Here is a 57,671-nt window from a genome sequence, read left to right as displayed (position 1 = left end):
CGGGCACGTGAGGTACGGGTGGCCGGTAGCGAACTGTTCGGACGCCGCGCCGACCTGGCGCAGCTCGCCGAGTTCCTCGACGGTGTACGCCAGGGCGGCGGCGCGCGGCTGATCTGCGGCGAGCCGGGGGTCGGCAAGTCCGCCCTGATGACCGCCGCGACGGAGTTCGCCCTCGCGGACGGGATGCGCGTGCTGCGGGCGTCCGGGTCGGAGTTCGAGGCCGACGTCAGCTACTCCGGCCTGCACGAGCTGCTGCTGCCCGCGCACGCGGCTCTCGACCGCCTCCCGCCCGGCCCGCGCGAGGCGCTGTCGGTGGCGCTCGGCTTCGGCGTCGGCACGCCCCCGGACGTCCTCCTGGTCTGCAACGCCGCCCTGCTGCTCGTCACGGAGCTCACGGCCGACGGCCCGGTCGTGCTGGTGGTCGACGACGTGCACTGGCTCGACCGGGCGAGCGCCGTCGTCCTGGGCTTCGTCGCCCGGCGGCTGGCGGGTCGCCGGGCCGGGCTGCTGGCGTCGACCAGAACGGGTTCGGTGAGCTTCCTCGACCTGCGGGGGCTGGCCGAGCACGTCGTCGGGCCGCTCGACGACGAGGCCGCGGGGCGGCTGGTCGACGCCCGCCACCCGCAGTTGCCGGCGCGGGTGCGCCGACGCCTGCTCGACCTCGCCCAGGGCAATCCCCTCGCGCTGATGGAGCTGCCCGCCACGCTGCTGGGTTCCGTGCGGCGCACGGAGACGCAACCCGAGGTGGTCCCCCTCAGCGACCGGTTGCAGGCGATCTTCGCGGCCCGGTTGACCGGGCTGCCCGAGGCGACCCGGCGGGTGTTGCTGCTCGCCACCTTCGAGGGCACCGGCGACGTCCGGGTGCTCCGCGCCGCCCTGCCCGACCAGCCCAGCCTGGCCGACCTGGCCCCCGCCGAGCGGGCGCAGCTCGTCCGGGTGGACGACGCCACGGCCCGGATCGCGTTCCGGCATCCGCTGATCCGGTCGGCGGTCGTGGCCATGTCCACCCACGAGGAGCGCCGCACCGCGCACGTCGCCCTCGCCGGAGCCCTGCCCGACGACGGGGAACGCCGCGCGTGGCACCTCGCGGCGGCGGCCGTCGGCCCGGACGAGGCGGTGGCGGAGCTCCTGGAGGAGGCGGCGCACCGGGTGATGCGGCGCGGGGACGGGTTCGCCGCGGTGGCGGCCCTGGTCCGCGCCGCCGAGCTGAGCGCCACCAGCGCCGGACGGGGGCGGCGGCTCGCCGAGGCCGCGTACATCGGCGCGGAGGCCAGCGGCACCATCGACGACGCGAAGATCCTGTTGACCGACGCGAGGCGGGCGGCCCCCGACTCGGCCGGCTCCCTGCACGCGGCCAACGCGACCGCCTTCCTCATGATCAACGGAGACGGCGACGTGAACACCGCCCACCGGCTGCTGGCGGGCGCCATCGAGACCGGCGACCACGGCTACCGGGCCGACGACCCCGCGCTCGTCGAGGCCATGCACACCCTGCTGCTGCTGTGCTGGTACGGCAGCACCCCGGAGTACTGGGAGCCCTTCTTCGCGGTGCTGCGCCGGATCCAGCCCCGGCCGCCGGACGTGCTCGCGCTGGCGAGCGACAGCTTCGCCGACCCGGTGCGCACCGGGAAGGCGGCGCTGGGCCGCATCGACGCGGTGCTGCGGACGCTGACCGAGGACGCCGACCCCACCCGCGTCATGCGGATCGGCACGGCCTCGGTGTATCTCGACCGTCTCGGCGACTCGCGGGAGGCGTCCTGGCGGCTGGTCCAGCACGGGCGCGACGGCGGCGCGCCCCGCCGGCACCTCGGCGCCCTGATGCACCTGTGCCTCGACGACTTCCTGACGGGCCGCTGGGACGAGGCCGGGGAACTCGCCGCCGAGGGCCAGCGGACCTGCGACACCAGCGGCTTCTCGTTCTTCGCGTGGTACTTCAGGTACAACCGGGCGATCCTCGCCGCCGGCCGGGGGCGGTTCGACGAGGCGTACGCGCTCGCCGACGAGATCACCCGCTGGGCGCTGCCCCGGGGCGTCGCCGCCGCCGCGTTGTTCGCGCAGCACCCCCGGGTGCTCGCCGCCATGGGACAGGGCGACTACGACGCCGCCTTCGGTCACGCCGCCGCGATGAGCCCGCCCGGCGTGCTCGCCTCCCACGTGCCGCACTGCACCTGGGTGATGTTCGACCTGGTCGAGGCAGCCGTACGCACCGGGCGCACGGCCGAGGCCCGGGCGCACGTCCGGGCGATGCGGGACGCGGACGTGGCCGCCCTGTCGCCCCGGATGGCCCTGCTCCAGGCCGGCGCGGAGGCTCTCGTCCTCGACGACGACGAGTCGGTGACCCGCCTGGAGGCCCTGCTGGCCGACGCCGCGACCCGGCGGTGGCTGTTCGACGCGTCCCGGGTGCGATTGGCCCTCGGGGAGCGGCTGCGGCGGACCCGGTCGGCGACGGAGGCCCGGCGGCACCTGCTCGCCGCGCGCGACGGGTTCGCCGCCCTGGCGGCCGAGCCCTGGCTCGACCGGGTGGAAGGGGAACTGCGCGCTGGCGGTCACCGCCCGGTCCCCCGGCAGCGGGGTGACCTGACCGCGCTGACGGCGCAGGAACTCCAGATCGCGGAGCTGGCGGCGAGCGGCATGACCAACAAGCAGATCGCCGAGCGCCTGTACCTGTCCCACCGGACCGTCGGCGCCCACCTGTACCGGATCTTCCCCAAGCTGGGCGTCACGTCCCGGGCCGCGCTCCGGGACGCGCTGTCGCCGCCTGCTGCTGGGCAGGCTGCGCGCTGAGCTCGTCGGCCTGCGTCTCCTTCGCTTCGAGCAGCCGCTCCAGGAGCCGCCGCGTGGTGGGGTCGTCGTCGCCGATCCAGCGCACCGCCTCCTGCAACGTCTGAACGAGGATCCGCGCCCCGACGAGGTTCTGCGTCACGATGCCGACGACGTCACCGTCGGGGAACGCCCGGAAGGCGACCCGGGACCGGGCGCTCAGGTGCTGCGGGTCGTAGTCGCCGGCGCAGCCGAGCTGCCGGATCCGGGTGGCGACCAGCCGAGCGTCGCCACGGTCGCGGTCGGCCCCGGCGAACAGGAGCTCCGCGAGCGGCCGGGCCGACGGGGCACGGACGGCCAGCGCGTGCTGCTCGTACTGCAACGAGGACACGACCAGGCTCGCCAGCAACACGTTGAGCAGGCGCGTGGTCGCCGTCAGGTCGGCCCGGTTCGACGGCGTGACCGGCCCGTCGTCGAGGTCGAACAGGGCCCGGTCGCGGACCTCGCGCATCCGCAGCACGCTGGGCGGCGGTGCGGGGTGTTCCCGTCCTGATGGCGTCACGCCGTCGATGGTGCGGTGGGGCTCCCGACCCGCGCATCTGTCGAATGACCTAACCCGGGGACGAGGTGCCGGCGGCGGAGGGTCCTCGCGGCCCCGGGCCGGTGCACCGGGACGCGGCTCGGACCGGCGGCTCCGCCCGCGTCGCCGGCCGGGCCGACCTGGCCGTCTCCGCCCACGCCGGCCCCACCCGGGCGCCGGACTGCCCGGTTCCGGCACGTCCGGCTAGGTCACCGGCCGGCGGCGGCCCGAACTGGGAAGTCGGATGACTGATGGGGGCCGGCCGGCCGGCCCCGAGAGTGGAGCCCAGCCAGGCAACACCGTCGCCGCCGGATCCGGCGGCCGCCGCCGAGGAGAGTGCCCGATGACCGTCAGCTACGGCTTCCACGCCACCATGACCGCCCGCCCCGGCAAGGGCGACGAGCTGGTCGACTTCCTGCTCGCCTCGCCGTCGCTCACCAACGACGACTGCGTCGTCTTCCTGGTCGGCCGGTCCGCCGCCGACGCCGACGTCGTCCACGTCACCGAGGGCTGGACGACCGAGGAGGCGCACCACCGGTTCTTCGCCACGGACGCGGCGCAGGCCCTGGTGGCCCAGCTCCAGCCGCTGCTCGACGGCGCGTCGACGTACCTCGACGAGGTGCCGGTCGGCGGCAAGGCCACCATCTGAGATCCCGCACGGCAATCCGTCCTTCCACCTCGAACACGACAGGAAACCCCTCATGGCACTGACACGTCCCCCCGTCGACCCCGAGCTGCGCGCCCTCCTCGCCGACATGCCGCTCGTGCCCGAACTCAACCGCGAGGTGCTCCCGCAGATCCGGCAGTTCTCGTCGATGCCCGTGGAGCCGCTGCTCGACGGCCGGGCGATCGCCCGGCGCGAGGTCCGCATCGCCGGCCCGGACGGCGGGGACATCCCGCTGTCCGTCTTCAGCCCCGCCGGCCGGGACCGCACCGGGCCGGCCCCGTGCGTCTACTGGATGCACGGCGGCGGCATGGTGATGGGCGACCGCTTCTCCCAGATCGACATCCCCCTGGAGTGGCTCGACCTGTTCGGCGCCGTCGTGGTCTCCGTGGACTACCGGCTGGCCCCCGAGGCCACCGGCACCAACCTGATCGACGACTGCTACCACGGCCTGCTCTGGGTGGCCGCGCACGCCGACGAGCTGGGCGTCGCCCCGGACCGGATCATCGTCGCCGGGGTCAGCGCCGGTGGCGGTCTCACCGCCGGGGTCGCCCTGCTGGCCCGCGACCGCGGCGGCCCGGGCATCGCCGCCCAGGTGCTGATCTGCCCCATGCTCGACCACCACAACGACACCACCTCCAGCCGCCAGTACTCCGGCGAACCCGGCGTGTGGACGCGCGAGATGAACGAGTTCGGCTGGCGGTCGGTGCTCGGCGACCTGGCCGACGACGACGTGCCCGGGCACGTCTCCCCGGCGACGGCCGACGACCTGTCCGGCCTGCCGGACACCTACGTCGACGCCGGCACCGCCGAGGTGTTCCGCGACGAGGCCGTCGCCTACGCCGCCCGCATCTGGGCCGCCGGCGGGCAGGCCGAGCTGCACGTCTGGGCCGGCGGTTTCCACGGCTTCGACGCCCTGTACCCGCAGGCGCGCATCTCGGCCCAGGCCCGCCGCGCCCGCACCGACTGGCTCGCCCGGCTCCTCACCCCGGCCGGGTCGGACCGGCCGCAGCTCGCCGGTCAGCAGGCCGGGCGATGAGCGGCAACCACCGGGCGGAGTTCCTGCGCGAGTTCCTCCGCGACCCGCTCACCGTCGCCGCCGTCGCCCCCAGCGGCGCGCCGCTGGCCGATCTCGTCACCGCGCCCGTGCCCGACGCCGGTGAGCCGCTGGTGGTCGAACTCGGCCCCGGCACCGGAGCGTTCACGGCCGCCATCCAGCGCCGGCTCGCCGGCCGGGGTCACCACCTCGCGGTCGAGGTCAACGAGCGGTTCGCGGGCCTGCTGGCCGACCGGTACCCCGGGGTCGACGTGGCCGTGGCCGACGCCCGCGACCTCGGCGCGGTGCTGTCGCGGCGGGGACCCCGCCGGGCGGACGTGATCGTGAGCGGGCTGCCGTGGGCGGCCTTCGCCGGGGGCCAGCAGGACGAGCTGCTGCACGCCGTCACCGACGCGCTCACCCCGGACGGGGCGTTCACCACGTTCGGCTACACGTTCGCCCGCTGGGCCCCGGCCGCCCGGCGACTGCGGCAGGCGCTGGGCGACCGGTTCGAGGAGGTCGTGACCGGCCGCACCGTGTGGGCCAACGTGCCGCCGGCGTTCGTGTACTACTGCCGGCGGCCCCGGGTCGCCGCGCGACCGCGCACGCTGGTGTCCCTGGCCCGCTGAGCGGCGGCACCGGGGGCCGTCCCGGCCGGCGCGGCGGGCACTCTCGTCACGGGCCGGCGACGCTGGCGAGGACGGCGTCCCAGGCCAGTTCGGCGGCGACCGTGCCCAGCCGGAGCGACGGGGAGGGCACCGTCACCTCGTCGGTCGTCAGGGCGAACAGGGTGTCGCCGTCGGCGATGGTGTGGAAGGGCTGGATCGCCCGGTGCATGGAGCTGTGCACCTGGGTGGCGAACTGGGCGAGCTCGGTGTCGGTCATCCGGACGTTGGTGACCACGGCGGTCAGGGTGGTGTTGCCGCCGGCCGGCGCGGGGTCCGGCGTGGCCGCCGCGAGCAGCTCGGCGTAGTCCTCGGCCGGGTGGCGACGCCGGCCGGTCGCCGGGTCGAGGTTGCCCCGCACGACGTCGCCGGCGCGGTCGACGATCACGCCCATCGCGTTCACCACCGTCAGCACCAGCATCCGGGCCGCGCCGATCCGGGCGAAGGCCGCACCCTGCCCGCCCCACTCGGCGCGGGAGTTGTCGACCTTGCCGACGGTCGCGCCGACCCCGGCACCGACCCTGCCCACGGCCACCCCGTCGGCGCGTACCGCGCGCAGCCCGTCCGCACCGAGCTGGGCGTCCGGGTAGACGGCGTTGTCCCGGGGGGTGAAGTCGTAGACGACGGCCCCGGAGACCACTGGCAGGCTGCCGAAGTCGGTCGCGTAACCGGTGCGGCGGAGCAGTTCGTCGTAGACGCCGGAGGCGGCGGCGAGACCGAAGCTCGACCCGCCGGCGAAGCACAACGCATGGTGGTACGGGAACCCGCCGCTGACGCCGACGGCCCCGCCCCGCTTGTCCACGGCCGTACGCGCGCCGCCGGGGATGCTCAGGACGGTCACGCCGGTCGGACCGTCGGGATACTCGGCGGTGCCGATTCCGACGCCGGGCAGGTCGAACTCGACCCACCCGTCGCCCGCCGCGCCGAGCACGGCGGGTCGTCGCCGATGGTCGTTGCCGACGGGCGACGTCGCACGCGGCGGGGCCGGATGGTGCTTGGACATGAGGGTCACCGTCTTCCGTGGGGGGTGTGGTGGTGCCGTGTCCCGGCCGGCGCCCGGTTCCCTAGACTGGGCCGATGCCCCGTCCGGTCACGCTGCACGACGTCGCGCGCCGGGCGGGTGTCGGCAAGTCCACCGTCTCCAATGTGCTGTCGCGTTCCGGCCGGGTCTCCGAGGCGACCCGGGAGCGGGTCCGCGCGGCGATGGACGAGCTGGGCTACGTCCCGAACCGCGCGGCCCGGCAGTTGCGGGGTGGCCGCACCGGCACCATCGGGGTCTACGTTCCCGGCGTGCCGTCCACTTCGGAGTTCTACATGCGGTTCGTCTTCGGCATCATGGAGCGCGCCGCCGCCCGCGACCGGGACGTCACCATCCTGACCGCCTCCGGGCACCGGTCGCCGCGGGCGCTCGACGGGGTGATCGTGGCCGACCCGCACCAGGACGACGAGTTCGTGCCGGTCCTGATGCGGGGCGGCATGCCGGTCGTGTGCTTCGAACGTCCCCCGGACGGGATGCGACCGGAGGTCGTGCTCTGGGCGGACCACCACCGGGCGCTGACCGGGCTGCTGGACCGGATGGCCGCCGCCGGCGCCCGGCGCCCCGCCCTGGTGGTGCCGCCGGAGACCGGCGACTGGGCGGCCCAGCTCGCGGCGGGACACCGCGACTGGTGCGCCCGGCACGGCGTCGCCGCCGTCACGGCGCAGCATCCGTGGGTGCCGTCGCCGGCGGAGGTGTCCCGGGCGGTCGAGCAGGTGCTCGCCCGGCCGGGGGTGGACGCCCTGGTGTGCGCCTCGGTGGACACCGCGCCGCTGGCCGTGCAGGTGTTGCACCGGCTGGGCCGCCGGGTCGGGCGGGACGTCCTGCTGGCGAGCGCCACCGAGTCGAGCGCCCTGCGGCTGGGGCAACCGCCGATCACCGCGCTCGACCTGTCGCCGTTGGACGCCGGGCGCCGCTGCGCCGACCTGCTCGACGACCTGGTCGGCGGCGGCCCGGGTGGGGTCTACGAGCACCCGGTGCGCCTGTGGTGGCGGGACTCCACCCGGGGGCCGGAGCCGGTCACCGGGTCATCCGTTCCAGCGCCTCCTCCATCCGGTCACCGGCTTCCACCGGGTTGAGCCCGGCCGCGAGGGCGTCCTGGTAGACCTGGTCGAGGAGGGGACGGAAGCGGGCGTACCGGTGTTCCCAGTCGGCCGCGTCGGTGCGCCAGTAGCCGACGCAGACGGCGCGGTCGCGGGGCAGGCGGTGCACGGTGCGCAGCACGGACCGGGCCTGGCGGCACTCGCCGGCCTCCCCCGCGACCCAGACGTAGCCGGGGCCGTCGGGCAGGCTCGTCTCCCGCAGCCGGTCGACGAGGCTGCCCGGGCCGTGGCCGTTGCCGACCCCGACCCGCACGTCGATCTGCACCGTGGGGTCGCCGCCGGCGGCGGCGAGCAGGTCCCGGGCGTCGGCCAGGTCCGGCAGGTCCACCAGCACCCGCACCGGTACGCCGGGGGTCCGTTCCGCGACGATGCGGGTCGCGGCCGGCAGCCCGGCGAGGTCGGCGGCGAGGACCAGCCACCGGGTGTCCGCCGGCGGGCGGAACCAGGCGCGGCAGCGCCACAGCAGGAGACCGACGCCGGTCTCGGCCCGCTGCGCCCAGGACGTCGCGAAGCCGTGGTCGTGCAGGGCGAAGTCGACGGTGAGCCGCGCCCCGACCGGGTCGACGGACCGGACGGAGTAGTTGCGACCGGTGGGCGGGTGCGGCTCGTCGTGGTAGCCCCACACGTCGCCGCGCAGGGTCATCGGCGGCGGGGCCGGCTCGCCGGGGCGGGGGAAGTAGAGCGTCACCGACTCGTCCGGCAGGCCCAGGGCGGGGAAGCGGGCGAGGTCGGGGCCGCCGAGGACGACCCGTTGCAGGTGCGGGGTCAGCCGCCGGACCTCGTGCACGGTGGCGGTCCAGAAGCCGGGCCGGGTGAGCGTGTCGGTCATTTCGCGCTGAACTCCGAGTCGGTGGCCGGGTCACCGTCGACCGCGGCGGCGAGCGCGGGGACGATCTTGTCGAGCACGTAGGGCAGGCTCAGCACGGAGGAGAACGCCAGCGCGCCGTTGGCCTCGGTGCCGAGGAAGACCTCGCGGCGCTGGGCGCGGACGTCCAACCGGGTGTAGAGCGGGTCGCCGAGCAGGGTGGTCACGCCGGGGTCGGTGGCCGCCTCGGACCAGACGGCGACGTCCACGTCCACCAGGTCGAACCGTTCGCGGCTGATGGTGGCGGACTGGTTGGCGTTGTCGGTGAGCGTGGTGACCTCGGGCGCCATGGTCAACCCGAGGTCGAGCAGGACCTTCGAGGCGGTGGTCTCGGGGCTGAACAGGTAGTACTGGCCTTCGTACGTGGAGGCGAACACGGTGCTGGCCCCCTTGAGGCGGGGCTGCGCGCCGGCGACGGAGGCGATCCGCTTCTCCAGGTCGGCGACGAGCGTCTCGGCCTCGGCGGTGCGGCCGGTGATCTGCCCGGCGGCCCGGGTCATCTGCTGCCAGGTCACGGCCCAACTGCCGTCCCCCGCCGGCTGGGCGACGGTGGGGGCGATCTTCGCGAGCAGGTCGTACTCCTGGCGGGACATGCCGGAGGAGAGTCCGACGATGACGTCGGGGCGCAGCGCGGCGATCTGTTCGTAGTCGAGTTCGGCGCGGGCCAGCACCTCCGGCTTGGCCCCGCCGAGCCGCTCCCGGGCCCACGGCCAGGTCGCGTTCGGCATGTTGCCGTACCAGTCGCGGATCGCGACGGGCACCTCGCCGAGGGCGAGGAAGTAGTCCTGTTCCTTGAGGCCCACCACCACGATCCGCGCGGGCTTGGCGGCGATGGTGGTCGTGCCGAAGGCGTGGGTGAGCGTGGTGGGGAACGCGGCGCCGGCCGATCCGGACGCCGCGTCGGCCGGGCCCGCCTCCTCTCCGGCGCAACCGCTGGCCACGAGCGTGACGAGCGCCAGCGTGGCGGCGGTCAGGAGTGTTCTCAGCCGGCGTGGGCGGGCGTGTGACATGGCATTCGATCCTCTGAGGGGCGGCGAAACGAGATTCCCATGGGGCTTAGGGTAGGTTTACCTTAGCCAGCGATGGAACGTTCCACCATGAAGTGAGTCACAGTGTCGGTAGCCACCCCCACCGGCTTACGCCGCCCGCGCCTGCTCGCCGCCGGGCTGCTCGCCTGTGCCCTCGCCCTGCTGGCGTCGATCGTCGCCAGCCTCGTCGTCGGCGCCCTGCCGCTGACGCCCGGCACCGTGCTACGGGAACTCGTCGCCCACGGCGACAGCGAGGCGAGCCTCGTCGTCTGGGAGGTCCGGCTACCCCGTACGGCGATCGCGATCTGCGTCGGAGCGGCCCTGGCGCTGGCCGGCGTCCTCATGCAGGCGCTGACCCGCAACCCCCTCGCCGACCCCGGGTTGCTGGGCGTCAACGCCGGCGCCGCCGCCGCGGTGGTGGCCGGCATCCTCGCCGGGGTCACCGGCCAACGCGGCCACCTCGTGCTCGCCCTGCTCGGCGCGGGCGTCGCCGCCGGCCTGGTCACCGTCGTCGGCGGCACCCGGGGCCCGGGCACGGCCGAGGACGGCCGGCTGGTCCTGGCCGGCGCGGCCGTCGGCGCCTGCCTGACCGGCATCGTCGCCGGGGTCACCCTGCTGAACCAGACCGCGTTCGACCGGTACCGGTTCTGGGCCGTCGGCAGCCTCGCCGACCAGCCGCTGTCCGCCCTGCTCACGGCGGCACCCGCGCTGCTCGCCGGCGTGGCCGTCACCGTGGCCGTGATCCGGCCGCTGGACGTGCTGCGCTTCGGCGACGACAGTGGCGCGGCCCTGGGCGTCAGCCCCGGGCGCACCCGGGCGCTCGCGCTGGCCGCCACCACCCTGCTCTGCGGCGGCGCGACCGCCGTGGCCGGTCCCATCGGGTTCCTCGGGCTCGCCGTCCCCCACGCCGCCCGCGCGATCTGCGGCCCCCGGCTCGGTTGGGTCGTCGCCTACAGCAGCCTGCTCGGCCCGATCCTGCTGATCATCGCCGACGTGCTCGGCCGGCTCCTGGCCCGCCCCGGAGAGATCGAGGTCGCGATCGTCATGGGCGCCATCGGCGCCCCCGTGTTCATCGCCCTGATCCGCGCCCGGAGGATCCCCCGCCCATGATCACCACCCCCGCCAGCGGTCCGGGCCGACGCGCCCTCCGTCGGCAGACCCGCCGCGCCACCCTCGCCTGCCTCGTCGCGCTCGCGCTCAGCGCCGGCCTGGCCGTCGCCGCCCTGGCCAGCGGCCGGTACGCCACCCCACTGCCCGAACTGTGGCCGGCGCTGACCGGGGGCGGCAACCCCGGCCTGCGGTTCGTCCTCTTCGAGCTGCGACTGCCCCGGATCGGCACCGCGCTCGTCGTCGGGGCGGCCCTCGGCGCGGCCGGCGCCCTCTTCCAGAGCGCCAGCCGAAACCCCCTCGGCAGCCCCGACATCGTCGGCTTCACCGTCGGCGCGGCCACCGGCGCGCTCGTCGTCCTGCTGGTCCTGCGCGACGACCGGCTCACCCCGGCGGTGGGCGCGGTGCTCGGCGGCGCCGCCGTGGCCGGGGCGGCGCTGCTGCTCGGCGGGACCGGGCAGCGCCTCATCCTCGTCGGGATCGGCCTGTCCGCCCTGCTCACCTCCGTCAACGCGTACCTGCTGACCCGCGCCGAGGTGACCGACGCGCAGAACGCCGCCGTGTGGCTCGTCGGCAGCCTCAACGGCAGCGGCCACCACCTGCCGCTGCTGCTCGGCGCGCTCGCCGTGCTGCTGCCGCCCGCCGTGCTGGTGGCCCGGGGGCTGCGACTCGTCGAGAACGGCGGCGACAAGGCCCTCAGCCTCGGCGTACCCGTGCGCCGGCAGCGCCTCACCGCCACGGCCCTCGCGGTCGCGCTCACCGCCGTCGGCGTCGCCGGCGCCGGGCCGGTCGGCTTCGTCGCCCTGGCCGCCCCCCACCTGGCCCGCCGGCTCACCCGCGTCGCCGCGCCCCTGGTGACCACGAGCGCGGCGCTCGGCGCCGCCCTGCTGCTCGCCGCCGACCAGCTCGCCCAACGGCTCGTTCCCGGGCAACAACTGCCCGTCGGCGCGGTCACCGGCGTCCTCGGCGGCGGCTACCTGGCCCTCGTCCTGACCTGGACCTGGCGGGGGCGGTCCTGGTGAGCAAGCCCCCGTCCCGCACCGCATCCGCCGCCCCGGAGGCAACCATGAGCGCCCCACCCGCGATCGAGCTGGACTCGGTCACCGTCGGCTACGACCGCCGCACCGTCTGCCGGGACGTCACCCTGCGGGTCGCCGAGGGAAGCTTCACCGTCTTCATCGGACCGAACGGGTGCGGCAAGTCGACCCTGCTGCGCACCGTCGCCCGCGTGTTGCGGCCGAGCGGAGGCCGCGTCGCCGTCCTCGGCCGCGACGCCCGGGGCTACAGCCGGCGGCAGTACGCCCGCACCGTCGGGCTGCTCCCCCAGGGCGTCGAGGCACCGGCCGGGATGACCGTCACCGATCTGGTGCTGCGCGGACGACACCCGCACCGGTCGGCGCTGAGCCGCTGGACGGCGCAGGACGAGCGGGCGGTCACCGCGGCGCTGGCCGCCACCGGGACCGCCGAGTTCGGCGACCGGGCGCTCGCGGAGCTCTCCGGAGGCCAGCGGCAACGCGCCTGGCTGGCCATGCTGCTGGCGCAGGACACCCCGATCCTGCTGCTCGACGAACCGACCACCTACCTCGACATCGCCCACCAGTACGAGGTCCTCGACCTGCTCGCCGACCTGCACGCCGGCGGCCGGACCGTGGTCGCCGTCCTGCACGACCTCAACCAGGCGGCCCGCTACGCCACCGACCTGGTGGTGCTGAGCGACGGCCACGTCGCCAGGACCGGTCACCCGTCGGCGGTGCTCACCCCGGACCTCGTCGCCGACGTGTTCGGGCTGCGCTGCCGGGTCGTGCCCGACCCGGTGACGGGCACGCCCGCGGTGTTCCCCGAGCCCGCCCGTCCCCGCCCGACCGGTCCCGCGCCGGCGGGCGGGTGACCAGGCGACCGGCACGGCACCGGCCGTCGCCGACGTAGCTCCCCGGCCCCGATGTCGCCGGACCGGCGGACGGCATCCGGCCGACATGCCCGTTCGACGCGCCCGGCCGACGGCATCCGGGCCGCCGCCCGGGAGGCTCACGCCGACCGCTCCTCCCTCCGTCCCGGGTGGTCGTGGTACATGGCGAGCCGGTCCCGGACGGCCTGCCGCTGCGGGTGGTCCGTGTCGTCGAGGAGACCGAGGGCCTTCCGGCCCCGGACGAGGGCGCCGTCGTGGTCGCCGGCCGCGCTGAGGGCCTCCGCCGACACGACCAGGGCGCGCGCCTGCCGCAGCGGGTCGGCCAGCTCGTCGCCGACGGCCCGGGCCAGGGCGGCATCGGCCAGCGCGTCGCGGTGCCGGCCGAGGCGCAACTGCGCCTCCGCCGAGATGATGAGGGCGTCGCACCGGATGGTGTCGTCGGTGACCCGGTCGTGCAGGCCGAGGGCGATCCGGCCCTGGGCGAGGGCGACCTCGGGCTGGCCCGCCTCGAGGCTGAGTTCGGCGAGCCGGACGTGGGTGAGGCTTCGTCCACGCAGCGAGCCGATCCGGTCCCAGACGACAAGAGCCTGCTGGTACAACGCGCGTGCCTCGTCGCGGCGCCCGAGCCGGTGGTGCGCATCACCCAGGTTATGGAGGGCGTACGCCTCCCCGGTAGCCTCCCCGACCGCGCGGCAGTCGGTCAGCACCTCGCGGAGGGTGTCGATGGCGTCGAGGGTCGCCCCGGTGCGCAGTTGTACGGAGGCGAGGTTGTGCCGACAGACCCGCTGCATCTCGGCGCAGCCGTGCTCCCCGGCGAGGCGCAGGGCCTCGGTGAAGAGGCGGCCGGCGCGGTGGTAGTCGTGGGTGGTGAAGTAGCTCGCGCCGAGGTTGACGAGGGTGCCGACCCGACCCAGGTCATGACCGTCGGCAGTCGCGTTGTCGAGGGCGATCCGCAACATCTCCCGCGTGTCCTCCTGGTCGCCGGACCGGTCGACAACCTCGTGCACGGTGTCGACGATCTGCCAGGCGTGCCGGTGGAAGCCCTCGGCCGCCGCGCGACGGACCATGGCGAGCAGATTGGTCCGTTCCACCTCGCACCAGCGCAGGGCGGCACAGTCCGAGCCGAACGTCATCGACGTCACCCCACCCGGCTCGGGCAGGTCGGGAACGGCCGGCCGGCCCGGTGCCAGCAGGCCGACGGCGGTGACGGCCGTGTGCAGGTACCAGTCCAGCAGCCGACGGAGCGCCACGCGGCGCTGCGCGGGTGGCACGTCCTCCCTGGCCCGGTCGGCGGCGTACTGGCGCAACAGGTCGTGCATCCGGTACCGGCGGACGGTGTCGTGGTCGACGAGGTGGGCGCGGGCGAGCCGGTCGAGGGCCCGCTCGGCTCCGGCGACGTCCACCGCCAGCATCGCCGCGGCGGCCTCGACCCCGATGGTGCTGCCCGGGAAGAGGCCGAGCGCGAGGAACAGCCGCGCGGGCATCGGGTCGAGCGCGTTGACCGACCAGGCGAAGACGGTCCGCAGGGTCATCTCGTCGGTGTCGTCGCCCTCGACGTCGAGCAGCCGACCGGCCAGTTCGTCGGCCAGGTCGCCGAGCCGCGCATCGGGCCGGGAACCCACGTGCTCGCCGATGACCCGCAGCGCGAGCGGCAGTCCGCCCGACAGTCGGGCCAGCGTCTCCAGCGCCGCGGGCTCCGCGCCGGTGCGTCTTGCTCCGACGATCCGGCCGAGCATGCGCTGTCGTTCGAGGTGCGACAGCGGCGCGACGGTGAGGCTGCGGATGCCGTGCCGGACGCTCAGCCCGGGGAGCCGGTTGCGACTGATCACGACCGTGAAGCTGGTCTCGGAGCGGGGCAGGAGCTGCCGCGCGTGGTCGGAGTCGACGACGTTGTCGAGCACGACGAGCATCCGCCGCCCGCTCATCAGGCGGTGGTACAGATCGAGGCGTCGTTCGGCCTCGGCGGGCACCCGCTCGGCCGGGACGCCGAGGGCGACGAGGAAGCGGTGCAGCGCCTCCTGCGGGCGGACCGGCGGGGCCGGTCCGTGCGCCTCCGCGTTCAGGTAGAGCTGCCCGTCCGGGAACCAGCCCCGCCGGCGGTGCCCCCAGTGCCCGGCGAGGGTCGTCTTGCCGACTCCGGGCATCCCGGTCAGCACGACCGCCTTCGCAATGCCGTCGCCGGTGGCGAGAGCGTCCAGTTCGTCGAGCAGTGCCGCGTGCCCGGTGTAGTCGGGTACGTCGTTCGGCAGTTGCCGGGGCATCGGCGCGGTTGCGTCCGCGGCGGCGGGTTGGCTCCGCGCCGGCGCGGCGGTTTCGAGGGCCGCCATGTCCAGCACCGGGTCGGTTCGCATCGCCCGGCGATAGCGTCGCCGGTAGGCGGCGACGAAGTCCCGCGCATCTTGGGTACGACCGGCCGCCTGCAGTGCGGCGGCCCACAATCGGGCCAGCCCCTCGTCGAGCGGGTTCTCGATCAGCAATGGTTCGAGCCGGGTCAACGCCCGTTCGTGCCGGCCGGTGGCCAACTCACTCTCCGCCAGAAGTTTCTCCGCCCTGAATTGCTTCTCCCGCATATCCCGCCGCAGGTGTTCGCAACGCGCGCCGCGCAGGTCGGCGAGCGGGTCGTCCCGCCACATCTCGATTGCCCTGGTGAGCAGAGCAATTCCCCGATCATGCTGATGCCGATCAATTGCCTGCCGCGCCTCGGCGGTCAATCGCAGGAACCGGTGGTAATCGACCAGCTCCGGATCCACCGCCAACCGGTACGCGCCCGTGCCGGGCACCCGCACCAGGGCATCCTGGAGGCCGACCAGCCGCAGGGTCGACCGCAACCTGCTGGCCAGCGTGTAGAGCAGCGGGCGTCGGGCATGGACTGCGGAGTCCTGCCAGAGGAACTCCACGATCGTCTCGACCCGCACGGGATCACCGGCGTGATAGAGAAGGACGGCGAGCAGGCCGCGCTGTTTTGCCGCCCCCAGCGGGATCGCCCGCCCGTCGACCGTGAGTTCGGTGGGACCCAGAATCGTGAACTCCATCAGCTCTCGCCCCCATTAGATCTTGATCGACGTTCACCTATCAATTCTTGATCCGGCCGACCGAAAGCCACAGGCCTTTCTCCACAGAGTCCAAAATCAGACATTCCCCTTCCCAGCCTCCTGCAAGCCCACTGCAAGTCGACCGACAAGGTGATCCGCAACCGGCCACTCGACGCTGATTCCCGTCCAGACAGCGCGCCGGAGGGGAAGCAAATGACGTCATTGGAATGGTCGGCCAGCCCGATCGGAATCGACGCGAGTCGCTGGGTGAGCCGATCCGGCTGCCGTACGGTGCTCGTCGTCGCCCACACCATCACGAGCTGCCAGCGGCTGCTGGACGTGATCGAGCTCGTCGAGAGCGATCCCCGGGTGCAACTGGTCTTCACGGTGGCGCCGGACGTCTTCAACCCGTACGTGCGGCGGTTCCTCGACCGGCTCGGCGCCCTCGTGGTGCCCTGGCACCAGGCCGTCCGGGAGCGGTTCGACCTCGGCCTCGCCGCCGCCTACGGCGGGCTGCACCAGTTGCACGCCCCCCTGCTGGTGATGGCCCACGGGGCGGGGCACAGCAAACGGGTGCGCCCCGCGCCGTTCGGCGGACCGGTGCTCGCGGAGCCGCCCGTGTACGGCCTCGACGCGCAGCGGCTGACCCACGGCGGGCGGGTGCTCCCGACGGCCCTCGCCCTCTCCCACGACGGCGAGCTGGAGGTGCTGCGCCGGCAGTGCCCCGAGGCGGTCGAGGCCGCGGTGGTCGTCGGCGACCCCTGCGTCGACCGGCTCGTCGCCAGCCTCCCCCACCGCCGGGACTACCGCCGGGAACTGAGGCTGGACGACCGGCGGGAACTCGTCGTCGTCTCCTCCACCTGGGGTCGGGACGGCGTCTTCGGACGCTGGCCGGACCTGCTACCCCAGTTGATGACGCAGCTGCCGGAGCAGCGGTACCGGATCGCCGCTCTCCTGCACCCAGCGGTGTGGGACGCGCACGGGCACCGTCAGATCCGCGCCTGGCTCCGGGACTGCCGCGACGGCGGGCTGCTGCTGCCCGATCCGACCGTCGACTGGCGCGGCCCGGTGGTCGCCGCCGACCACGTCATCGGCGACCACGGCTCGGTCACCGCCTACGCCGCCGCCATCGGACGCCCGACCCTGCTGCTGCCCGCACCCCGGTCGATGCCCGCCGCCGGCACGGCCCAGCACCTGCTCGCCACCAACGCGACTCACCTGGACCCGCACCGGCCGCTGCCACCCCAGCTCGCCCCGGCCGCGACGGTCGACCCGCAGGCGGTGATGGCCGCGCTGACCGCCCGGCCGGGGGAGGCCGGCGTGCTGTTGCGACGCACCATCTACCGGCTGCTCCAGCTTGCCGAGCCGGGCCGGCACCGGCAGACCGCCCCGGTGCCGATGCCGGTGCCGCTGGACGGCCGGGCATGAGCGCCGCGGCCGAGCCCGTCGTCGTCGCGCTGCCGCCGGGTCGCCCGCTGCCGCCGGCTGGCCCGCCGCTGCCCCGCGCGGCACGGCTCGCCGACGTCGTGGTGACCGTCACCGGCGGCGATCCGACCCGGGTCGGCGCGAGCCTGCTCACGGCCTGCCCCGGGATCGCCCTCGCCGTCGTCGGCACCCCGGCGGGCGACGTCACCGTCGGCGTACGCAACGGCCCGCCGCTGGATCTCGGCCAGGTTGCCCCGCCCGGCCGGCTGACCGTCGGGCTGCTCGCCGCGGCGGCCCGGCTGCTGCACACCCGCTGGGCCGCCGGAACCCTCCACCACCGACGGACCGCACCGGACGCGCTACGCCTCGCCCGCGCCGCCGCCCGCCTCGTCGAGCAGGCGGAGCACCGCGGGCAACCGGGGAGAGGCGAGCCGGTCGAAGACATCGGCGGCCTCCCGGTAGTGCTGCCGTGCGGCCTCGTCGTCGCCGCGACGCCGCGCGACGCGGCCGAGCAGCACCACCGCCTCTGCCCGCTCGTTGTCCGACCCGAGGTCGGCCATCCGGCGCACCGCCTCGGTGGCACAGCGCTCTGCGGCGGCCAGGTCACCGAGGCCGAGGTGGGCGGCGGCCAGCCCGGACAGCACCCGCACGGCGTTGTACGGGTCGACGTCGGACAGCCCGGCGAAGATCTCCCCGGCCTCCGTCAACAGCGGTAGCGCGTCGGCGGGTCGACCGGTCCGGGTTAGCAGCATGCCCAGGTTGAGGCAGGACAGGCCCACGCTCCGCGCGTCCGGCAGCGCCCGCCGCCCGGCGAGCACCCGGGCGTACGCCTCCGCCGCCTGTTCCTCCCGGTCGGTGTCGGCGTAGAGGGTGGCCAGGCCCTCCTCGGCGTCGACGACCCCTTGGGCGTCGCCCGCCTGGCGGTACCGGTCGACCGCCGCCTGCCCGTGCTGCTCGGCCTCGTCGTACGCGCCGACCCGGCTGTGGGCCCGCGCCAGCCGCTTGAGCATGTCCGCCTCGGCCCACACGTTTCCCCAGGCGCGGGCCGCCCGAACACCAAGATCATCGATTTCCAGCCGGTCCCGGTAGTTCTTCACGTAGAGCAGCAGGGGCCACATCACGTCGCTGAGCTGCCAGGCCAGCTCGTGGTGCCCCAGGCCGAAGGCGACCCGGCCCGCCTCCATCAGGTTGCCCCGCTCCCGATCCAGCCAGGCGAGGGCGGCGGCGCGGTCGGCGAACTCGGGCGGCCCCTCCAGGGGCCGCAGGAAGGTGTACGGCAGCCGCCGCCGGTAGGGGGTCACCACCAAATCCGCCCGGCGCGCGGCGGCGAGGTAGAACTCCAGCATCGTGCGCACCACCGCCTGCCGATCGGCCTCCGGTTCGTGCTGCTCCGCCACCTCGCGGGCGCAGAGCCGAAGGATGTCGTGGAGCCGGAAGCGGTCCTCGGACACCTCGTCCAGCAGGCTCGCGTCCAGCAGCTCACCCACCAGCGCCGCCACCCGGGCCGCGCCGCCGGGCCCCGCGTCGGCCACCGCCGCGACCAGGTCCACCCCGAACTCCGTCCCCGGGTGCAGGGCCAGCCTGCGGTACAACACCGACGCCTCCGGCGTCAGCGCCTGGTACGAGCACTGGAACATCGCCCTGATCGGCGAACCGTCCACCGTCGAGAGCCGGGCCAGCCGCTGCGCCTCGTCGGCCAGCTCGGCGACAATCCGTCGCACCGTCAGCTTGGGACGGAAGGCAAGCAGGCCGGCCGCCACGACGAGCGCGATGGGCAGCCCGCCGCAGAGCCCCGCCAACTCCCCGGCCGGCCCGGACTCCCGCAGGATCCGCTCCGGGCCCACCGCCCGCCCCAGCAGCTCCACCGCCTGCTCGGCCGGCAACGGACCCACGTCGAGCATGCAGGCCCCGTCGGGCAGCAACCCGGTCAACCGACGCCGGCTGGTCACCACCACCACCGCGGACGTCGAGGCCGGCAGCAGGTGCCTGACCTGGCCCGCCGAGAACGCGTCGTCGAGCAGCACCAGCAGCGACCTGTCCGCGGTCACCGAACGGTAGAGGGCGACCTGCTCGGCCAGGTCCACGGGGATGCGGTCCGGCGCCACCCCGAGGGCCCGGAGGAAGGCGCCCAGCGCCACCCCCGGATCCAGCGGCCGGTCGCCGCTGAACCCCCGCAGGTCGGCATGGAGCTGACCATCCACGAACCGATCCCGATTGCCGTGGGCCCACTGTCTCGCCAGCGCCGACTTACCCACGCCGCCGGGCCCGCACAGCACGGCGATGCTGTTTGCGCCCTCAGCGAGCAGGCTGTCCAGTGCTGACAACTCACTCAGCCGGGCGGTGAAATTCCGCGACGGGGCAGGCAGTTGCCGGGGAATCGGAAAACGATCGGCGGGAACGCCGTTGAAATGCACACCCCCGTGAATCACGCCGGCCTGGATGCTGGATCCGGACACGTGACCCGACTGCTCGTTGGACGTGGCGGACGTTACCGCTTCCCCGGCCCCGCGGAATTCCGTTCCCAATCGCCGCGCCCCCATACGACTCGCCGAAGACCCATTGAGGGCAGGCCTAGAAAATGATGTCCCCCTGCACGTCACGCGCCTGGACGACCTTCCCGGCCGTCCCGCTGAAGTGGTTCACCACCTGGCCCTGAACAGCGACGACGCCCGCCCGCGACAGCCTGCGCCACTCTTCGTCGAGGGCAGCGGCGAAGTCGGGATCCCGGGCCATCACGTCAGCCAGAGCCGAGGCGAGCGCGGCCTGTCGCCAACGCTCCTGCGGATGCTCGATCGCGGCATCAAGAACAGCCGACTCCTGCGTTTCCGCCCCGAACCGGGCGCGGACCAGTTGGAACAGCGAGCCGATCGCGCTGCGGGCACCGGCCGCGAGCGCCTCCGCCCCCTTGGTCGACAACGCCGTGGCGACAGCAAGGACTACCTGATCCTCCACACGCGCCCCCCGAATCAGGATTCACATAGACGTTAGGCGTTTCAGGTTTCGATCAGCCTAACGCATTCAGTCAACAGCTCCGAGCCCTCAGCAAGCGCCGCAAAGCAGCAGATTCTCATCTATTTCTCAACAGAGACCCACGAATCAAGCAATAAGGCATCCTGCACAAACAGGGCCATGCAGTCATTTCGGACAGGCGATCGACCGCCTCCAACGGATCGACTTACCGCCCCCTGAGGCGATAACGTCCACCCTCATGATCGAACCAACGCTGATAGCGCTGGCCATCGCAGGCATCGCCACCAAGCTATCGGCACTTCACTCGGAGTTAGCACATAACTTCGCTTTGCACATGCCCGAGACGGAGACAGTCCTAGTGTATTCATCGTTCTGGTATAAGTGGGTCGCTTCCACTGGGGCGCACGTCATGGACCTGCTGATCAACTCGATGACTTTCTGAAAGCTTTGACTACTTAACGCAGTTACTGCGATTGCGTTACGTGTGCGCTGCCGGCCACGGCCGGCAGCGCACACTCCCTTCCAGCGCTCTCGATGCAGCGACTCGCCCGGAGACACCGATCCCGGAATACTCCGGACGCTGGCGGCCCTCCGGCAGGCGTGGCCAGCCGGGCCCCGCCGGAAGCTACCCGCCCCGTCCTGTCGCCAGCACGGCGAGACGAGGCCCTGTTCCGACCGAGAGAAGCCGTCCCTCTGCCGACGACGGCAACCGGCACCACAGCCAGGAGGATGCCTGCGCAGGTCTGCTGATGAGGCTGCCGGACTCTCCAACCGCTCCCGCTTCGCCTGCACCCCCCGCTACGGCACGATCAACGCGACGCCCGTCAGGGCGAGATCGCGGTCCAGCACGGTGAGTCCATCCGCGTCGGAGACGGGGAGCGTCTGCCGGTCCACCGGCGGCGGCTGGTGGTCGTGGTGGCGTGCCGGTAGTTTCGGGTCGAATGCGGTTTCTGTCTTTGATCGGGGAGTCGGCTCCGTGTCGCACATCGAGAGGATCACCGGTGAGTTGCGTGCGCTCTCGGTGGGTGTCGAGCGTGCGCAGGGTCTGGTGGCTGCTGCCCGTGATCAGGCGCAGGAGGTGGCGTTGCGGGCTGCGGGTGCCGGTTTCGTCGCGGTGGCGGCGGGGCTGACGCGGGTCGGCAGCGCCATCGCGGCGGTTCAGGGCGGCCTGGGCAGTGTTTCCGCTTCGATCGGGGAGGCGGCGAAGGCGACTGCGGCGGTGCCGCGCGAGGCCACCTCGCAGGAGACGATCGCCGGGTTGGGCCCTGTTCAGGCCGCGGTGGGTAGCGCGCGCGACGTCACGGCCGGCGTCATCGCCCAGGTCGGTGAGGCACAGCAGCTCGTTGCGATGATCCTTCAGGGTGGGCAGCCCGGTCCGCTGCTCCAGTCCCTCGACGGCATCAGGCAGGTTCTGGTCCTGGTGGTCCAGCGCACCGGCACCGCCCGGCAGCATGTCGAGGCGGCGATCGCCGAGGCGCGACAGCTCGGCTCCTCGGGAAACTGACCGGGTCCGGCGGTCCCACACCGACCGGCCCGACCCCGTCCCCAACCAGCACCCCGACCGAGTCGCCGTACCCGACGGTGGGCCGCGCCGGGCAGACGGGCGAACCGGAGGACGGATGCTCTGCGTGGTCGGCCGGTGTGGCCGCGCCCGAGACAGGCGCGGCCACACCGGCCGGTTCGATGCCGGCGTCAGGAGATGGCGCAGCTGACGCCGTTCAGGGCGAAGGAGCCGGGCTTGCCGGTATTGCCGGTGTGGGTGGCCTGGAAGCCGATCTCAGTGGAGTCGCCCGCCGCCAATGCCCCGTTGTACGAGACGTTGCGTGCGGAGATCTGACCGCTGGAACCGGTGTACGTGGCGTTCCAGCCGTTGGTGAGGGCCTGTCCGTTGGGCAGGGTGAACGTCAGGGTCCAACCGTTGATCGCCGAGTTGCCACGGTTGGTGATGCGAATGCTGGCGGTGAACCCGTCGTTCCAGGAGTTCATCGTGTAGCCCACCTCGCAGGCCCCGGACTGGCCCGGTGGCGGGGTCGTCGGGGGAGGAGTGGTCGGAGGCGGGGTCGTCGGGGGAGGAGTGGTCGGGGGCGGGGTCGTGGGCGGCGGGGTGGTCGGGGGTGCGGTGGAGAAGGTGATGTTCGAGACGTAGGCGTTGATGTTCCAGGTCGCGTCCGAGTCGGTCTGGCTGGTGACCGGCTTGCCCTGGACGGTGAAGTTGCTGAAGTGCACGCCGCTGATGTTGACGGTCGACGACTTCCCGTGCAGGTTGACGACCTTCTTCACGTCGGAGGACACGTTCGTGAAGTAGGCGTTCCGGATGGTCGAGGTGTTCTTCACCGTCCGCCAGGACGGCGGCCGATCCTCCTGGAGGTCGATCAGGCTGTCGGTCTGCTCGACCCTGACGTCCTCCCACCGGGTGTTCGAGACGACGGCGGTGTCGACCGCGTCGATCACCATCGAGCGCCCCGCCTTCACCACGTCGATGTCGCGGAAGACGATCCCGTCCATCGACGTGCCTTCGGTCTTGGTGCCGATCTTCGCGCAGGCGGAGTTGCTGTAGCAGACGACGTGCTCGTGGATGACGTTCCTGGTGTTGACCGTGCCGCTGGCGGACTCGTTCTTGGTCGCCATGTTGTCGTCGCCTGTGTAGAGGAACGCGTTCGACAGCAGGCTGTTGGTCGACTCGTCGAAGTCCACACCGTCGGTGTTGTTGTACCCCGTCGTGGGCCGGCAGTTGATCAGTTTGTAGTTCTTGATGGTGACCCTGTCACTGCGGTAGACGAGCGTGTTCCAGTAGCTGGAGTCGCGGACGGTGACGCCGTCGACCAGGATGTCGGCACTCTCCTCGATCTTCAGCACGGCCAGATTGATGCCCTGGGCCCGCAGGTACTTCCCGTTGCCGTCGATGACGCCACGACCCAGCAGCTTGGCGTTCCTCACCTGGTACATCCGGAGGGAGGCGTGCTGCATGCCCTCGATGTTCACCCCACCGCTGCCGGTGTTGAAGTCCGCCTTCTGGTTCGAGCCGTAGAGGACCGCACCGGCTGCCAGGTACAGGGTCATGTTGCTCTTCATCCACAGCTCACCGACCTGGTACCGGCCCGGCGGCACGTACAGGATGTTGCGGGTCGCGCCGGACGCGGCATTGATGGCGCTCTGGATCTTGGCCGTGACCAGCGTCGCCCCGGTGTTGTCGACGCCGTAGTCGGCGAGGTTCTTGACGTCGGCGTCCCCCAGCTGGGGCGCGTCCGTCTCGGGTGCGTCGATCAGGACGAACAGCAGTTCCTTGGAGTCGAACTGGACGATCAGGTAGTTCGGGCCGCTGTTGAAGGTGATGGTGTTGCCGCTGCGGGCGACGGCGAGTTTCCGGCTCTTGGGGCTGACGGTGTACGAGCTGAAGCCCTCGGCGACGGTGACCGAGAACGCGGCCGTGCCCGCGCCCGCCATGGAGCAGTGCGCATAGTGCACCTGCATCTCGGGGGCGTACTTGGTCATCTTCTCGACGAACAGCGGCGCGGCGTCCGCCGTGACGGTGTAGAGCGGGCTCCTCGTCGCACCGGTCGGGGCAGGCTCCGCGACGCAGCCGCCGGCGGCCAGGCCGGGTGGACCGTCCCCGGCCACGGTGGTCGCACCGTAGACCGGCGCCACCAGGGCACCGGTCCCGACGCCTCCGAAGACGAGGAGAGCGATCGTTGCCCAGATCGCGAGACGTTTGTTCCTCATGGGGACCTTTCTCGGGGATCGACGAAACTGCCGGCACGGCCGGTGGACCGCTGCTCGCTGGGGGCGGGCCGGTGCCGGCTTGCCGACGAAACAGGTGCCGTGAAGCCCTCGCTGCCGCCGGTCGGGACGATCGTGTCGTCGCCGAGGACCGGCACGGTGGCCGCCCATCGGCGGCTTACGACCGCAGTGTCGTTCCGCGCCGGGTGACGCGCCGTCCCGGATCGCTCTGTTTCCTCGCGTGGGGATGTAGAGCCGGGTCAGAGCTTCGTCCAGAAACGTTTCTAGCTGGACGCTACGCCCTGACATGGAAGTTCGTCAATTGGATGCGCTCCGGAAGCTAGAAACTATCGGGCACCAGGCTTGAAAGTTTCCGAAGGCAGCACCCTGCGGCGAGGTCGAGCAACGAGCGGGGCCGACGAGCCACCCACCGCCCGCGTAGCCGGGAGCGCCACCCGGCCGGCGCTCGCGCCGGGCGGGGACGAGCAGCCCGCGCGGGCCGGGGTCTAACTGGTCGCAGCGCTGACCGTACGTCGACATCCCGACCGCCCCGACCCGCGAGCCGCTGCGGGCAGTCGGCACATCGGGGCTGCAACCGGAGCGGCTTCCAGCGTGTCCGGCCGCACCCCGGGACCGGAGGAGCTTCCCGCAGGCGGACCCGACCCGGGAGAGGCATTCGGGTAACCTGTGGCTCAGCGGGCCGTTAGCTCAATGGCAGAGCTGAGGACTTTTAATCCCCGGTGTGCGTCTTTCTCCCCCGCTACTGAGCGTACAGCTCAGTCGTCCAAATTCTCACCTTCGAATCCGGGAGGTTGCTGCCAAGTATCAGCAGGTCAGAGCAGTCATTACCCATTGTGTTCGCCAAGTTCGTCGTTACTGGCAGGGGAAATCCAGATTCTAGGCGTGAAATCCGTCCAGGGCCGCTGGCATCCGATCACCCACGGAACACCCACCGCTCACGTCGGCGTCGGTCGGGCGTTCGTGTTCCAGGTAATCGGCGAGGGCGGCGCGGCCGTCGGTGCCGAGTAACACGGTGCGGCTGGTGTCGCCCTTGCCGCGAACGCCGCTGATCTTCGCCTTCTTCGCCGCGCGCCGCCTCCGAGGCGTTCGGGAGCGCACGGGCGGCCGTGCGGGCGACCGAGTCGTGGCCGCACACCCAGGTAGGCCACCCGACTGGTGAGATCGCCTATTCGACTGTCGCCGGTTCCCCGCTCAGGACATAAGAGCGCCGCGTGAGTGACTACTTTCTATATCCGTCTGGAGGTCCGGTGCACCCAGGCGTGCCGACCGTGGTGTCGAGGCGGACGGGTACTGGTGATTGCGTGGGTGCGTGGTGTCACACTCTGGTTGTCCTTTGTGGTGGGAGGGGTGGGTGGGTGACCGGGGTGGAGTTGATCGTGGCGGCGTTGGCGGCCGCGGCGACGGCGGGTATCACCAGTGGGGTGCAGGACGCCTATACGGGGTTGAAGGCTCTGTTGGTGAGGCGGTTGTCCGGCCGAAACGAGGCGGTGCGGGCCCTGGAAGCGGAGGAAACCCGGCCGAGGGTGTGGCAGGCCCTTATCGGCGATGATCTGCACGCCTGCGGCGCGGACGCGGACGAGCAGGTCCTTACCGCCGCAAGGACGCTCCTCGCCCAGGCCGATCCGGCCGGCACCCGGGCCGGGGTCTACACGGTGACCAACAACTACGGTGCGATGGGAGAGTTCTACGCGCCGGTGACGTTTCAGCAGGGGCCGCCGGTCCCCCCTCCCTCGCCGGGGACGGTGTAGGACCGCCCGTTTCCGGTACCAGCACCGGTCCCCCCGTTACGACCCCGGCCAACTCCGGCGCCACCGGAGCGTTCTACGGGCCGGTGACGGTCAACGGGCGTGCGGTCGTGGCCTGGCCGTGCCAGGTGGGAGTGGTGCCACCGGTGGCGCACTGCCGGCAGGAACGCCCCGCCGACCGGACCCTCGCAACAGCGTTGGCCGGTACCGGTGCCGTGGTGTGCCAGGTGGCAGCGGGCCTCGGTGGGGTCGGCAAGACGCAGCTCGCCGCCGCTCTGGCCCACCGGCTCTGGGACACCAAGGATGTGGATCTGCTGGTGTGGGTGTCGGCGACGTCCCGCTCGGCGGTGCTCACTGCCTACACCCAGGCCGCCGGCGACATCACCGGCGTCGACGACGCTGATTCCGATCAGGCTGCCGCCCGGTTCCTGGCCTGGCTGTCCAGCGCCGAACGGCGGTGGTTGGTCGTTCTGGACGATGTGACCGACCCGAACGATCTGCGGGGTCTGTGGCCGCCGGTCACCGGGTGGGGCCGAACGGTGGTCACGACCCGCAGCACCGACAGCGCGTTAACCGCTGGCCGGCAGCGCGTCAACGTCGGCGTGTTCACCCCCACCGAGTCCATGGACTATCTGACCGCAAAACTCGCCGTTGACCCGGCCCGGTTGGACCAGGCCACAGACCTGGCCGACGATCTGGGGCACCTTCCGCTGGCGCTGGCGCAGGCCGCCGCGTACATCCTCGACCACACCGGGATGACTTGCGCCGGCTACCGCCGCCGTCTCGCCGACCGGCGTCGGCAGTTGGCGGCTCTGGCTCCTCGGGTGCTGCCGGACGACTACCCGTACCCGGTCGCGGCCACCTGGTCGCTGTCCATTGACCGCGCCAACGGCTTCGCACCGGCGGGGGTGGCCCGGCCGGTGCTGGAGCTGACCGCCCTGCTCGACCCCAACGGCATCCCCGCCGAGGTGTTCATCACCCCGGCCGTCCTGACCCACCTGACCGCCTGGACCGGCGTGCCGGTCGACAACGATGACGTCACCGACGCCCTAGACAACCTCGCCAAGCTCAGCCTCGCCAGTATCGACGACGGCAGGGTCCGGGTGCACGGGCTGCTGCAGCGTGTGGTTCGCGAAGCCACCCCCACCGCGCACACCGCCGGCCTGGCAGTCACAGCCGCTGATGCCCTGCAAGGTGTCTGGCCTGAGGTCGAACGCGATCGGGAGCACGCCCAGGCCCTGCGCGACAACACCGCCATCCTGCACGCCCACATCGGCCCACTGCTGTGGAACACCGCTGACGGCGCCCACCGGGTCCTGTTCACCGCCGGCGACAGCCTCGGTGAGACCGGCCAGGTGCGCGCCGCCATCGACTACTTCCACACCCTGCACACCACCGCCATCCACCATCTCAGCCCCGACCATCCGCGCACCCTGAGCACCCGCCACCAGCTCGCCTTCTGGCGCGGCAAGGCGGGGGATCTGGCCCGCGCCGCCGCCGCCTTCGCCGAACTCCTCACCGACCAGTCGCGGATTCTCGGCCCCGACCACCCGCGCACCCTGACCACCCGTAACAACCTCGCGCACTTGCGCGGCAAGGCGGGGGATCCGGCCGGCGCCGCCGCCGCCTTCGCCGAACTCCTCACCGACCAGTCGCGGATTCTCGGCCCCAACCACCCGCACACCCTGGTCACTCGCAGCCACCTCGCCTCCTCGCGCGGGGAGGCGGGGGATCCGGCCGGCGCCGCCGCCGCCTTCGCCGAACTCCTCACCGACCGGCTGCGGATTCTCGGCCCCAACCACCCGCACACCCTGATCACCCGGGGCAACCTCGCCATCTGGCGCGATCGGGCGGGGTATTGGGCCGGTGCCGCCTTCGCCGAACTCCTCACCGACCAGTCGCGGATCCTCGGCCCCAACCACCCGCACACCCTGGTCACTCGCAGCCACCTCGCCTCCTCGCGCGGGGAGGCGGGGAATGCGGTCGGCGCCGCCACCGCCTGCGCCGAACTCCTCACCGACAACCTACGGATCCTCGGACCCGACCACCCCGAGACCCTGAACACCCGCAACAACCTTGCCTTCTGGCGCGGTCGGGCGGGGGACGCGGCTGGCGCCGCCACCGCCTGCGCCGAACTCCTCGCCGACTACCTGCGGGTCCTCGGCCCCGACCACCCGCACACCCTGATCACCCGCCACCAGCTCGCCTTCTGGCGCGGCCAGGCGGGGGATGCGGTCGGCGCCGCCACCGCCTGCGCCGAACTCCTCACCGACAACCTACGGATCCTCGGACCCGACCACCCCGAGACCCTGTACACCCGCAACGACCTCGCGCGCTGGCGAAGCCAGGCGGAGGACACGGCCGGCACCGGCGCCGGCTGACGAACTCCACCGTGCCGGTTGCTACAGCGGCCGGTGTCCTGATCCGCAGCTCCAACGGCACAGTCGCGCCGAACCCTCCGTCCCGCAGCGGATAGCCCCAAACTGGGCGTTCACTTCACCTTCGCGCCAATATCGACCGATTCACGTATCCGCTTCGATGACGCGAGATGTCCGACCCAACCCGGTAAGAGCGCATCTCGACGGTTACAACCCTGGCCGGAATCAGCGCATTTCATCCCGGAATCTCGTTCGTTGGCTCACTGGCGTTGTTGCGCAGGCGATTGGAAATACGTTCAGTTCAGCCGGGCCAAGGATTTGAATCGCCCGGGCGATTTCGATTAACGCCGTGACGACCTGCAGCATAAGATATGCGCTGTGAGAGTTGCGCCAGGCGGTGTTCACTAACGAAGCCGGCCACGACCGGAGTTGGGGCGGCCGGAAGCTACGCTGGCTCCGTTCTTGAATACAGCGAGTGTAAGACCAGAACGCCATCCTAACCTGCCCGCTGATCCCAACGCTGCTCCGTTTAGGTGGGCGTTGACGTGTCAGTGACGGCGCTGCGTACACGTGCTGAGATATGGGAGCTGAGCAGATCGCGGACGTGAGAACGGCCCGTCCATGCTTCCTCGGTTCGAGCCAACGCGCCGGCGACGGCGAGAGGGACGGCGCAGCCTTTCTCTGATGCGGCGGCCAGGATCGCCTGCTCGACCTCCGGGTGGGCACCTGGTGCGGTTCCTCGGATCAGGGCGGCGGTGGCAGCACTTCTGATCTGGTGCTGTGAGTCGCCGGTTAGCACGACCAGCGCACCTTGGATAGTGGGGCTTTCCGCGCTGGCGCTAAGCGCCATCACGATCTCAGATGCGCCGCGCCGTTTCGCGGCCGAACCGCGGAGCCACGTCAGAACCTGCCGTAATGCCCAGGCGTTGTCCACGGCGCCGACACTGAAGGCGAGTGCGAAGGATTTGGCCGTGAGGTCGCCGAAATGCGCGCTGAGGAACGGATGGCTCACGATCGCGCTTGGTCCTCGCGCCACGAACCGCTGTCGCATCTGCGCTCGAATGCGGCCTGGGACATTGATCGACGTCGTGAGGATACTGGCGGCGCCCGCCTTGGCCGGTGGGGCAACGAGGGGATCGAAGAGCGCTTCGATCACCGGGTCCCAGTCCGCGAGGCCAGGAAAGGCCAAGTTCATGACGAGAAGGTCCCGTACGACTGTCGTCGGAGCGAAAGAACCCCTTCTAGCGTCGGCCACTAGCCGGCGACACTGTTCAACATCACGTCCGATTATGGTCCGTGCCGCGGGCTCACCAAGACCTACCGGTGCGCCTAGGGCGACGGCCGCCTCGTGATTCCCGGCATCCGCCCGGCTCCGGAGTTCCACCAGGGCCTCGGTATCGCCTTCGGAGGAGAGCTTTTTCAGCAAGAGCGCAGACAGATATCCCTCCTGCGCCACAGCGGCCCGCCGGACACGATCGCGCTGGCGGGCTGCGACATCACTGCGGATGTTGACGGCAAGGGCGTGCAGGTCCGCTTCTCGATCGGGGTGGCCCGCCTTCATGCGGGCGAGAAGCAATTCGAGCGCCGCGACGTGCAAAGTGTCTGTGGCTGCTGGAAGCACCGCGTGCAGCGCTTTGGGAATGAAGTACCATTCCGTGAAGGTGGGCCGTACCCGCTGCCGGAACGCCGAGACGTCAGCGAGAACCTCAAGGCAGTCGTGGGCGGCCTTGTCGGCAGTTTCGGGTTCCAGGAGATCACCGCCCCCAGTGAGGAGTGCGATGTGGGCCCGGGCGGTGCTTCTTCGCCACATTCGATCGACACTCCGACGCAACGCAGCGCGGATCGGTTCGGCAGGTCCAGCAGCCCACAACCGCGCAACGGCAACTTTCAAATCTTCGTGTTGCCCGTGCCTGCGGAGAGCGTCGAGCGCCACCTCGATCCGCCGGGCCGCCTCACCCGACGCGGTAGGTGCGGTGCCCGCGCTGCCGTAGGTGTCCTCGTCGCACCGGGCGTCACGCCATCCAATCTCCTGGTGCTGCAATTCGTGCCGCAGCCGAAGGGTGAGCGGCCAGGTGGCCGCCGCACGGTTCCCACTCAGGTAAGCAGCCAACCAAGCACCACTCAGTCGTTCCTGCGAATCCTCGGACAGCTCCGCCCCGATGTCCGCAGACCGGCTCCAGTTGTCGAACGAGATGTCGTCGTAGCTGTCTAGGGCGGCAGCTACTTCGCCGCTGCGCCACCAGGACACCGCCGTGTCAAAGCTGGTCACGTACTCTTGTTGCTTGTCCCCTTCCCCGGCAAGCCCAGATGTCGACAGAAGAACGGCAGCAGCCGCCGCACGGATCGCCCGGGCAGTCACATCGTCGAGGTCGCGGCTCAGGGTCTTCAATGCCTCAGCCGCTAGGACCCGGGCCTGCGCGACATCGTTCTGTTCGACGAACACCTGGGCTCGGTGGGTGAGCACCCAACCATGGTCAACGGGAAGCAGATCATCGCGTGCCTGAACTCCCGCGAGGACTTCTGCAGCCTCGTCCCACCGTTCGAGGTCTATCAACGCCGTGGCGGCTACGACGGCTGCGGCGGCGCGGCGCTCGACAGACACGTTATCCGCAGCCGCACTTGCAGCGGCAAGCCGTACGGCCGGCTCGGTGTCTCCGTGCAGGGCGAAGGCTCGTAGGGCGTGGAACAGCCGCCATCGCCAGTCCTTCGACGTTTCCGACGCCTTCACCATGTCGCGGTTGAGGTCTGCCGGCGAGGTCGTCCCGGCGATGATGTTTCGTTTCCGGGTGTATCGGACAAGATCCTGCGTGCGCCCACCGGTGATGAGGGCGATGGCTTCCTCAGGTGACAAAGTCTTGTCATAGCCGGTCCGCGCGGCTGAGGGGGCGATGAGACGGGGGGCGAGCAGGGCATGGCGTAGCGCTCGCGCGGGCGGAACGGCGTTCGGCCCTGCGCGGTACAGGGAGCCTTGCAGGTCTGGGGATGCCTTCGCTGAGGTGGCGGCGGTCATGAGGGCGTCGAAGTTGTCCCAGTCGATGCGCTGCGACGCGGGAACCAGGATCTTGCAGCCCTTCCCTCTTCTGGCGATCTTGTCAGTCGTGACGTGGACCCAGTACGCCGTCCGGCCCGGCCCATCCGTGACAAGGACGAGGAGGTGCGGCAGGCCATGTTGAACCCAGTCATCGAAGTGCTTCGCGCCAGGCTCGTAATACCACCAGCCGGTGACATCCCCAGCTTCGCTCCTCGCCGGCGAGGCGAAGTACTTCGCGTCGCCAGCCTTGACCTGGACGCCGACCAAGGCCACGCGGTCGAATCGCCGCTCGTCGCGCACCTGCACGAATAGGTCAACGCCGAGGTCATGCTCAGTGTTCTCGATTGGGCCCCAGTTGATGTCCTGGAACTTCTCCTTTACATGGGACACACCAGCGCCGCCGGTCTGTTCTTGCCTGGTGGCACGCATGAGACCTCCAGGGCCGAGGCGACGAGTGGGCGGGCCCTACATTAGAACCTCGGTCATCCGCACGGCCAACGGCATCACGCGCTAGTGCGGCCTGAACCGTCGTCGAAGTGCCGATACTGTCGGGCGGTGCCCCGTCCAGGACCCTTGGCGGTGCCGCGGCGAGGTCCAAGCGGCTATCCGACAAGGCGGAGTCGGCCGTATGCGCCGATAGGCAGAGATGTGCCCGCCTCGCCTGAGCGCCCACGGCGGCTCAGCGACGGTCAGGTCGATCGACTCGTCCGCCTCACGCAGCACGGCGTCCGTCGCGCCGAGCACCAACTCGACGTTCGACGAGTCGGCGGGCAGCCAGATCAACAGCACCCGGTATGGCCGGGGGAGTCGAGCCTGCGATTAGCCAGACGGCCTTTCCAGTACCCGCCGGGCGGGCGTTGCCCTCAAGGTCAGAGGGTGGTTCGGTAGCTTTCGTCCAATATGGGTTTGGGCTGGCATGTGAATGTGAGCCGTGGTCGTAACCGGTAGGTCCGGCCGGCGTTGGGCTGATCATGGGTGAGCGTGCGGCGTATCCGAGTGACCTGACCGATGAGCAGTGGGCGGTGGTGGGTCCGTTCCTGCAGGCGTGGAAGGACCGGCATCCGTCGGTGTCGGGGCATCAGGGTCGCTACGAGCTGCGGGAGATCGTGAATTCGATCTTCTACCAGAACCGGACGGGTTGTCAGTGGGCGTACCTGCCGCACGATCTGCCGCCGAAGTCCGCGACGTATTACTACTTCGCCCAGTGGCGTGACGACGGCACTGACCAGGTGATTCATGATCTGCTGCGGTGTCAGGCGCGGGAGAAGGCCGGCCGTCGGGAGGATCCGACCGCGGTGGTGCTGGACACTCAGTCGATTCGGGCGGCCAACCACGTCCCGGCGGCGACGACCGGCAAGGACGCGGCGAAGAAGGTGCCGGGCCGTAAGCGGGGCCTGGCGGTGGACGCGCTGGGGTTGATCATCGCGGTGGTGGTCACCGCGGCGTCGGTCACCGACAATGCGATCGGTGTGAGGCTGCTGGACAACGTCCTCGCGCACACGCCGACGGTGACCAAGGCGTGGGTCGATGCCGGGTTCAAAGACGACGTGCAGATCCACGGCGCGGTCCGAGGTATCGATGTCGAGCAGGTCCTGCGGTCCGACACGACGGCCGGGTTCGTGCCGGTGAAGCGCCGGTGGGTGGTGGAGCAGACCAACGGCACGTTGATGCTGCACCGCCGTCTGGTCCGCGAGTACGAGAGCCGACCCGCCTCCGCGGTGTCACGCACCTGGTGGGCCTCGACGGCGAACCTCATCCGCCGGTTGACCGGCACCGCCACCACGTCCTGGCGCGACCAACGGTGACGCAGCCGACGCTGCTGGCCCTGCTCACCGAACGCGAGAACGCCGCCGGCCTGGCCGTCGAGCGGCTCCGCGCCCAGATCGCTTCCCTCGACGAGCAGCTCACCGCGGCCGAGACCGAGGTCGCCGAACTCGCCATCACCCGCAAGACGCTCCTGAGCCTGGGCGGCCCACTCGATCCGGCGGCACCTGCTGACCCGACCGTCGCCAGCCCCGCCTACCAACAGATCCTCGCCGTGTTCCACGGCGCCAACGCACCGATGCGCGCCAAGGACATCTGCCAGGCCCTCGCCGCCGGCACCACCGCGAAGGACACCGAGAATCTCCGCGCGAAGCTCAAACGCCTCGTCGCCCGCCAGATCCTCACCGAACCCGAGGCCGGACTGTTCACCCTGGCCCCGCCGACGGCGTCCGCGTAACCCCCACCACCAGGGCCGCTAACGAACCGTCAAACCCGCATCGGACAAAGCCTCCCGAACCACCCTCTCAGGTCGGCCTGGACCAGCACCAGGCATCCGGCTCGTCACCACACCTAACCCCGACACCCACACCGGCCCGCTATCGCGGGAAGCCGCCCTCGTCGCCCCGCCCTATACGGCCAACACCGACGCCAAAGATGGCCTCGCCAGAGCAGACGCAGCCCGCGCCGCCGCGAAACACGGGCGACCCGCACGCGGCCCCACGACACCGGACTCCGCCCCGACCAGCGGCGACGCGCCACGTCGCCTGCTGTTATCCCCGAACTGGGTGCTCGCCGGGTGTTCGCACACCAAAGCCCAAAAACCGACAAATGCCCGCAGGGAAGGCAGCGATGTTGGTCTATTTTCCCAGCTCAGATGGTGGGCCGCCTGGGACTCGAACCCAGAACCTAAGGATTAAAAGTCCTCAGCTCTGCCATTGAGCTAACGGCCCGCTGGACCACAGATTACCCGAACTCCTTCGTCGAGTCGGGTTCGCCTGAGGCTCGCCCTTCGACGCCGGTGTAACTGACCGTGCTGTCGACCACAGAACGTCCGGCGCTCATTCGTCGTCCTGGCCGATGTCGGGATCGAACTGGGTGAGCCATTCCACGTCGCCGTTCGCCTCGGTGGCAACCAACCCGGCGACGAGCCAGATCAGGGCGGGAAGGAACGCGTCGCCGAGCCGGTCGAGTGCCTCGTCGACGGTCAGGTTTGGGGCCAGAGGGCTACCGAGAAGGCCCGCGAGTTGGAATGCCTGGTCGGCGGGTTCGTCATCAAGGTTCTGGCGGATCCATCCCAGCGCGGGGCCGGCGAGGTCAGTGGTAGCGGTTGCCTTCGCGCCGGTCAACCAGGTCATCAGAACAGCAGTCAGGGTGGTCGCGGCGAGACCGACTGCGTCAGGGTCGTCTGCGTGGTCGAGGGCTTCCCCGAGCCGCCAGGCGGGTTCCTCCATGCCGCTGGTGATTGTCTCGTCGATCAGGTCCCGCAGCCCGTCAGCGGAGAGCTCGACCGTCGACGCAAGGTCGATCTCCTCGATGTCGCCTCGGTGGCGGGTCACGGCGTCGGCGTACGCCTGCACCTCGGCGGCGCTGAACAGGTGCTGGTTCTCCTCCGTGACGAGGTAGCCGACCTCCCGCCAGGCATGGATCGGCGCAGGGTCCACCCCCGCGTCCTCGGCGGCCTTCAGCATGTGGTGCACGGCGTCATCGAAGTTCCGCTGACTCAACGGGGTCGGCTCGTCAGCGTCCGGGTCGAAGAACACCGGATCTTTCGGCCCCGGCTCACGGCCGAACTTCTCCCGGAACGCCGCGAACTGCGCCTGGAACCCCTCACGCAACTCGGTACCCGCCTCGGACCCCGCGTCCCACGTCAACGTGGCAACGCCGTCCGCGCCGACGGTGCGCTGCACGAACCGGGGGTCCCCCATCCGGTCCAGGACCAGACGGGCGTGCTCTTCGTGGAACTCTTCCTGCCGAGCCACGTCTTGCCGCTGCTGCAGGCGTGCGCGCTGCTGCGCGGCGCGACGCTGACGAGGTGTGCGCTTCTTCGGCATGACCCGCTCCTCCCGCCACCCCTTCGACAGGCGACCCGGGCATTATCCCTATGCGACAGCCCGACCCGACTCCGCGACACAGGCCCATGCGGACATGCCTGCCGCAACCTGGGCTCGGTGACCAGATCCGTCCTGTGGACCGCTTTCCGGGTTGCCCATGTGCCGGCCGGCTATCGTGCGGATGGAGGATCACCACAGGAGGACGCGTGCGTCGGATGGCCAAGTTCCAGGAAGCGGTCGGGCGGCTGCGCGAGGAAGGCCGCCATCGAGGCCTGGACATCTCGGCGGTCACCGCGCAGGACATCCTCGCCGACCTTGTCACCACCACCGCCGCCGCCCTTGGCATCCGCGAGGAGACCTACGTACGGTCGCACCTTCCAGACGTCGACCTCGCCGACCTCGTGACCCACCTCAAGCAGGCGGACGACGCGCAGAAACGCGAAGTGGCCGACGCTTCCCCTGCGGTGATCAAGCTGGAGGACACCGGCCGGCTCATCGCGTCGCTCGCCCAAGCGGTGCGATGCGTCAGCCTCAACCACGACCGGCTAACGACAGGACGCCGCGACAAGTGGGAGGCTGTCGGTGTCCTCGATGACGCCAGCAACTGCCTGACCCTGCTCGGCGAAGCCGTGAGCAACAGCCACACCACCGCACAGGGCACCGCTGTGCTCTGGAGCGACGAGAGCGTCGTGTACGCACGACGCGCTCTCAGAGGGTGGTTCGGGAGGCTTTGTCCGATGCGGGTTTGACGGTTCGTTAGCGGCCCTGGTGGTGGGGGTTACGCGGACGCCGTCGGCGGGGCCAGGGTGAACAGTCCGGCCTCGGGTTCGGTGAGGATCTGGCGGGCGACGAGGCGTTTGAGCTTCGCGCGGAGATTCTCGGTGTCCTTCGCGGTGGTGCCGGCGGCGAGGGCCTGGCAGATGTCCTTGGCGCGCATCGGTGCGTTGGCGCCGTGGAACACGGCGAGGATCTGTTGGTAGGCGGGGCTGGCGACGGTCGGGTCAGCAGGTGCCGCCGGATCGAGTGGGCCGCCCAGGCTCAGGAGCGTCTTGCGGGTGATGGCGAGTTCGGCGACCTCGGTCTCGGCCGCGGTGAGCTGCTCGTCGAGGGAAGCGATCTGGGCGCGGAGCCGCTCGACGGCCAGGCCGGCGGCGTTCTCGCGTTCGGTGAGCAGGGCCAGCAGCGTCGGCTGCGTCACCGTTGGTCGCGCCAGGACGTGGTGGCGGTGCCGGTCAACCGGCGGATGAGGTTCGCCGTCGAGGCCCACCAGGTGCGTGACACCGCGGAGGCGGGTCGGCTCTCGTACTCGCGGACCAGACGGCGGTGCAGCATCAACGTGCCGTTGGTCTGCTCCACCACCCACCGGCGCTTCACCGGCACGAACCCGGCCGTCGTGTCGGACCGCAGGACCTACTCGACATCGATACCTCGGACCGCGCCGTGGATCTGCACGTCGTCTTTGAACCCGGCATCGACCCACGCCTTGGTCACCGTCGGCGTGTGCGCGAGGACGTTGTCCAGCAGCCTCACACCGATCGCATTGTCGGTGACCGACGCCGCGGTGACCACCACCGCGATGATCAACCCCAGCGCGTCCACCGCCAGGCCCCGCTTACGGCCCGGCACCTTCTTCGCCGCGTCCTTGCCGGTCGTCGCCGCCGGGACGTGGTTGGCCGCCCGAATCGACTGAGTGTCCAGCACCACCGCGGTCGGATCCTCCCGACGGCCGGCCTTCTCCCGCGCCTGACACCGCAGCAGATCATGAATCACCTGGTCAGTGCCGTCGTCACGCCACTGGGCGAAGTAGTAATACGTCGCGGACTTCGGCGGCAGATCGTGCGGCAGGTACGCCCACTGACAACCCGTCCGGTTCTGGTAGAAGATCGAATTCACGATCTCCCGCAGCTCGTAGCGACCCTGATGCCCCGACACCGACGGATGCCGGTCCTTCCACGCCTGCAGGAACGGACCCACCACCGCCCACTGCTCATCGGTCAGGTCACTCGGATACGCCGCACGCTCACCCATGATCAGCCCAACGCCGGCCGGACCTACCGGTTACGACCACGGCTCACATTCACATGCCAGCCCAAACCCATATTGGACGAAAGCTACCGAACCACCCTCTCATGGTGCAGGTAAACCGGACTCGCCCTCAAGAGAACGTATAGAGGAAGCCAGCCGCGTCGGTTGAGACGGCCCGAACCGTTGACAAACCTTGACTCGGCACCATCCAAAGGCGGCACCTCGACCGAGCAGGGTGCAGGCAAGCCGATCACCAGGGAAGCCCAGCGATACCAGGATCTCCAGCATCGGTGTTGATGTTGGTCCAGCCGAGTCCGGTCTTCGCAACCTTGAAGGCTTCTTCGATCTTCCAGCTGCGGCTGGCCTACCCTGGCGCTGGTGAAGGTCCGTCAGCGCAAGAAGCTCACCGCTCGTCTGATGGCGTCGCTGCTGCGGGACGATCTCCCCGCGATGCTCGCGTTGTTGCGCGTGGGAGCAGACCCCAACGCGGCGGACCGTGATGGCACCACGCCCCTCTACCTGGCCGCACTGCACAACAAGCCGGTGGCGGTACGGATCCTCCTCGACGCCGGCGCGGACCCGGACGTCGAGGGCGGACGCGGCGACGAGGGGACACCCCTGACCGGAGCCGCAGCCTGGGGCCACGCCGATATCGTCCGCGAACTCCTCACCCACGGCGCAGATCCGAACCTCCGCGAAGACCACGGCGCCGGCCTGTCGCCCCTCGAATGGGCCGCCCGAGGCGGTCACACCGAGACAGAGGCATTGCTCAAAGCCGCAGGTGCGACACCACCGCAGACACCAAGCGAGTAGCGACGGACCCGCTCTCGTCCCAGGCCCTCGGATGCCATGGCTACACCCGCTACCGACACAGGAGCGGCGACATAAGCGTGGACCTAGTTGGGAGGGCTCCAGTCCGAGCTGGCCTTTGGCCGGCGGCGTGACGTCGGCCGTCAGGGAACTCGAAATCCCAGCCAGCAAGGGAACTCACACGACAGCTACCCTGGTTCAACAGTCTCCATGCTCCATGGAGCAAAGCTCGATCACCAGAACAAGCCCGACCGAACAGAACGCAAGCGCGGCACTCCCGTACCAGCCCGCCAGCGGCGGACATCCACGCCCCTCAGGGCCCGGAACTTGACAACTCAAGCAGCCCCGGCGCTACCAAGGTTCGGAACCCTCGGCGATCACGGCCCCAGCGAGGGGTTCCCAACCACAAAAAGCGCAGAAAAGGGATGCAACGGGGCACTGGTCAGGGAAAAGTAGATCACTACAGGGCCATTCCTGCTGTTCAAGAAGGGTTTCACCGGCCGCGCCGGCCGGTCTCCGTTGCAGCGCGTGTCCTGGGCGTCTACTGGTCCCAGGACGCGTAGTTTCACCGGCCGCGCCGGCCGGTCTCCGTTGCAGCACCGCTGATGACGCTGTGCTCACCCCCACGGGGGTAGAGGTTTCACCGGCCGCGCCGGCCGGTCTCCGTTGCAGCCCGATACTGAGAACGGCGGTGAGCCTCCGGCCCGGGACGTTTCACCGGCCGCGCCGGCCGGTCTCCGTTGCAGCGCCAACCCGGTGCTGACTCTGTTCTGTCCGGACGGCTAGTTTCACCGGCCGCACAGGCCGGTCTCCGTTGCAGCGTCATGCTGTCGACGATCACCAGCACCGGCAGGGCACGTTTCACCGGCCGCGCCGGCCGGTCTCCGTTGGAGCGAGGCGCTGGAGGACACCGCGATGGGCGACTCGGCCCGTTTCACCGGCCGCGCCAGCCGGTCTCCGTTGCAGCACCCAGCCCGCGCCGAGCAGGGTGGTCGCACCACCAATCACCGGCCGCGCAGGACAATGGTTTCCGACGTAGCCAAGTCACCGGCTTCGACCTGTACCTGATCTACACGTGTTTAACCGGTCCTCGCCCGATGCCGTGGCCGGGCGCACCACGAGAGCGTGTCACCTAGCTACTGCTCCTCGTGTCACTCTCACCACACCCTGTACCAGCGACAACTACGCACAGGCCGGTCGCGCCCCTACCACCGACAGGGGTCCCGGCGGGACTCGTGAGGTGGCCCGGCATGCCGACAGCCCGGCATGCCCCGGGGCTCCGACGCGCTGGTCGAAAGAGCCGGAATCAGATGCGTGGACCTTCCAGCCGTCACCGGCCACCCTCGGCCCCGGGCGATGTCCCGATCCTCTCCGTCACCTGCGCCCGCCCAGGTCAACGGCGACCGACCACCCAGACGTCCAGCCCGCCGGACAAGATCCACACGACCGACCACAGTGGACAGCAGCTGCATCCGGACGGACCGGCGCCCGGACCATGGTCCAGACCAACCGACACGCAAACGCACTGGTCAACACCAACCAGCACGAACCCCGGCCGGAACAGCACGCCGACAACGGAGCACCATCGGAGCACCGGATTCCAAATCCTGGGAAGATCCGTCCCAGTCAGCAGAAGCGATCAAGGCCGTGACCGGCGTTTCCGCTGGTCACGGCCTTGATCGTTTGTGCGCCCGAAGGGACTCGAACCCCTAACCTTCTGATCCGTAGACGATAAGCCAGAAGGACCAGGTCGCAGCCTTGATCAAACGATTCCCGGCCGCCCAATTCGGCACATTGTGAAGCCACACTATGGCTTGTCAAGAATTTCCTTGCGATCGTCCTGAAATGCGAGACATAGATAGAATGATTACTATCACCGGTAGCGCGGACGGCTATCTGCGGATCCCACACACTGTGCAAGCCACCGATGAACGGTGTCGAGATCAGCGCCCGTCAACCCGCGATGCGGATCGACGCGGTGCAGCAACGCGGGATGCCGGTGGTGCGCAGCGACCCACCGGCAGTCAACGTCGGTGATCTCGTCGTCGAGCCAGACGAACGGACGACCGGCGGCGTACCGCATCAGCGGCACGCTCTTCCAATGCACACCGCGCGGCGATCGCTCATCGGCATCCGGCCAGTCGACGAACGGCAACACGGGAAGACCGAGCCGAGGCGCGATCGCCTCGTTCGCCTCCGCCATCCACGTACTCGCCCACACCAGATCACCCGGCAGCCCACCCAGCCGGGGACCGTCACCAGGGTCGAGCCGACCGAGCAGCGGATTGCCCGAGCTGTCCGAGGTGGCCACCGCACCGAGAGTCACGGACGAGCTCACGCCGGCTGGCCGAGCCCGCAACGGCAGAAGCACACCGTCGATGTCCACGAAGATCAAGGGTCGCGTGACGCCACTGAGCACGGATGCACCGTACTGCCCATCACCAACCAATGCCGAAGGTCGGCGTCATGCTGGCGGCTATGGCCGACAACAAGATGGCCGACGTGAGGGCGTTCCTCGGTAGAGGAACGCAGTGCGCGCCAGGGGCTGCGCCCTACCCGCGCCGGGGCGAAGGGCCACTTACGGCATATCGATAGACAGGTCAGTCCTCTGACGATCTTGTTCGCTTCAAGGATCCGAGCCCCTACGACAGGTCGCCGCCGGCCGACTCGGCGGCTGGCGCACGGCACTCACGGAGGTAGCCTGCCGCCGCACCGACCCGTTGACTGGCTGCTGTCCGGTCTGCGTGCCGTGCTCCCGTACAACAATCCCGCGCCGCCAACGTCTATCCACTTGCCCGACCGTTGTACGCGGTAACGCGACATCGCCGACGACCGGCGGAGCGGCGACTTTCAGCGACCCCCTTCCGCATCGTACGAACGTTCGACAGTATAGGCGTGTAGGGAGGTGATTCGGTGGCGGACCACAGTCCCATCGAGTGGACAGAGGCGACGTGGAACCCCACCACCGGGTGCGATCGCATTTCCCGGGGCTGCGACAACTGCTACGCCCTCACTCTGTCGAAGCGGCTGAAGGCTATGGGTTCAGCCAAGTATCAGACCGACGGTGATCCACGAACCTCCGGCCCCGGCTTCGGGGTCGCAGTACACGAAGACGCCCTAGACGTCCCCCGACGCTGGCGCGATCCCCGGATCGTGTTCGTAAACTCGATGTCGGATCTCTTCCACGCTCGAGTACCGCTGCCGTTCGTGCAGCGGGTGTTCGAGGTGATGCGCGAAACGCCGCAGCATACCTACCAGCTGCTCACCAAACGAGCAGGCAGGCTGGCTAAGGTGGCCCCGCAGTTGGACTGGGCACCGAACATCTGGATGGGCGTCAGCGTGGAGGGCCCCACGGAACTCTCCCGCGTGGACGACTTGCGGCGGGTTCCGGCCGCTGTCCGCTTCCTCTCCGCAGAACCCCTGCTCGGCCCGTTGGCCGACTTGAACCTAGACGGTATCGACTGGCTCATCGCTGGGGGCGAGTCCGGGCCGGCCCACCGACCAGTGGACCCGCTGTGGGTTCGGCAGTTGCGGGACAAGTGTGGTGAGGCGGGGACCGCCTTCTTCTTCAAGCAGTGGGGGGGTCGCACGCCGAAGGCTGGCGGCCGTGAGCTAGACGGACGCAAACACTCGGCCATGCCCACGCGCATGTTCGCTGGTGTCTCGCCAAAGGCATGACCGCCGTAGTCGCTTCGCGCCGGCCGGCCAACGGTCGATGGGTTCCGCCGATGAGGTTGCGATGAGACACTGACGCCTGACACTCGGTAGCCAGGGGGTACGGATGCCGGTCAATGGTGAGGTGCCATGGGAATGCGCCCCACACACGGGCGCCAAGCATGACATCTACCAGCGCTACCTTGAGCGCTGGTTCCCCATCCTCCTAGCCGGCTCGAACGCCTATCCCTCGGTCACCTACGCCGAGGGCTTCGCCGGCCCGGGGATCTACAAGGGCGACGAGCCGGGTTCGCCAGTGATCGCAATGCGGGCGCTGGTCACCAAGGTGCCCAGGACCAAGGGCGTCGCCCGCTTCGCCTTTGTCGACGACGACCAACGCTGCGTCGACATGCTCCGGGCGACCCTGACGAAGGCGTTCCCTGAACGGCCGCGCACCGACGCCGCCATGCCCGTGAAGATCGTTAAGGGCACCTGCGCCTCCCATCTGGAGGCCACCCTCGACGAGATGCGCGCCTGGGGGCAACCGATCTTCGCCAACCTCGACTCCTGGGGTAACGCGCCAGTGCCATATCGCCTCCTTCGGCGCCTGGCCGCGAACGTCTCCAGCGAGGTCATCGTCACCCTGTTTCCGCAACACTTCGTGCGCTTCGTCAGCGACCTCGGCGAAGCTGGCGACGCGGTGTTCGGCGGCAACCCCGCATGGCGAACCGTGGCAGACCTGGCACCAGAAGCGAAGAGCCGGCACATTCTCACCTGCTACCGGCAAGCATTGCGCGCAGCAGGCTTCCCGTACCTGTTGGACTTCGAGCTGATCCCCAGGAAGGGACAGCCGCTCTATCTGATCTTCGGCACCCGCCATCGCCTCGGCGTGCAGAAGATGAAGGACAGTCTCTGGGAGGTCGACCGCACCCAGGGCGTCGGCTTCCGCGATCCCCGCGACGAGCAGGCCGAGACGCTGTTCGACGTCGACGAACCACAACTCGGACCGCTGACCCGACTACTCACCCAACAGCTTCGACGCAGCGGACCCGTCCGCGTCGAAGACCTGCGACACTTCGCTCTGCTCGAAACGGTGTACCGACCGGAGCACGTGATCAGGGCGCTGAAGCCCCTCATGGACCACGGCGCGCTCAGCATCGAAGGCGGCGGCACACTGCGGCGCACCTCCGTCGTCTCCCTGACTCCAGCCTCCGCCGTCTAGTACTCCAGCCGTAGCTGGTGGATTCGGTGTCTTCGCTGGTGGTGGGCCCGTTTGGCGCGGTATTGGTGTCGGCGTCGCCATCGTGACCATCGATGTATGTGTTCGAAGGGTGGGGTGGTGGTGATCAGGTGTGCCAGGAGACGGCGGACCTCGCCGAGGCTGAGGGGCACGAGCTGCTCATGATCATGTTCTGGGTCCCCCTTTTCGTGTGGGCGGTGGTGATGGCGAGGTAGGCGTGGGTCCACAGAACGAGCGTTATGTGCCGGTACCAGGCGTCGTAACGCCGGACCTGGTAGTGGTCCAAGCCGACCTCGGTCTTCGCGCTCTGGAAGCACTCCTCGATCGCCCACCGGGTCCCGGCCACGCGGATCAGGGTCTCGTCGTCGGTGTCGGCGGGGCCGAAGCACAGGTAGTAGGCACGGTCGTCGGGGTTGGCGATGCTGCGTCGGATGAGCAGCCAGTGCCGGTAGCCCTCGGTGTCGGTGTCGGGCAGGGTGGCCGCAGCCCAGTCGTAGAGCCGCGGGCCCTTCGCTCCGTCGCCGCAGCTGCGGCGCTTCCACGCCTCGACGGGGGCGCTGGCGGCAAGAACGTCGGGCCGGGAGTTGCCCACCGCGGTGGGGATGCGCTGGTTACGAGGCACGGCCAGGACGTAGCCGATCCTGTGCTGCTCCACGCGGCTGCGGAACTTCGAGTCCTGGCCGTAGGCCTCATCGGCGGTGACCCACCGCGCCGGAAGCCCCGCGGCGATGGCGCGGTCGAGCATCCGCAGGCCGAGAGCGGGCTTCGTGGCGAACCCGACCCGAGGGCCGATCGCGGCCTCGGCGCGGCGGGCGGGGTCGTCGCACCAGCCGCGCGGCAGGTACAACTCCCGATCGACCAGGGTGCGACCATGCGGGCCGGCGTAGGCGAGAAACACGCCGAGCTGGCAGTTCTCCGTCCGCCCGGCCGTGCCGGAGTACTGACGCTGCACCCTGGCGGACTTGACGCCCTTCTTCAGGAATCCCGTCTCATCGACGATGAGGACCCCGTCGTCGTGGCCGAGATGCTCGGCGATATAGGCGAAGAGGTCGTCACGGACGGCGTCCGGGTCCCACAAGGAGCGGTTGAGTAGCCGCTGCATCCGGTCCGGGGTCGCGTCTCCGGCTGCCTCCGCGAGGGTCCAGCCGTTCTTCGCCGCCAGCGGCGACAGCAGCCTGACCAGGTAGCTGAGGGCCTGCCGGCGGGGCTCGGCCCGGCCAAAGCGGTGCGCGATGCGGGCGAGCAGGTCGTCCAGACCCGTCCGCCATCCGACGATCTCATCGATCAGCACAAGCGCAAGAGCCTGCCCGGCCGCCGACCGACCACAACAGACTCGCGGTGCGATCGCTCAGCCAACGGGCGCGTAACATCGACATCGACAGCTGCCCCATCGGCGGCGGCCCGACACGGATCATACCGATGAGCTGGCAATACTCCCGATCACACAGCTACGGCTGGAGTACTAGGCCACCCACGATGGACGGTCGCGCGGTCATGCGCCGGCTCCTGCCGCGGTGTGCCCGGTCATGACGGTTGGGAGGATCGGCAGGGATGCATTCGGCGTGCGGAGAAAGCCGTTCTCCGGGCCAGGCTGTATTCCGGGTAAGCGTGGCATCGGCGGCAAGGGCGGGATTCGGCGCAGGGGATCCCATCGCCGCATGTCCAGGCGTAGATTCGCGCACCAACGGTGCCGAGTGGCACCGGATGTCACGCGGGAGCACACACGATGACCGAACCTGGCACCAGTGCGGCCGCTGCGGGTCTGCTGTTGCGCCACCTGCTGACCGAGGAGGCCCGGTATCGGCGGCTCTGGCAGGCGCATGTGCGGGCCGGGGGTCCCGATCAGATCAGTACGGCCGCAGTGGCGAAGGTGCTGTCGCTGCACCTGTGGGAGGCTGGTGAGCGGTCCGAGCAGGACCGTGCGTTGCCGCGCACGATCCGGGACCGGGTGCGGCGGGCCCTGTCCGGTGAGGTGATCAGCGCCGAGACGATGCAGTGGTTCGTCGACGCGTTCGAGATGACCGACGTGCACGCCGACCGGTTGTGGGGCGCGCTGCGGGCCGGTGGGCTGCCACTCGACGCCGGGATCGTGCGGACCCTCGGCGGGCATCGACACGAGACGCTGCCGCTGCCGCAACTGCACCGGACACTGTCGGTCTTCGAGCGGCATCTGATCGGGCCGGCCGGGGTACCGGTGGAGCATCACGCGGTGCATGTGATCGCGGCGCTGCGCGACGGCGTCGACCGGTACGCGCATGTCACCCGGGACAGTGCGGTCGAGGTGGAGGTTCTGGCCGGCGGCGAGGTCGGCGAGTCGTATCCGTACGGTGACGGGCTGCAGGTGGTGGAGGTGCTGCTGAACCGCACCTTGAACACCGGTGACATCGCCAATCTGGAGTATCGGACGGTGCTGCCGACCGACGCGTCGCCGGAGCACGCGGAGGTGCGGCGGATCGCGCACGGCCGGACGGAGCGGGTGCACCTGCGGATCGACTTCGACCGGTCGCGGGTGCCGCCGACGGTGTGGTGGGTGGCCTGGAACAGTGTCGAGGGCGGTGACGAGGTGTTGTGCGAGCCGATGGAGCTGGATGAGCGGAATTCGGCACAGCGGTTCGTGACGTACCTCGAAGAGGCGGCTGTCGGCTATCGCTGGGCATGGTGAGAGATCGGGCATGGTGCCTCAGATCGAGGATTTGTCCCGTTCAGGTAGTTCATATTCGCGGGCGACCGGGTTCCAGACGGCGAGGAAGGCGGCCTTGGCGTCCTGGGAACGTTCGTTGGCTTTATCGATGGCCGCGAAGAGTCTCCCGGACTGCTTCGGGCAGTGACCTTTGGCCGCGTCGTACCATTTCAGATAGGCTTCGTCGGCTTCGAGGGAGCGGGCCAACGCCGCCTGCAAACCGGATTTGATCTCAGCACCCTCCGGCAGCGGGCTGGTGTCCAGGACGGTCACCTTGGCGAGCAGCGTCTGCCGGTTCTTGGCCGCGTTCTGGATGCCCCGCCGGGTGGCGTCGCCGATCTTGCACTTCCGGATCAGGCCAATCGCCGTCAGCAGGTTCTGCCGGCCCACGATGCTCTCATCCAGGATCGCGGCGACCTTATTCGCCGCCGCAGTACGCGCCGCCGCCTCGGCCGCCCGGGTGTCGTGCCACTGCATCGCCTTGATCCCGGCGAACGCCACCACGGCCATCACCGCGAGGATGGCCAGCCACAGCCCGGCCATCCGCAGGCTCTTGAGGTCACGGGCCGCGCCGGCCGGCCGGGGCACCGGGCCGCTCGCCGGCAGCGACGTCCGCCCGACCGTAACCTGAGGTTCGGTGGACCCGCTCGGACGGCCCGCCCCGGCCATCCGCTGCTGGTAGGCGTGCCGGCGGGCCTCGGTCTCGGCGTCAGCCACCGGCGGCACCCGAGGTCAGCCGCACGGTCGCGGTCAAGCCAGCCGCCGCGAACAGGTCGGTGAGGGCGCTCTGCCATGCCACTAGATTCGTCCCGGCCTCCTGGGCGTTGATGTGGCCGGGAACAGCGCCCAGGCCCAACCGTACCTCCAGGCCCGACCCGGATTCGGTGACCTCGACGTCGTCGACCGGCAGCCCGCACTCGCCGGTCATCGTGCGGGCGAGTTCCCCGCAGACCAGGGCCGCGCCACCGCTCTCCGGGACCAGGCACATGGTGACCTGGGTGTATCCACAGGACAGCCAGTACGGCGAGTCGAGCGGCAACACGACCGGGGCGTTGGTGCCGCCGACTGCGGCGATCAGCAGCCGGGTGCCGCTGGGTCCGTCCACGGTGGCCGTAGCCGCCCCCGTGACGTCGGCGAGTTCGGTGGCGAACTGCAGCGCTTCCTGGACCTCGTCGGCGATCCGCCACCGCGGTCCGCCTCCGGAACCGGTGGTGGCGGTGACCACGCGGGGAGCGGCCGCCGGATTCTCGTTACGCAGCAGCGCCGACAGCAGCTGCGCCGGGGTTTGGTCGAGGACCTCGGCGAGGAACGGGATGGTGTCGGCGTACTCGGTGATCAGGCCCTGCAGCGACGCCATCCGGGCCAGGTCGGCCTCCTGAGCCAGCTCCGGGTGCCGGTACGTCCACGGGTGGACGCCGTAGGTCGCGGCGGCCAGGGCCTGGGTTTCGGCCTCGCCGAGCGCGTTGATTCGGTCCAGGGCCACCTGATGCTGGGCGCGGATCTCGGCGAGCACGTGCCGAACCCCCTCGAGACTCTGCTCGGCCTGCAGGCGGGCGTTCTCCAGCTGGGTGTCGTAACCGACGCGGCGGTGCTCGATCTCGTATTCACGGGCCATCTGGTCGAGGGTGACCTCGGTGTCGTCGAGGGTGAAGACCGGGTTGAGGATCTCGATCATCAGCAGGTCACTGGCGGTCTGCCCGCCGAGGGTGTGCCGGGCGTCGGTGGTGGTGACGACACTGTCGTGAACGACCCGGGACAGGGCGGCTGCGGCGTGCGCGCGGAAGTCGGCGTCCAGCTGGGCCGCGGCGACCGTGGTGTACCGGTCGACGCTGTGCACACCGTACTCGCGGGCCAGTTGCAGCAGCAGATCCGGGCGTTCCATCCAGACCGGCCGGGCCCGGACGGTGGCGGTGACCCCGACCCTGCGGCCGTCGCGCAGCAGCAGATCCCGCAGGCCCATGTCGACGGTGAATGGGGAGTTGACGAACAGCAGGTAGCTGAGACCACCGACGGCCGGCAGCGAGCGGTCACCGGCGAACAGGCCACGGACGGCACCGGACCGGCCCGCGCCGCGGACCTGCCAGACCTGGCCGTTACGCAGCACCACCGCGACGGTGCCCTGATCCACGGTGATCTGCCGCTTGTCGAGTGAGTGCGGGCCGCTGGCCAGCGGTGGGATGACGGTCACTGTCGGGGTCCCTTCAGACTGCGGTCGACGGCGTCACGGACGGCCCGAGTCACGCCGTGCAGCCGGGCCGGGTCGCCGGCCAGCCGGTCGGTGACGGTGCGGGCGGCCAGGCAGTAGAGCTTCGCGGCGGGATCCGGGCGCGGGGCGATGCCGTACCGTTTCGCCAGGGTGGCGGCCAGCCGTACCGCCTGGTCGGCGAGATCGGCGGGCGCGGCCGGAAGCTGGGCGCGGGCCTCAGGCAGCAGGCGCAGCATCTCCCGGCCCCGGCAGGGGCTCGGGCAGTCGGCGCACCAGATCGGTTGCGGTCCGCCGGACCCCACCACATCGGGGTGGCCGGTCACCGGCAGCGCGATGCCCGGCGTTGCCAGTGGGCTTCTCGTCACCTGCACGGGTACGGGTAACGGCTGCGTCCCCGCGTTCACCACCAGCGCTTCACCGCGCTGCAGCTGCGGCAGCATCCGCACCGCCCGCTGGTCGCCGGGCCCGGCGGTGAACCCGGCGTCCGGGGCGGCCGTCGCGGCGAGCCGGTGACTGATCCGGTTTGGGAACAGCTCGGTGATGCCGCGGCTGAGCTGCCCCGGCGTCTGCGTGACCAAGGCCAGCCCCTGCCCGTAGCCGCGCAGTGTGGCCAGGGCTGCGGAGACGCCGCGTTCCGCGGTGCCGGCCTGTCCGTCACCGCCGCCGAGGACCATGTGCGCCTCCTCCAGCACGGCCAGGTGAGTCAGGCCGGTGCCGGGGTGTGCCCGGCGGTACTCGACGAGACCGGCCAGCAGCAGGCCGAACGCGAGCTCGCGGGAACCCTGGTCGGCGTACCCGGCCAGGGAGATCAGGGCGGGCCGGGACAGCAGCCGTCCCCAGTCGAGGCCGGCACCGGGGCCGCCGGACAGAGCGGCCGCGTTCGGGCCGGACATCAGCGACTGGATCCGAGCACCCAGCGACAGTTCGAGCTCGGCGGCCTGCCGGGCACCGGACGGGGTGGCCGCGGCCCACGCGCGTACCTCCCGGTACAGCCCGGCGATGGTGGGTGGCTCCGGGGCGGTGTAGAGGCCGGCGACCACGGCTCGCAGCACCGACGCGGCCAGCGGCCACGATTCGCTCAGGTGGGTGGAGGCGTCCAGGAACTCGGCAACGGTGGCGCCGAACGCGGCCGGGGCGACCCCGTCGGGTACGGCCAGTGGGTTGAGCCGGACCGGGTCACGGCCGAGCCGCAGCACCGAGACGGGCTGCCCGATGGCCGCGCCGAGCTGGTGAATCAGTCCCGCGTACTCGTCCTTCTCCGGGTCGATGACCAGGAACGGGATCCGGTGTTCAGTCCAGAGCCGGGCCAGCATGCTCATCGTCGTGGTGGACTTGCCGAAGCCGGGCAGCCCGGTGACGATCAGGTGCTGGGCCAGGTCGGCGATCGGCAGCCGGTACTCGTCGCCCGTCGCCGTGGTGCCCAGCAGCAGCGACGGCGCACCGGTGGCGCGCGGTTCCCAGGAACCCAGCGGTGGCTGCCGCCGCGGGAACCGGGTCGGGTGCACGTCGTGCAGGGCGACCAGCGGCAGCAGGCCGGCGGCGCGTTCGACGGGCACGAACCGGCCCAGTTGCAGCATCGCGTTCCCGGCCGGCCGGCTGGTGGCAACCTCGACCGTGACGCTCTCCCGCCCGGCCGTGGTAAGCAGGCAGGCCGCGACCTGCCGGGCGCCGTGCTCGTCGGCGTGCACGGACACGTGCGCGGCGCAGACACCCTGCCGCATCTCCTCGACGGCGGTCAGGTAGTGCCGGGTCGCCTCGGCCCGCGGGTCCCGGTCGAGGCGGCGGGATGCGGCCCGGGCCACCACCGGCAGGCTCGCCTCGGGTGTCTCCACCGGCGCGAGCACCACGGTCACGGCAGTCACCGTCGGGGTGCGTTCCACGCAGGCCAGCACCGCGGGCCAGTCGAAGCCGTCGCGTGGCCACACCGCGTCGGCCGCGAAACCAGGGAAGCGGCCGGGGCTGACCGGCCGCAGCTGCCAGGCCCGTCCGCCGGACGGCCGGACCGGCGGCGGCTCGTCCGCGCCGACCCCGACCACGGTGCCGATCGTGTGCCGCAGCCTCCGGGTCGTGTCGGGCGCCTCGGCGCCGCCGCTGACCTCCAGGTCGATGCGGGCGTGACCGTCCGGACGGCGGCTGACCGTGGCGGTCAGCACCAGCCGGCCGTGGTGGCCGAGCCCGCGCAGGAACCGGGTCAGGGCACCGTGCAGGGCACCGGCGACCGGACGGTCGGCGGTCGGGTCCTCGTCCTCGACGGGCAACCAGGTGATCGGCAGTGACGTACGCATCACTGCTCCCGGCCGGCTGTGGACCGCATCCGCTGCTGGTAGGCGGCCCGCTGCCGGTCGAGGATCTGCTGCGGGCTGCCGTCGGCGCCGTGCCACAGCGGGTCGACGCGGTGCTCGAGGGTTCCGCAGACCGGGCAGTCGGGGCGGCGTTCCGGGCGCATCCAGATGCTCTGGACCGCGTGCTGGCCGAGGGTGTCGGCGAAGATGTGCGGGAAGATCCAGTGGCCGGGTTCGGTGGCGAACAGCACGTAGTTCTCCCCGTCGTGCAGTGGCCGGTCGAGGAACCGGGCGATCCGGGCGTCGCCGCCGGGGTGTAGCAGCGCGAGGCTGATCTTCGCGGCGGCGGCGCTGACCAGGTGGATGTCGGTGAGCAGCCCGGCCTCGGCGGTGAGCCGGCCGGTGCCGTAGTTGACCTCCGGGCGGGTGGCGTCGGCGCCGATGCCGTCACGCACGCCGCCGGTGCCGCAGCTCCAGCAGGGCAGCCCCTCCCGCACGATGATCACCTCGCCGCCGGCGGCGCCCTTGTAGAGGCCGACGAACACGGCCGGGACACCGGCGGCGTACGCGAGGTGGTTGAGGCGTTCCTGGGCGGCGTTATCGTCGGTGCCGGCGATCACCAGGTCGGCATCGGCGATCATGGCGGCCAGGGTGCGGGACGGGATCGCGCCGATCGCGTCGGCGACGACGGCGGTCGTGACGTCCGGGTTGATCTCGGCGAGCCGGCGGGCGCAGGCCTCCGCCTTGGGCCGTCCCAGGTCGTCGACGGCGAACATGGACCGGCCAATGTTGGCCGGTTCGACGGTGTCCGGATCGAGCAGGGTGAGGGCGCCGACCCCGGAGCGGGTCAGCGTCTCGGCCAGGTAGGTGCCGACCGACCCGACCCCGGCGACCAGCACCCGCCGGTGCCGCAGGTCGGCGGAGAGCAGGCCCTGGGTACGCGCGAACAGGTCGACGGGAGCGTGACCCCGGCCGCGGCGACGGCGGTACCACGGCGACCGGCGCGGCACCGGCTGTTGCTGCGGCGGCGCGGGCCGTGCCGTGGGCCGTGGGGCGGGCCGCAGCGCGGCGGCGAGCCGGTCGATGGCCGGTAGCGACAGGTCCCACGTCAGCGGCCGGGCCGGGCCGCCGTCCGGCAGCAGCAGCGGCGCGGCCAGCGGAAACCCGGCAGGGAACAGCAGGGTGGCCGGCGGCAGCCCGGCCGGGGTGAGCCGGGAACCGAGCGCGACCGCGCCGTCCACCACGATTGGGACCGGCCGGTGGGCGGCCGGGTCTAGGCCGGCGTGGGCCAGGGATTGCTGGATCGGTACGACGACGGGCCGCATCCGCCGCACCGACAGCCGCGGACCGGCCCACGACGCGCCGAAGAACGAGCACAGCGCCGGCCCCAGGGTGAGCTGGTGCTCGTCCGGGTCCACCTCCGGGGTCAGGGTGACGATCCCGGCCAGGTAGCGGCCCAGTTCCGGGTTGAGCCGCAACGACTCACCGAACTCGGAGCAGTCCTGCGAGCTGGGCTGCGGGACCCCGGCGGGGTGCGAGTGGACGATCCCCTTGAACCGTTCCGGTCCCTGCTGTTCCCGCCGGGTGACCTCGTCGAGCAGCCAGTCGCTGTTGTGGTAGCGGACCGTGGTGACGACCGCCGGGGTGTCGTGCACGAACGAGGTGACCAGGTCGGAGCCGGGCAGCCCGAGCAGGGCACCACCTTGCTCGGGCCGGACCGCCCCCAGTGTCGCGACGATGTCGGTCAGCGCGTAATCGGTGATCGTGACGGCCAGCATCGGTCTGCTCTGCCGTTCACTGGTCGTAGGAGAACGGGAAGGTGACGCCGCTGCGAACGAAGTCCATGCCGTGCGCCCACAGGACCGACTTGGAGTACGCGGTCTCCAGCGACGGCTGGCCCGCCCCCGCCGACTTGCTCAGGCAGATCTTGCCGCCGGGGTAGAGGTGGCCGCCGTGCCCAGCGTATCCCCGCGCCTCCAGATCCGGGGCGATCAGCCGGACCTTGTAGTCGAGGCCGTCAAACGACGCGCAGAACACGTACTCGTTGCGGAACTCGGGCGTGACGATCGAGTAGTACCAGCCTTCGGCCCCGGCGGCTTCCTCGTAGTAGGTGCCCGGCGGCAGTTTGGTGCGGGCCGTCTCGGCGTCGCGCCGCTGCCGGGCGTCGGAGACGGCGACGGCGAACGTGCCGTGCTGCACCTCGGAGATCGCCGCCTCGCTCGGCTTGCCCTGGTTGACCCGGATGCCGCCGAGCCGGTCGACGGTCACCTGCGGCTTGTCCGCCGCCGGCCGCTCGTCCCCGCGCTGCTGTGCCTTCGTGATCGTCTCGACGATCGCGTTGTAGTCGGTAGCCACGGATCCCTCTCCTCCGGTGAGTCGTCCCCCTCCGGCTAGAGGATCAGGAACATGGCGCACCGATGGCGCAGCCGCAGGTCAGCCCCACCCGCCCCGGTCGCCGTCGGGTGCCTGCCCGGCGTCCGGGCCGTCCTCGAAGGTCTCGCCCACCCAGTCCTGCACCTCGTCCTCGCCCAGTTCGGCCGGGTCGACCATGGACATCGGGATCTCCCAGGCGCCCTTGTCGCTGACCGTGTCGGCGGGCACCGGGAACGAGGTGAGGTCGGTGTAGCCGTGCGGGCCGTCACCGCATTTAGCCAGCACCACCGCCGCCCCCGACACCGCCGCCGGTTCGCCGAGGTCGGAGCGGGCCCACAGCCCGGTGTCCCGGTCGAGGTCGGCGTCGAAGCGCATCCGCTCCGGGGCGGTGTCGTCGGACAGCCAGTCCTCCACCTCGGTGGCACGCCGGTCCAGCACCTCATCGTGGACTCCGGCCTGGTCAGCGGGGGTGAGGAAGGTCGACGCCCCGGCCGGCTTGTCGTAGGTGCCGAACGCCGCCATCTCGTCGTCACCGCGCCCGACGTGCTTGGACAGGCCGTGCCCGGTGTGCCCGGCTTCGGCGCGGGCGAGCCAGTCCTCGGTCTCGGTCGGCTCGAATCCGAGGCCCTCGTCGTACCGGTGGGCCGCACCGCCGCGGTCACCGGTGTGACCGTGGTGACTGGCGTAGTGATCGGTGAGTGCTTCCTCGCGCATCTCTTCGGCACGCGACGCGAACTCAGGATCGGACATGACGATCATCCCTTCGCAGAACCCGGAACCAGGGAGGGGGACGCCCGGCGTGCGGCGGGTGAAGGGACCCGTGGCCATCGCCGCCAGTCTCGCAGCGCCGGCCCGGATCAGCAAACGGTCAGAGGCCTGCGTCGTGGGCCTGCGACACCGCGACGAACGCGCCCTCCAGAGCCAGCGCCCACCGCGACCCGGCTCGGGCTGCGCGCGGACCCGGGCCCACCACTGACCGGTGACATCCGGGACGCCGAGGTGCTGGCCGAACCGCTGCCGTATCCGTTCCATCGTCGCCGGCGTGTTCTGCCGGGGGCCGCCGTGCGCGCCGATCACCTGGTTGAAGAACATCTCGAACGGTCCGTACGTCAGAAGGAACGCCCCGTACCTCATGCTCCGATACCGGGAGTTTCGCCTCGCCTCGTCCATGTTGTCGCGGTGGATGGTGATCAGATCCACCGGGGTGACCAGCCGCGCCGCGAAAACACCCAGCGCATCCTCAACCGGTGCAACATTCACCACGACCGCGAGGGTACTGACCGACCACCGATCCTTAGGCGGCCAGCCCGTACGGTGTCGCTGTGAATACTGACCTTCCCGAGATGGTCATCGACCCGGCAGCGGCAGGATTCGACGGTGACGTACTGGCTCCGGTGCCCGTGACAGATGCGGCCCGACGAGTGCTCGCCTTCTGCACCGAGCCGCGCAGCGGATGGGTCACCTACCATCTCGCCGCTCGCAGCACTCGTGCCTCCGGGCTGTTCGATCAGGTCACCACCTGGTCGCTGCTCTACGCCAATGCGCTCGCCGGCCGAGTGGACATCGAAGACGTGGCCGGATTCTCCCGGGACCGCCGACGCGACTTCGCAGCCCGACTCGCCGCCGTGCCGGAGGACACCGACCTGCACACCATGGACGACGACGGCATAGCCACGGTCGTCAACCTGTGCTACTTCGGGTACCACGGTGTCTGGGGACCCAAGACAACCAAGATGGCCGCCCTGTACCGACCCCACGCAGTCCCAGTGCTCGACGGACACGCCGCGGAAGTGTTCGGCTTCAACCGCGAGGGCTTCTCGAACAAGGCGCGCCAGCACGGCCTCGACCGCTTCGAACGCATCGACAAGGTCGTTCGGGCCCTGGCGATCTGGATTCGCATCCACCGCGCCGAAATCGTGGCCCTGCGGGATGCCGTGACACCGACCGTTCCCGAACTCCACAACCTACCCGACCTTCAGTTGATCGACATCGTCTTATGGACGTCGCAGGACGACAAGCCAACACACCGGCGGCCCGGCCAAGGCGAACGATGGATCAACCGGCCAGTCGGCCAACATGTCACAGTAGAGGAGTTACAGCCTGAACCGATCCCGCAGCCAAGTAGTCACTCGCTTGCGGGATCGAGCGGCACCGTGCTCTCGGCTGCAGGAGGCAAAAGACGCCTTGACCAGGGCGTCACCGGTGGCGAAGACGGCGTGTAGGGCGTCGTCCGGTCGTCGAACTCGAAACGGATGATGCTACACCGTCGACGTCGGTAGGTCCAGGTCTCATCCGTGGCGTCGCGGCGCAGGCCACCCGGAAGCGCCCGCAGCGCCTCCGGGGGTCGGGGCGGCCTCGATCTGCACAAGCTTGCGGCCGACCGCTCTTCCACCCGCAGCACCCCAGCGTGCCGCCAGCCTCGCGCCCCGGCTGCACAACTCGGCGGTCTCGTCGTCGCCGAACCAGATGTCCATCACTAGCTCGCTGCTGTTCCGCCGGTAAGGAGGCGACGGACGCCGTAACGGACGTCGCCGACGAGGATGTCGCGCACCGGCCCGGTTCGCGAAGTCACAGGCTGCCCGGCGAGTTCTCGTGCCAGGGCACGGCGGACGCGGGCGTCGGAATCCTGGGCGAGTGCGGGCCCAAGGTCGTCATCGATGCCGGTGTCGTGGACCCATGCTTGGGCCCCGAGCGCGCGGATGGCCCATTCGGGGTGTGTGGCCAGTAACGGGACGAGTTCACCGAGGTTCTCGGGTCGAAGGGCGTGAAGCGTTTCAACCACGAAGGGCGCCGCCGTGGGTTGCTGCACGAGCAAGGTGAAGGCTTGGCGTCGGACTAGCTCGCGCTGGCTTTCGGTTCGGGCGGTGCGGGCGGCCAGCAGCAACGCTGCGGACCGGATGTCGACCGTGGCGCTCTGGATCTGTGCAGCGGTTGACTGGAGGATGCGGTCTGCGTCGGAGGGAGTGGTGTCGCGGACCGGGGTCGCGGCCTCGTCGAACACTGCGACCCGTTCGGCTCGTTCGACGAGCTCTCCCCCGGGCCGTCCGGCCTGCGGGTACGCGGCTGGGTCATCGACCCGGACACCGCCTCGCCGCTGACCGTGTCGGTGCGGGTGAACGGCCGGCTGCACACCGCGCTGGTCGCCTCGACGACCCGCACCGACGTGGCCGCCAACTACCCCGCCTACGGCGGCGGCCACGGCTTCGACCTGCTGGTGCCGGCGGCCCGGGGCGACCACACGGTCTGCGTCACCGCGATCAACGCCGGCGCGGGGGCCGACACCGCGCTGCCCTGCCGCACGGTCACCCAGGGCGGCGCACCGGTGATCGACCACTTCCTGGTCCGGGCCCCCGACTACCCGACCCCCCGGATGGAGGTCGACGTACGGGTGGGTACCCAGGACGCCACCCAGGTCAGCGTGTGGCGCGGCCCCACACCGAACGGGCCGTGGACCGACTGGCCCACCCCGCACAGCACCTGGAGCAACCCGGCCGGGTACTGGGAGATGGACCTGACCGTGGACTGGGGGCGCACCTACTGCTACCTCGCCACCGCGTACAACGCGTACGGCTCGCACACCCCGCCGGCGGTCTGCGCGACCACCTGGGCCGGGGCCTACCCCCAGCCGGCCCGGGTGGGGGTGACCGGAGTCTCGAACACCTCGATGCGATCCTCGCCCGGCGCAGTGGCCGGGCGCAGCACCGGTGGGAGCGCGGACGGGTCGGCATGCCAACAGTCTCACCGGCCGTGCCGGCCGGTTTCCCTCCAGGCTAGCGGCCAACGTTGCCGAACCCACTCACCGCCGGCACGCCGTGGCGCTGCTCGTAGTAGCGCCTCTATAGATCGCGAACGTGTGCGTCCAAATGGAGGCAACCCTGCGGTACTCGGATGGGCCGCTGTACGGCAGGGCGTTCGAGCCGGCTTGCTGACTTGCGGCGTTGTGGCCGGCTGTAGCGGACGACGAAGCCGCCCCATCACCTCGGGGGCGGCTTCGTCACGCCATGGGCGCTGACAGCGTAGGCGGCTACACAGAGAAGCCCGCCACCACCACGGCGACGGGCTTCCCCACCAGCGACTCAGCCGTCCGTGTCGGGCACGAACCTTCCGAGACGCATCCAGCCCAGCCGGTGCGGCGTGCCGTCCCGGAACACGATGGCCACCGCGTCACCGTCCCACCCGTGTAGGCGCTGCACGAGCACGGTTTCCCGGTCGAGCAGCGCCGCTGACCGCAGGTCGTTCACACTTCGATCGGGGATGATGTCGCGCTCTGTGATGTCTGTGAAGCCCCGCTCTCTGAGTAGGCCCACCGCGCGGTTTTCGTCGTCGGCGGCGATGACCCAGTGCCCTTGGGTGTGGGTGTCGTCGAGCCCGAGCACGTCTCGGATGGCCTGGTTGATGTGGTCCTTGCCGGGGGCGAGACTGTAGATGTGCATAGTGTTCCTCCTTTTGTGCTGACCCTGCCAATCAAGATCAACTAGCTCAAGGATAGACGATCTTGAGGATCCCTACCAGAGGGCTTGACAACGCCAAGAGCCGGTTATCCGAAGGCAACCGGCCCCACCATTCGGCGGTCACATCCGCCGCTGCTTCCCCTTTTCCGTCGCCGGAGAGAACCGCCCCTCCAGGAACAACACGAAGTCGAGAGCGTGATCCCGGCGGGCCTCCTACACCCGGTCGGTATAGCCCCCGGCCAGCAGCTCGGCCTCATAGTCGGCGAGATGACGACGCAATCCTGCGGTCACCTTCGCAGGCACCTTCGGCGTCGACATCAGGAACCCTCACTTTTCATCTTCTTCTGCCGCTTGATCGCATCCTTACGGAACTCGACGAGGGTCGAGGTGACCCCTGGACGCCAAGCCGATGGGAGAACATCGACGACGTCCTCGTCAGCCTCGGAACGCATGCCTACCGCCGGCACGGAGACGAACTGACGCCGGAACAACTCCGCCTCATCTCCGACACGCTCCAGCCCTCACACGCTTGAAGAAGACCGGGGCGGTGATTCGCCGGGCATCGCCCGCGACGCGTATCGGAGCCGCTCATGACGCGCCGAGTGTGGGTGCCTCGGGGCCAGACGACCGTGCCCGCACCATCCGGAAATCCCTCGCCACGCCGCGCGGACTACGGCGACAATGCCCGCACAGACAGGCGGACCGACGGCAGGTCGAGAGGATACAGCTGGAGTGACGCAACGGTTGGGCGGGCGCAGGTGGCCGGTGACGATCAGCACGGTGCAGCTCGGACACCACCGGTACCGGGTGCTGCGGCCCGTCAGGCCGCCGAGGTTCGCCGGTCTCTACGAGGGCCGCCTCGGCGCGCAGTTCTGCCTCGACAAGGAGACCGCGGTGATGCTCGCCCTGGCATGGGGCCTGGCCGCCCGGTCGCCACGAACGATCATCTACCTCCCGCTGCGTCGCGCGGAGCTGCCGACCGACCATGCCTGGGGCCGCCCGCTCGACCTGGTGCTGCTGCACCACCGGCTCGCGTTCCCGCCGTCACGCTGGAAACAGGTCCGCT

43 protein-coding genes, 1 tRNA gene, 3 pseudogenes and 1 CRISPR repeat array (1 of these 48 running past the window's edge) are annotated in these 57,671 nt (G+C 70.6%); of the genes and pseudogenes, 23 read left to right on the top strand and 24 right to left on the bottom strand.

Features of this window, described 5'->3' with window-relative positions; genetic code table 11:
- Positions 1-18 precede the first annotated feature (18 nt).
- Entirely contained in the window at positions 19-2,784 is a 2,766-nt protein-coding gene (locus O7628_RS13790; RefSeq protein ID WP_278130853.1) for a LuxR family transcriptional regulator, read from the top strand.
- Here the strand turns inward: O7628_RS13790 and O7628_RS13785 are convergent.
- Positions 2,720-3,322, bottom strand: a complete 603-nt coding sequence (locus O7628_RS13785) for a ferritin-like domain-containing protein (protein ID WP_278130851.1) — start codon at positions 3,320-3,322, stop codon at positions 2,720-2,722. The genes O7628_RS13790 and O7628_RS13785 overlap by 65 nt on opposite strands.
- Positions 3,323-3,683: 361 nt before the next feature.
- Here O7628_RS13785 and O7628_RS13780 point away from each other — a divergent pair, with 361 nt between their 5' ends.
- The 3 genes from O7628_RS13780 to O7628_RS13770 are packed head-to-tail and all read left to right on the top strand — an operon-like array spanning position 3,684 to position 5,669.
- Entirely contained in the window at positions 3,684-3,989 is a 306-nt protein-coding gene (locus O7628_RS13780) for an antibiotic biosynthesis monooxygenase (protein ID WP_278130849.1), read from the top strand.
- A gap of 52 nt (positions 3,990-4,041) precedes the next feature.
- Positions 4,042-5,043: an alpha/beta hydrolase gene (locus O7628_RS13775; protein WP_278130847.1), complete on the top strand. Its 1,002-nt coding sequence runs from the start codon at positions 4,042-4,044 to the stop codon at positions 5,041-5,043.
- A complete protein-coding gene (locus O7628_RS13770) occupies positions 5,040-5,669 on the top strand; it encodes a methyltransferase domain-containing protein (protein ID WP_278130845.1) in 630 nt (209 codons plus the stop codon). The genes O7628_RS13775 and O7628_RS13770 overlap by 4 nt, the downstream gene beginning before the upstream one ends.
- Before the next feature lie 46 nt (positions 5,670-5,715).
- Here O7628_RS13770 and O7628_RS13765 read toward each other — a convergent pair whose 3' ends face one another.
- A complete protein-coding gene (locus O7628_RS13765; protein WP_278130844.1) occupies positions 5,716-6,708 on the bottom strand; it encodes a P1 family peptidase in 993 nt (330 codons plus the stop codon).
- Between the two features lie 74 nt (positions 6,709-6,782).
- On the opposite strand from O7628_RS13765, the gene O7628_RS13760 reads away from it, so the two are divergent.
- On the top strand, positions 6,783-7,820 hold the full coding sequence (locus O7628_RS13760; RefSeq protein WP_278130842.1) for a LacI family DNA-binding transcriptional regulator: 1,038 nt from the start codon (positions 6,783-6,785) through the stop codon (positions 7,818-7,820).
- On the opposite strand, the gene O7628_RS13755 is transcribed toward O7628_RS13760, so the two are convergent.
- Together O7628_RS13755 and O7628_RS13750 are read right to left on the bottom strand one after the other, a co-directional pair.
- On the bottom strand, positions 7,762-8,673 hold the full coding sequence (locus O7628_RS13755; RefSeq protein WP_278130840.1) for a siderophore-interacting protein: 912 nt from the start codon (positions 8,671-8,673) through the stop codon (positions 7,762-7,764). The genes O7628_RS13760 and O7628_RS13755 overlap by 59 nt on opposite strands.
- Complete coding sequence (locus tag O7628_RS13750) at positions 8,670-9,719, bottom strand: ABC transporter substrate-binding protein (RefSeq protein WP_278130837.1); 1,050 nt, start codon at positions 9,717-9,719, stop codon at positions 8,670-8,672. Before O7628_RS13750 ends, O7628_RS13755 begins: the two co-directional genes overlap by 4 nt.
- Positions 9,720-9,821: 102 nt before the next feature.
- On the opposite strand from O7628_RS13750, the gene O7628_RS13745 reads away from it, so the two are divergent.
- Genes O7628_RS13745 through O7628_RS13735 form a run of 3 tightly spaced genes read left to right on the top strand, consistent with a single transcriptional unit; the run spans position 9,822 to position 12,732 of the window.
- Positions 9,822-10,847, top strand: coding sequence for an iron ABC transporter permease (locus tag O7628_RS13745; RefSeq protein ID WP_278130835.1), 1,026 nt, complete (start codon positions 9,822-9,824; stop codon positions 10,845-10,847).
- On the top strand, positions 10,844-11,866 hold the full coding sequence (locus tag O7628_RS13740) for an iron chelate uptake ABC transporter family permease subunit (RefSeq protein ID WP_278130832.1): 1,023 nt from the start codon (positions 10,844-10,846) through the stop codon (positions 11,864-11,866). The genes O7628_RS13745 and O7628_RS13740 overlap by 4 nt, the downstream gene beginning before the upstream one ends.
- Before the next feature lie 44 nt (positions 11,867-11,910).
- Complete coding sequence (locus tag O7628_RS13735) at positions 11,911-12,732, top strand: ABC transporter ATP-binding protein (RefSeq protein ID WP_278130830.1); 822 nt, start codon at positions 11,911-11,913, stop codon at positions 12,730-12,732.
- A 137-nt stretch (positions 12,733-12,869) separates the two neighbouring features.
- Here O7628_RS13735 and O7628_RS13730 read toward each other — a convergent pair whose 3' ends face one another.
- Positions 12,870-15,782 carry a BTAD domain-containing putative transcriptional regulator gene (locus O7628_RS13730; RefSeq protein ID WP_278130828.1) on the bottom strand — a complete coding sequence of 971 codons (2,913 nt, stop codon included), beginning with the start codon at positions 15,780-15,782 and terminating at the stop codon, positions 12,870-12,872.
- Positions 15,783-16,049: 267 nt separating this feature from the next.
- Between O7628_RS13730 and O7628_RS13725 the strand changes: the two genes are divergently transcribed.
- Positions 16,050-17,210 carry a hypothetical protein gene (locus O7628_RS13725; RefSeq protein WP_278130827.1) on the top strand — a complete coding sequence of 387 codons (1,161 nt, stop codon included), beginning with the start codon at positions 16,050-16,052 and terminating at the stop codon, positions 17,208-17,210.
- Positions 17,211-17,566: 356 nt separating this feature from the next.
- On the opposite strand, the gene O7628_RS13720 is transcribed toward O7628_RS13725, so the two are convergent.
- On the bottom strand, positions 17,567-19,408 hold the full coding sequence (locus O7628_RS13720; protein ID WP_278130825.1) for a tetratricopeptide repeat protein: 1,842 nt from the start codon (positions 19,406-19,408) through the stop codon (positions 17,567-17,569).
- A gap of 370 nt (positions 19,409-19,778) precedes the next feature.
- Positions 19,779-20,159 carry a hypothetical protein gene (locus O7628_RS13715; protein WP_178062903.1) on the bottom strand — a complete coding sequence of 127 codons (381 nt, stop codon included), beginning with the start codon at positions 20,157-20,159 and terminating at the stop codon, positions 19,779-19,781.
- 256 nt (positions 20,160-20,415) lie between these two features.
- Between O7628_RS13715 and O7628_RS13710 the strand changes: the two genes are divergently transcribed.
- Positions 20,416-20,619 carry a hypothetical protein gene (locus O7628_RS13710; RefSeq protein ID WP_278130822.1) on the top strand — a complete coding sequence of 68 codons (204 nt, stop codon included), beginning with the start codon at positions 20,416-20,418 and terminating at the stop codon, positions 20,617-20,619.
- A gap of 534 nt (positions 20,620-21,153) precedes the next feature.
- A complete protein-coding gene (locus O7628_RS13705) occupies positions 21,154-21,681 on the top strand; it encodes a DUF6244 family protein (protein WP_278130820.1) in 528 nt (175 codons plus the stop codon).
- Positions 21,682-21,869: 188 nt separating this feature from the next.
- Here the strand turns inward: O7628_RS13705 and O7628_RS13700 are convergent.
- Both O7628_RS13700 and O7628_RS13695 read right to left on the bottom strand, forming a co-directional pair.
- Positions 21,870-22,298: pseudogene (locus tag O7628_RS13700) on the bottom strand (cellulose binding domain-containing protein); the annotation flags it as partial.
- A 72-nt stretch (positions 22,299-22,370) separates the two neighbouring features.
- Positions 22,371-23,621: pseudogene (locus tag O7628_RS13695) on the bottom strand (glycosyl hydrolase family 28 protein); the annotation flags it as partial.
- A 1,649-nt stretch (positions 23,622-25,270) separates the two neighbouring features.
- On the opposite strand from O7628_RS13695, the gene O7628_RS13690 reads away from it, so the two are divergent.
- Both O7628_RS13690 and O7628_RS13685 read left to right on the top strand, forming a co-directional pair.
- The gene (locus tag O7628_RS13690; protein ID WP_278130819.1) at positions 25,271-25,663 is read left to right on the top strand and encodes a hypothetical protein; all 393 of its coding nucleotides are present in this window, start codon (positions 25,271-25,273) and stop codon (positions 25,661-25,663) included.
- A 224-nt stretch (positions 25,664-25,887) separates the two neighbouring features.
- Entirely contained in the window at positions 25,888-28,041 is a 2,154-nt protein-coding gene (locus O7628_RS13685) for a tetratricopeptide repeat protein (protein ID WP_278130817.1), read from the top strand.
- A 526-nt stretch (positions 28,042-28,567) separates the two neighbouring features.
- Here the strand turns inward: O7628_RS13685 and O7628_RS13680 are convergent.
- Complete coding sequence (locus tag O7628_RS13680; RefSeq protein WP_278130815.1) at positions 28,568-31,498, bottom strand: DUF4365 domain-containing protein; 2,931 nt, start codon at positions 31,496-31,498, stop codon at positions 28,568-28,570.
- A 542-nt stretch (positions 31,499-32,040) separates the two neighbouring features.
- Here O7628_RS13680 and O7628_RS13675 point away from each other — a divergent pair.
- The gene (locus O7628_RS13675) at positions 32,041-32,874 is read left to right on the top strand and encodes an IS5 family transposase (RefSeq protein ID WP_278127551.1); all 834 of its coding nucleotides are present in this window, start codon (positions 32,041-32,043) and stop codon (positions 32,872-32,874) included.
- Positions 32,871-33,290, top strand: coding sequence for a hypothetical protein (locus tag O7628_RS13670; RefSeq protein WP_278127552.1), 420 nt, complete (start codon positions 32,871-32,873; stop codon positions 33,288-33,290). The genes O7628_RS13675 and O7628_RS13670 overlap by 4 nt, the downstream gene beginning before the upstream one ends.
- A 418-nt stretch (positions 33,291-33,708) precedes the next feature.
- Here the strand turns inward: O7628_RS13670 and O7628_RS13665 are convergent.
- Together O7628_RS13665 and O7628_RS13660 are read right to left on the bottom strand one after the other, a co-directional pair.
- A tRNA-Lys gene (locus O7628_RS13665) sits at positions 33,709-33,783 on the bottom strand.
- 108 nt (positions 33,784-33,891) lie between these two features.
- Positions 33,892-34,884: a hypothetical protein gene (locus tag O7628_RS13660; RefSeq protein ID WP_278130813.1), complete on the bottom strand. Its 993-nt coding sequence runs from the start codon at positions 34,882-34,884 to the stop codon at positions 33,892-33,894.
- A gap of 215 nt (positions 34,885-35,099) precedes the next feature.
- Here O7628_RS13660 and O7628_RS13655 point away from each other — a divergent pair, with 215 nt between their 5' ends.
- On the top strand, positions 35,100-35,633 hold the full coding sequence (locus O7628_RS13655; RefSeq protein ID WP_278130811.1) for a hypothetical protein: 534 nt from the start codon (positions 35,100-35,102) through the stop codon (positions 35,631-35,633).
- Positions 35,634-35,662: 29 nt separating this feature from the next.
- Here O7628_RS13655 and O7628_RS13650 read toward each other — a convergent pair whose 3' ends face one another.
- Both O7628_RS13650 and O7628_RS13645 read right to left on the bottom strand, forming a co-directional pair.
- Entirely contained in the window at positions 35,663-36,082 is a 420-nt protein-coding gene (locus O7628_RS13650; RefSeq protein ID WP_278127552.1) for a hypothetical protein, read from the bottom strand.
- Positions 36,079-36,912, bottom strand: a pseudogene (locus tag O7628_RS13645) (IS5 family transposase). The gene O7628_RS13650 and the pseudogene O7628_RS13645 overlap by 4 nt, the downstream one beginning before the upstream one ends.
- Before the next feature lie 375 nt (positions 36,913-37,287).
- Here O7628_RS13645 and O7628_RS13640 point away from each other — a divergent pair.
- Positions 37,288-37,722 carry an ankyrin repeat domain-containing protein gene (locus O7628_RS13640; RefSeq protein ID WP_278130810.1) on the top strand — a complete coding sequence of 145 codons (435 nt, stop codon included), beginning with the start codon at positions 37,288-37,290 and terminating at the stop codon, positions 37,720-37,722.
- 487 nt (positions 37,723-38,209) lie between these two features.
- Positions 38,210-38,756: direct repeats of the CRISPR family, unit length 36 nt; unit sequence GTTTCACCGGCCGCGCCGGCCGGTCTCCGTTGCAGC.
- An 836-nt stretch (positions 38,757-39,592) separates the two neighbouring features.
- Here O7628_RS13640 and O7628_RS13635 read toward each other — a convergent pair.
- Positions 39,593-40,114 carry an HAD domain-containing protein gene (locus tag O7628_RS13635; RefSeq protein ID WP_347405235.1) on the bottom strand — a complete coding sequence of 174 codons (522 nt, stop codon included), beginning with the start codon at positions 40,112-40,114 and terminating at the stop codon, positions 39,593-39,595.
- 518 nt (positions 40,115-40,632) lie between these two features.
- Between O7628_RS13635 and O7628_RS13630 the strand changes: the two genes are divergently transcribed.
- On the top strand, positions 40,633-41,397 hold the full coding sequence (locus tag O7628_RS13630; protein ID WP_278130806.1) for a phage Gp37/Gp68 family protein: 765 nt from the start codon (positions 40,633-40,635) through the stop codon (positions 41,395-41,397).
- A 103-nt stretch (positions 41,398-41,500) separates the two neighbouring features.
- The gene (locus tag O7628_RS13625; RefSeq protein WP_278130804.1) at positions 41,501-42,595 is read left to right on the top strand and encodes a three-Cys-motif partner protein TcmP; all 1,095 of its coding nucleotides are present in this window, start codon (positions 41,501-41,503) and stop codon (positions 42,593-42,595) included.
- Between the two features lie 124 nt (positions 42,596-42,719).
- Here the strand turns inward: O7628_RS13625 and O7628_RS13620 are convergent, their stop codons facing one another.
- Entirely contained in the window at positions 42,720-43,889 is a 1,170-nt protein-coding gene (locus O7628_RS13620; RefSeq protein WP_278136305.1) for an IS701 family transposase, read from the bottom strand.
- A gap of 411 nt (positions 43,890-44,300) precedes the next feature.
- Between O7628_RS13620 and O7628_RS13615 the strand changes: the two genes are divergently transcribed.
- Complete coding sequence (locus O7628_RS13615) at positions 44,301-45,275, top strand: hypothetical protein (protein ID WP_278130802.1); 975 nt, start codon at positions 44,301-44,303, stop codon at positions 45,273-45,275.
- 18 nt (positions 45,276-45,293) lie between these two features.
- On the opposite strand, the gene O7628_RS13610 is transcribed toward O7628_RS13615, so the two are convergent.
- The 6 genes from O7628_RS13610 to O7628_RS13585 form a co-directional block, all read right to left on the bottom strand.
- Positions 45,294-46,010: a hypothetical protein gene (locus tag O7628_RS13610; protein WP_278130799.1), complete on the bottom strand. Its 717-nt coding sequence runs from the start codon at positions 46,008-46,010 to the stop codon at positions 45,294-45,296.
- On the bottom strand, positions 46,003-47,481 hold the full coding sequence (locus O7628_RS13605; RefSeq protein WP_278130797.1) for a hypothetical protein: 1,479 nt from the start codon (positions 47,479-47,481) through the stop codon (positions 46,003-46,005). Before O7628_RS13605 ends, O7628_RS13610 begins: the two co-directional genes overlap by 8 nt.
- Positions 47,478-49,784 (bottom strand): hypothetical protein, encoded by a 2,307-nt coding sequence (locus O7628_RS13600; RefSeq protein WP_278130794.1) that lies wholly within the window; start codon positions 49,782-49,784, stop codon positions 47,478-47,480. The genes O7628_RS13605 and O7628_RS13600 overlap by 4 nt, the downstream gene beginning before the upstream one ends.
- Entirely contained in the window at positions 49,784-51,559 is a 1,776-nt protein-coding gene (locus O7628_RS13595) for a ThiF family adenylyltransferase (RefSeq protein WP_278130793.1), read from the bottom strand. Before O7628_RS13595 ends, O7628_RS13600 begins: the two co-directional genes overlap by 1 nt.
- A gap of 16 nt (positions 51,560-51,575) precedes the next feature.
- Positions 51,576-52,136 carry a hypothetical protein gene (locus O7628_RS13590; protein ID WP_278130791.1) on the bottom strand — a complete coding sequence of 187 codons (561 nt, stop codon included), beginning with the start codon at positions 52,134-52,136 and terminating at the stop codon, positions 51,576-51,578.
- Positions 52,137-52,214: 78 nt separating this feature from the next.
- The gene (locus O7628_RS13585; protein ID WP_278130789.1) at positions 52,215-52,904 is read right to left on the bottom strand and encodes an RNase A-like domain-containing protein; all 690 of its coding nucleotides are present in this window, start codon (positions 52,902-52,904) and stop codon (positions 52,215-52,217) included.
- Between the two features lie 572 nt (positions 52,905-53,476).
- On the opposite strand from O7628_RS13585, the gene O7628_RS13580 reads away from it, so the two are divergent.
- Positions 53,477-54,376, top strand: a complete 900-nt coding sequence (locus tag O7628_RS13580) for a DUF6308 family protein (RefSeq protein WP_278130787.1) — start codon at positions 53,477-53,479, stop codon at positions 54,374-54,376.
- A 254-nt stretch (positions 54,377-54,630) separates the two neighbouring features.
- On the opposite strand, the gene O7628_RS13575 is transcribed toward O7628_RS13580, so the two are convergent.
- The gene (locus O7628_RS13575; protein ID WP_278130785.1) at positions 54,631-55,155 is read right to left on the bottom strand and encodes a hypothetical protein; all 525 of its coding nucleotides are present in this window, start codon (positions 55,153-55,155) and stop codon (positions 54,631-54,633) included.
- Between the two features lie 111 nt (positions 55,156-55,266).
- Between O7628_RS13575 and O7628_RS13570 the strand changes: the two genes are divergently transcribed.
- Complete coding sequence (locus O7628_RS13570) at positions 55,267-56,166, top strand: hypothetical protein (RefSeq protein ID WP_278130783.1); 900 nt, start codon at positions 55,267-55,269, stop codon at positions 56,164-56,166.
- Positions 56,167-56,230: 64 nt separating this feature from the next.
- Here O7628_RS13570 and O7628_RS13565 read toward each other — a convergent pair whose 3' ends face one another.
- A complete protein-coding gene (locus O7628_RS13565) occupies positions 56,231-56,587 on the bottom strand; it encodes a hypothetical protein (protein WP_278130780.1) in 357 nt (118 codons plus the stop codon).
- A 783-nt stretch (positions 56,588-57,370) separates the two neighbouring features.
- Between O7628_RS13565 and O7628_RS13560 the strand changes: the two genes are divergently transcribed.
- Positions 57,371-57,671, top strand: partial view of a hypothetical protein gene (locus tag O7628_RS13560; RefSeq protein ID WP_278130778.1) — the 5' end (the start) only. It continues 332 nt past the right edge of the window; only the first 301 of its 633 coding nucleotides appear in the window; it begins with the start codon at positions 57,371-57,373; its stop codon lies beyond the right edge, outside the window.

Source organism: Micromonospora sp. WMMD956 (genome assembly GCF_029626125.1).
Taxonomy (GTDB): domain Bacteria; phylum Actinomycetota; class Actinomycetes; order Mycobacteriales; family Micromonosporaceae; genus Micromonospora; species Micromonospora carbonacea.
Note: the sequence above shows the minus strand (reverse complement) of the source record. Positions and strands in the feature narration are given on the sequence as shown.

Bases quoted from the DNA above. Each gene is read 5' to 3' on its own strand.
- O7628_RS13755 (WP_278130840.1), bottom strand. From the start codon at position 8,673: ATGACCGACACGCTCACCCGGCCCGGCTTCTGGACCGCCACCGTGCAC.
- O7628_RS13780 (WP_278130849.1), top strand. From the start codon at position 3,684: ATGACCGTCAGCTACGGCTTCCACGCCACCATGACCGCCCGCCCCGGC.
- O7628_RS13760 (WP_278130842.1), top strand. From the start codon at position 6,783: ATGCCCCGTCCGGTCACGCTGCACGACGTCGCGCGCCGGGCGGGTGTC.
- O7628_RS13585 (WP_278130789.1), bottom strand. From the start codon at position 52,904: ATGTCCGATCCTGAGTTCGCGTCGCGTGCCGAAGAGATGCGCGAGGAA.
- O7628_RS13735 (WP_278130830.1), top strand. From the start codon at position 11,911: ATGAGCGCCCCACCCGCGATCGAGCTGGACTCGGTCACCGTCGGCTAC.
- O7628_RS13600 (WP_278130794.1), bottom strand. From the start codon at position 49,784: ATGCGTACGTCACTGCCGATCACCTGGTTGCCCGTCGAGGACGAGGAC.
- O7628_RS13595 (WP_278130793.1), bottom strand. From the start codon at position 51,559: ATGCTGGCCGTCACGATCACCGATTACGCGCTGACCGACATCGTCGCG.
- O7628_RS13750 (WP_278130837.1), bottom strand. From the start codon at position 9,719: ATGTCACACGCCCGCCCACGCCGGCTGAGAACACTCCTGACCGCCGCC.
- O7628_RS13775 (WP_278130847.1), top strand. From the start codon at position 4,042: ATGGCACTGACACGTCCCCCCGTCGACCCCGAGCTGCGCGCCCTCCTC.
- O7628_RS13625 (WP_278130804.1), top strand. From the start codon at position 41,501: ATGCCGGTCAATGGTGAGGTGCCATGGGAATGCGCCCCACACACGGGC.
- O7628_RS13770 (WP_278130845.1), top strand. From the start codon at position 5,040: ATGAGCGGCAACCACCGGGCGGAGTTCCTGCGCGAGTTCCTCCGCGAC.
- O7628_RS13730 (WP_278130828.1), bottom strand. From the start codon at position 15,782: ATGGAGTTCACGATTCTGGGTCCCACCGAACTCACGGTCGACGGGCGG.
- O7628_RS13740 (WP_278130832.1), top strand. From the start codon at position 10,844: ATGATCACCACCCCCGCCAGCGGTCCGGGCCGACGCGCCCTCCGTCGG.
- O7628_RS13660 (WP_278130813.1), bottom strand. From the start codon at position 34,884: ATGCCGAAGAAGCGCACACCTCGTCAGCGTCGCGCCGCGCAGCAGCGC.
- O7628_RS13655 (WP_278130811.1), top strand. From the start codon at position 35,100: ATGGCCAAGTTCCAGGAAGCGGTCGGGCGGCTGCGCGAGGAAGGCCGC.
- O7628_RS13675 (WP_278127551.1), top strand. From the start codon at position 32,041: ATGGGTGAGCGTGCGGCGTATCCGAGTGACCTGACCGATGAGCAGTGG.
- O7628_RS13710 (WP_278130822.1), top strand. From the start codon at position 20,416: ATGATCGAACCAACGCTGATAGCGCTGGCCATCGCAGGCATCGCCACC.
- O7628_RS13680 (WP_278130815.1), bottom strand. From the start codon at position 31,498: ATGCGTGCCACCAGGCAAGAACAGACCGGCGGCGCTGGTGTGTCCCAT.
- O7628_RS13765 (WP_278130844.1), bottom strand. From the start codon at position 6,708: ATGTCCAAGCACCATCCGGCCCCGCCGCGTGCGACGTCGCCCGTCGGC.
- O7628_RS13565 (WP_278130780.1), bottom strand. From the start codon at position 56,587: ATGCACATCTACAGTCTCGCCCCCGGCAAGGACCACATCAACCAGGCC.